This window comes from Runella sp. (genome assembly GCF_965279615.1).
GTDB lineage: Bacteria > Bacteroidota > Bacteroidia > Cytophagales > Spirosomataceae > Runella.
In genome coordinates this window covers 4,307,988-4,365,658 of the sequence record NZ_OZ257252.1, presented here as the reverse complement: position 1 = coordinate 4,365,658, position 57,671 = coordinate 4,307,988, and the positions used below count along the sequence as shown (strand labels likewise).

At 42.3% G+C, this 57,671-nt stretch carries 43 protein-coding genes (2 of these 43 cut by a window edge); 32 read left to right on the top strand and 11 right to left on the bottom strand.

What is annotated here, in order from left to right:
• From mtgA to ACQY73_RS18625, 3 genes are all read left to right on the top strand, one after another.
• A protein-coding gene (mtgA, locus tag ACQY73_RS18635) for a monofunctional biosynthetic peptidoglycan transglycosylase (RefSeq protein ID WP_428653634.1) crosses the window boundary here: on the top strand, nucleotides 1-289 show its final stretch. The gene continues 461 nt to the left of window position 1, outside the view; the window shows 289 of its 750 coding nt (coding positions 462-750); its start codon lies beyond the left edge, outside the window; it ends in the stop codon at nucleotides 287-289.
• Between the two features lie 244 nt (nucleotides 290-533).
• Nucleotides 534-3,956: a GEVED domain-containing protein gene (locus tag ACQY73_RS18630; RefSeq protein WP_428653632.1), complete on the top strand. Its 3,423-nt coding sequence runs from the start codon at nucleotides 534-536 to the stop codon at nucleotides 3,954-3,956.
• 234 nt (nucleotides 3,957-4,190) lie between these two features.
• Complete coding sequence (locus ACQY73_RS18625; protein WP_428653630.1) at nucleotides 4,191-5,114, top strand: hypothetical protein; 924 nt, start codon at nucleotides 4,191-4,193, stop codon at nucleotides 5,112-5,114.
• Between the two features lie 4 nt (nucleotides 5,115-5,118).
• Here the strand turns inward: ACQY73_RS18625 and meaB are convergent, their stop codons facing one another.
• The 8 genes from meaB to ACQY73_RS18585 all read right to left on the bottom strand — a co-directional run bounded on the left by meaB (nucleotide 5,119) and on the right by ACQY73_RS18585 (nucleotide 15,220).
• Entirely contained in the window at nucleotides 5,119-6,102 is a 984-nt protein-coding gene (gene meaB / locus ACQY73_RS18620) for a methylmalonyl Co-A mutase-associated GTPase MeaB (RefSeq protein ID WP_428653628.1), read from the bottom strand.
• A gap of 88 nt (nucleotides 6,103-6,190) precedes the next feature.
• Nucleotides 6,191-6,871, bottom strand: coding sequence for a 2-C-methyl-D-erythritol 4-phosphate cytidylyltransferase (locus ACQY73_RS18615; protein WP_428653627.1), 681 nt, complete (start codon nucleotides 6,869-6,871; stop codon nucleotides 6,191-6,193).
• 98 nt (nucleotides 6,872-6,969) lie between these two features.
• The gene (gene queA, locus ACQY73_RS18610; RefSeq protein ID WP_428653625.1) at nucleotides 6,970-8,013 is read right to left on the bottom strand and encodes a tRNA preQ1(34) S-adenosylmethionine ribosyltransferase-isomerase QueA; all 1,044 of its coding nucleotides are present in this window, start codon (nucleotides 8,011-8,013) and stop codon (nucleotides 6,970-6,972) included.
• Between the two features lie 146 nt (nucleotides 8,014-8,159).
• Nucleotides 8,160-8,729, bottom strand: a complete 570-nt coding sequence (locus ACQY73_RS18605) for a hypothetical protein (protein WP_428653623.1) — start codon at nucleotides 8,727-8,729, stop codon at nucleotides 8,160-8,162.
• Between the two features lie 12 nt (nucleotides 8,730-8,741).
• Entirely contained in the window at nucleotides 8,742-11,048 is a 2,307-nt protein-coding gene (locus ACQY73_RS18600; RefSeq protein WP_428653620.1) for a TonB-dependent receptor, read from the bottom strand.
• 53 nt (nucleotides 11,049-11,101) lie between these two features.
• Entirely contained in the window at nucleotides 11,102-12,085 is a 984-nt protein-coding gene (locus ACQY73_RS18595) for a toxin-antitoxin system YwqK family antitoxin (RefSeq protein ID WP_428653618.1), read from the bottom strand.
• A gap of 182 nt (nucleotides 12,086-12,267) precedes the next feature.
• Nucleotides 12,268-13,818 (bottom strand): DUF1501 domain-containing protein, encoded by a 1,551-nt coding sequence (locus ACQY73_RS18590; protein WP_428653616.1) that lies wholly within the window; start codon nucleotides 13,816-13,818, stop codon nucleotides 12,268-12,270.
• 25 nt (nucleotides 13,819-13,843) lie between these two features.
• Nucleotides 13,844-15,220 carry a DUF1800 domain-containing protein gene (locus ACQY73_RS18585; protein WP_428653614.1) on the bottom strand — a complete coding sequence of 459 codons (1,377 nt, stop codon included), beginning with the start codon at nucleotides 15,218-15,220 and terminating at the stop codon, nucleotides 13,844-13,846.
• A 223-nt stretch (nucleotides 15,221-15,443) separates the two neighbouring features.
• Here ACQY73_RS18585 and ACQY73_RS18580 point away from each other — a divergent pair, with 223 nt between their 5' ends.
• From ACQY73_RS18580 to gldG, 4 genes are all read left to right on the top strand, one after another.
• A complete protein-coding gene (locus ACQY73_RS18580) occupies nucleotides 15,444-16,193 on the top strand; it encodes a copper homeostasis protein CutC (RefSeq protein ID WP_428653612.1) in 750 nt (249 codons plus the stop codon).
• Nucleotides 16,194-16,272: 79 nt separating this feature from the next.
• Nucleotides 16,273-18,219: a glucosamine-6-phosphate deaminase gene (gene nagB / locus ACQY73_RS18575; RefSeq protein WP_428653610.1), complete on the top strand. Its 1,947-nt coding sequence runs from the start codon at nucleotides 16,273-16,275 to the stop codon at nucleotides 18,217-18,219.
• Nucleotides 18,220-18,330: 111 nt separating this feature from the next.
• The gene (locus ACQY73_RS18570; RefSeq protein ID WP_428653608.1) at nucleotides 18,331-18,660 is read left to right on the top strand and encodes a DMT family protein; all 330 of its coding nucleotides are present in this window, start codon (nucleotides 18,331-18,333) and stop codon (nucleotides 18,658-18,660) included.
• Nucleotides 18,661-18,714: 54 nt separating this feature from the next.
• The gene (gene gldG, locus ACQY73_RS18565) at nucleotides 18,715-20,349 is read left to right on the top strand and encodes a gliding motility-associated ABC transporter substrate-binding protein GldG (RefSeq protein WP_428653606.1); all 1,635 of its coding nucleotides are present in this window, start codon (nucleotides 18,715-18,717) and stop codon (nucleotides 20,347-20,349) included.
• A 56-nt stretch (nucleotides 20,350-20,405) separates the two neighbouring features.
• On the opposite strand, the gene ACQY73_RS18560 is transcribed toward gldG, so the two are convergent.
• Nucleotides 20,406-22,304 (bottom strand): DNA topoisomerase IV subunit B, encoded by a 1,899-nt coding sequence (locus ACQY73_RS18560; protein WP_428653604.1) that lies wholly within the window; start codon nucleotides 22,302-22,304, stop codon nucleotides 20,406-20,408.
• A gap of 433 nt (nucleotides 22,305-22,737) precedes the next feature.
• Here ACQY73_RS18560 and ACQY73_RS18555 point away from each other — a divergent pair, with 433 nt between their 5' ends.
• The 23 genes from ACQY73_RS18555 to ACQY73_RS18445 all read left to right on the top strand — a co-directional run bounded on the left by ACQY73_RS18555 (nucleotide 22,738) and on the right by ACQY73_RS18445 (nucleotide 52,288).
• Nucleotides 22,738-25,239, top strand: coding sequence for an SLBB domain-containing protein (locus tag ACQY73_RS18555; protein ID WP_428653602.1), 2,502 nt, complete (start codon nucleotides 22,738-22,740; stop codon nucleotides 25,237-25,239).
• A 42-nt stretch (nucleotides 25,240-25,281) separates the two neighbouring features.
• On the top strand, nucleotides 25,282-26,355 hold the full coding sequence (locus ACQY73_RS18550; RefSeq protein ID WP_428653600.1) for a hypothetical protein: 1,074 nt from the start codon (nucleotides 25,282-25,284) through the stop codon (nucleotides 26,353-26,355).
• Between the two features lie 51 nt (nucleotides 26,356-26,406).
• The gene (locus tag ACQY73_RS18545) at nucleotides 26,407-27,249 is read left to right on the top strand and encodes an ABC transporter permease (RefSeq protein WP_428653598.1); all 843 of its coding nucleotides are present in this window, start codon (nucleotides 26,407-26,409) and stop codon (nucleotides 27,247-27,249) included.
• A 35-nt stretch (nucleotides 27,250-27,284) separates the two neighbouring features.
• Nucleotides 27,285-28,535 (top strand): ABC transporter ATP-binding protein, encoded by a 1,251-nt coding sequence (locus tag ACQY73_RS18540; RefSeq protein ID WP_428653596.1) that lies wholly within the window; start codon nucleotides 27,285-27,287, stop codon nucleotides 28,533-28,535.
• 21 nt (nucleotides 28,536-28,556) lie between these two features.
• Nucleotides 28,557-29,630: a DegT/DnrJ/EryC1/StrS family aminotransferase gene (locus tag ACQY73_RS18535; RefSeq protein ID WP_428653594.1), complete on the top strand. Its 1,074-nt coding sequence runs from the start codon at nucleotides 28,557-28,559 to the stop codon at nucleotides 29,628-29,630.
• A gap of 2 nt (nucleotides 29,631-29,632) precedes the next feature.
• Nucleotides 29,633-31,720, top strand: a complete 2,088-nt coding sequence (locus tag ACQY73_RS18530; protein ID WP_428653592.1) for a glycosyltransferase family 39 protein — start codon at nucleotides 29,633-29,635, stop codon at nucleotides 31,718-31,720.
• A 78-nt stretch (nucleotides 31,721-31,798) separates the two neighbouring features.
• Entirely contained in the window at nucleotides 31,799-32,497 is a 699-nt protein-coding gene (locus ACQY73_RS18525; protein WP_428653590.1) for a WbqC family protein, read from the top strand.
• 60 nt (nucleotides 32,498-32,557) lie between these two features.
• Nucleotides 32,558-33,211, top strand: coding sequence for an acetyltransferase (locus ACQY73_RS18520; protein WP_428653588.1), 654 nt, complete (start codon nucleotides 32,558-32,560; stop codon nucleotides 33,209-33,211).
• Between the two features lie 89 nt (nucleotides 33,212-33,300).
• Complete coding sequence (locus ACQY73_RS18515; RefSeq protein ID WP_428653586.1) at nucleotides 33,301-34,293, top strand: glycosyltransferase family 2 protein; 993 nt, start codon at nucleotides 33,301-33,303, stop codon at nucleotides 34,291-34,293.
• Between the two features lie 3 nt (nucleotides 34,294-34,296).
• Entirely contained in the window at nucleotides 34,297-35,400 is a 1,104-nt protein-coding gene (locus ACQY73_RS18510) for a glycosyltransferase (RefSeq protein WP_428653584.1), read from the top strand.
• Entirely contained in the window at nucleotides 35,400-36,584 is a 1,185-nt protein-coding gene (locus ACQY73_RS18505) for a glycosyltransferase family 4 protein (RefSeq protein ID WP_428653581.1), read from the top strand. The genes ACQY73_RS18510 and ACQY73_RS18505 overlap by 1 nt, the downstream gene beginning before the upstream one ends.
• Nucleotides 36,575-38,635 carry a hypothetical protein gene (locus ACQY73_RS18500; RefSeq protein ID WP_428653579.1) on the top strand — a complete coding sequence of 687 codons (2,061 nt, stop codon included), beginning with the start codon at nucleotides 36,575-36,577 and terminating at the stop codon, nucleotides 38,633-38,635. The genes ACQY73_RS18505 and ACQY73_RS18500 overlap by 10 nt, the downstream gene beginning before the upstream one ends.
• Before the next feature lie 71 nt (nucleotides 38,636-38,706).
• Nucleotides 38,707-39,678, top strand: a complete 972-nt coding sequence (locus ACQY73_RS18495) for a glycosyl transferase (protein WP_428653576.1) — start codon at nucleotides 38,707-38,709, stop codon at nucleotides 39,676-39,678.
• Nucleotides 39,660-40,610, top strand: coding sequence for a hypothetical protein (locus ACQY73_RS18490; RefSeq protein ID WP_428653574.1), 951 nt, complete (start codon nucleotides 39,660-39,662; stop codon nucleotides 40,608-40,610). Before ACQY73_RS18495 ends, ACQY73_RS18490 begins: the two co-directional genes overlap by 19 nt.
• 81 nt (nucleotides 40,611-40,691) lie before the next feature.
• Nucleotides 40,692-41,807 (top strand): glycosyltransferase family 4 protein, encoded by a 1,116-nt coding sequence (locus tag ACQY73_RS18485; RefSeq protein WP_428653572.1) that lies wholly within the window; start codon nucleotides 40,692-40,694, stop codon nucleotides 41,805-41,807.
• Nucleotides 41,804-43,009 carry a glycosyltransferase gene (locus ACQY73_RS18480; RefSeq protein WP_428653570.1) on the top strand — a complete coding sequence of 402 codons (1,206 nt, stop codon included), beginning with the start codon at nucleotides 41,804-41,806 and terminating at the stop codon, nucleotides 43,007-43,009. Before ACQY73_RS18485 ends, ACQY73_RS18480 begins: the two co-directional genes overlap by 4 nt.
• 85 nt (nucleotides 43,010-43,094) lie before the next feature.
• A complete protein-coding gene (locus tag ACQY73_RS18475) occupies nucleotides 43,095-44,114 on the top strand; it encodes an acyltransferase family protein (RefSeq protein WP_428653568.1) in 1,020 nt (339 codons plus the stop codon).
• 75 nt (nucleotides 44,115-44,189) lie between these two features.
• Entirely contained in the window at nucleotides 44,190-44,906 is a 717-nt protein-coding gene (locus ACQY73_RS18470; protein WP_428653566.1) for a glycosyltransferase family 2 protein, read from the top strand.
• Between the two features lie 10 nt (nucleotides 44,907-44,916).
• The gene (locus ACQY73_RS18465; protein WP_428653564.1) at nucleotides 44,917-46,215 is read left to right on the top strand and encodes a hypothetical protein; all 1,299 of its coding nucleotides are present in this window, start codon (nucleotides 44,917-44,919) and stop codon (nucleotides 46,213-46,215) included.
• A gap of 15 nt (nucleotides 46,216-46,230) precedes the next feature.
• Nucleotides 46,231-47,793 carry a hypothetical protein gene (locus ACQY73_RS18460; protein WP_428653561.1) on the top strand — a complete coding sequence of 521 codons (1,563 nt, stop codon included), beginning with the start codon at nucleotides 46,231-46,233 and terminating at the stop codon, nucleotides 47,791-47,793.
• Between the two features lie 276 nt (nucleotides 47,794-48,069).
• On the top strand, nucleotides 48,070-50,007 hold the full coding sequence (locus ACQY73_RS18455; protein ID WP_428653559.1) for an immunoglobulin domain-containing protein: 1,938 nt from the start codon (nucleotides 48,070-48,072) through the stop codon (nucleotides 50,005-50,007).
• Between the two features lie 165 nt (nucleotides 50,008-50,172).
• Complete coding sequence (locus ACQY73_RS18450; protein ID WP_428653557.1) at nucleotides 50,173-51,177, top strand: hypothetical protein; 1,005 nt, start codon at nucleotides 50,173-50,175, stop codon at nucleotides 51,175-51,177.
• On the top strand, nucleotides 51,155-52,288 hold the full coding sequence (locus tag ACQY73_RS18445) for a glycosyltransferase family 4 protein (RefSeq protein ID WP_428653555.1): 1,134 nt from the start codon (nucleotides 51,155-51,157) through the stop codon (nucleotides 52,286-52,288). Before ACQY73_RS18450 ends, ACQY73_RS18445 begins: the two co-directional genes overlap by 23 nt.
• Before the next feature lie 60 nt (nucleotides 52,289-52,348).
• Here ACQY73_RS18445 and ACQY73_RS18440 read toward each other — a convergent pair whose 3' ends face one another.
• Complete coding sequence (locus tag ACQY73_RS18440; protein WP_428653552.1) at nucleotides 52,349-53,533, bottom strand: FG-GAP repeat domain-containing protein; 1,185 nt, start codon at nucleotides 53,531-53,533, stop codon at nucleotides 52,349-52,351.
• 148 nt (nucleotides 53,534-53,681) lie between these two features.
• On the opposite strand from ACQY73_RS18440, the gene ACQY73_RS18435 reads away from it, so the two are divergent.
• Nucleotides 53,682-54,248: a hypothetical protein gene (locus ACQY73_RS18435; RefSeq protein WP_428653550.1), complete on the top strand. Its 567-nt coding sequence runs from the start codon at nucleotides 53,682-53,684 to the stop codon at nucleotides 54,246-54,248.
• Nucleotides 54,249-54,350: 102 nt separating this feature from the next.
• Nucleotides 54,351-54,998 carry a Uma2 family endonuclease gene (locus tag ACQY73_RS18430; protein ID WP_428653548.1) on the top strand — a complete coding sequence of 216 codons (648 nt, stop codon included), beginning with the start codon at nucleotides 54,351-54,353 and terminating at the stop codon, nucleotides 54,996-54,998.
• Nucleotides 54,999-55,059: 61 nt separating this feature from the next.
• On the opposite strand, the gene clpB is transcribed toward ACQY73_RS18430, so the two are convergent.
• Nucleotides 55,060-57,671: the 3' portion of an ATP-dependent chaperone ClpB gene (gene clpB, locus ACQY73_RS18425; RefSeq protein WP_428653546.1), read on the bottom strand. Its footprint extends 22 nt past the window's final position; 2,612 of the gene's 2,634 nt are visible here — the last part of the coding sequence; the start codon falls outside the window, past its right edge — the gene reads right to left on this strand; the stop codon is at nucleotides 55,060-55,062.

Below are 57,671 nucleotides of genomic sequence, written 5' to 3'. Positions count from 1 at the left end.
TTTTACATTACTTATTGAACTGATTTGGGGAAAAGAACGAATACTGGAAGTTTATTTGAACATAGCTGAAACAGGGAGTATGACTTTTGGGTATAATGCGGCAGCACAACGTTTTTTTTACAAATCTGCGGCATCTCTTACCCGAAATGAAGCTGCAAGGATAGCGGCAGTATTGCCCAGTCCCATCCGTTTTTCGGCCAAGAACCCATCTGCGTATGTACAGCGACGAACAGCACAAATAGCGCGCCAAATGCGAATGTTAGGCCGTGATCATATTCTTAATTTGTAACTTTACTAAGTGTTTTTGCTTATTTTTCGAAGAATAAGTTAAAAATGAGCCTTATTGAATTTGTTGAGTTTACTAAGTCGGTTATTCTACAGAGAAGACCAAATTTGGCATATTAATTGCCTTATTATGGTTATTGCCCTACTGCTTTAAAGATAAATTGATTTACATTCCTGTAAGTCTAAAAATGTGATTTTTTTTATACCTAAAAGTTAACTGTTAGGTGTAATTTGAGAAAGAGTAGGGTATGAAATTAAACGATTTACGTTTTTTTATTTGTATAACCGCATTAGGTTGGTTGTTGCTTTTCAACAAAGCGACAGCACAACTTGTGCCATGTGCCAACCCTCATGAATCTCATGACAGCATCATGGCTCGTGAGAAAAGACTTCTGAAATTAAAGACTCAATTTGTTAAAAATGCCCGGACTTCAGCATTGCAGGCCGTTCAATACCTGCCTATAAAAGCGCATATTCTTCGTAAAACAGACGGGACAGGAGGCCTAAGTTTAGCAGATATAAATACCGCACTTGTTCAGATAAATCGTTATTATCAAAACGTTGGCTCAGGATTGCAGTTTTACTTTTGCGGCTCTCCTAACTTTATTAATAACACAACCTACTACGATTTCGATAATACAGAAGAAACGGCATTGTGCAATGGGAACGATGTGACGAATGCCATAAATATCTATTTCCCCAATACTATTCAATTCAGTTCACAGGCGGTTGCCGGATATGCGTATTTTCCAAGTACAGTAAGTAACTCGAATCGCATTTTTGTGCAAGCGCAATACGCTTCTGATAACCGTACATTGGCACACGAATTGGGGCATTATTTTAATTTGCTTCATACGTTTCAAAACAGCACTAACGCAAATAATACTGAAAGAGAATTCGTAACCCGTAGTGCAGGAGCCAACTGCACCACTAAAGGCGACTTGCTTTGCGATACTCCCGCCGATCCTTACGGGCGCGATTCGGTAAGTATTCAGGGATGTACCTATACAGGAACCGCACGTGATCCTAAAGGGAATTTATACACACCCTCTCTGTCAAATATAATGTCTTATTACTCGGTCAGTTGTGGCAGTGATTTTACAGCAGGCCAGTACGCAAGAATGACCGACGGACTTTTGTTGCGTACCGACCCTTCCAATCAATATACTTTTTCCTGCGGTCCAACCGTAACGGGAGGTGCGGTGCCTAACAACCTTGCCGGAACGGTTATTTCCACGGGCCTGTCACTGACATTTACCGATAACTCTTCCAATGAATCCGGGTTTATTATTGAGCGTTCCACTACTTCTGCAACCGAGGGTTTTGTCGCCATTGGAGGGTTGCCGCCCAATACAACGACCTATATCGACCAGTCAACTACGGCTTATACAACCTATTATTATCGGGTAAAAGCGTCTAACTCGTCTACGCAATATAGCCCCGTTTTCACCATTACTACAGCACTTAATTATTGTGTTCCTACGTATAGCAACTCTTGCAGCAGCGTGGCGGTAGTGATAGATGATTTTATTTTAAAGCAGGGCTCAACAACGATCATAAACAACATAAATTCAAATTGCTCACCAGGCAATTACGGAGATTTCACGGGAACAGTTTATAATGTAACAGCAGGAAGTACTTATGCCTTTACTGCAAGAGCTGTATCCGGAGGCTCAGGCAGTTATTATGATCAACACCTTTCGGTCTGGGCAGATTTTGATCAGGATGGCTTCTTTGAATTGGATGAAAGAGTCTATCGGAGTGACAGTCTGGGTTCGATGCCTCGCATGAATCCTACTGCATCAGGTACGTTTGTTATACCCAATACAGTAAGCGGCTTTGTACGAATCAGGGTTCGGTCCGGTTTTAATTTTGGCTCCGGAAGTGCGGTTGTTGATCCATGCGGACAACTTACATTTGGCGAAACGGAAGACTATCTGTTTCAGGTAACTTCTGCTTCACCACCAACGATCACAACGAATTCAGTAACGCCGAGTCCGGTATGTGCAGGCCAAACGATCAGCGTAAGTTTTACAGTCAGCAATTTTGCCTCTACTTCTTATGTTGTACAACTTTCGGATGCCGGCGGCGCTAATTTTGCCAATATTTCTACAACCGGTACAAGTAGCCCATTAATTGCTGTGATCCCGGGAAATACAGCGACAGGAGCAAATTATAAAGTGAGGGTTGTATCCACTTCTCCAAGTCTAACAGGTTCTGCAAGTAATGTTTTTACCATTAATGCTGTTCCTGCTGCGCCTACAGCTACGACACCGATCAATTACTGTCAAAACCAACCGGCGATAGCATTGGCAGCAGGTGGCAGTAATCTGAAATGGTATGATGCGGCCGTCGGTGGCACGGTTACAACAACTGCTCCCACACCTTCCACAAGCACTGCCGGCACGGTAAGTTACTGGGTTTCCCAAACAGTAAATAACTGCGAAAGCAGTCGCACAAAAATCGATGTAATCGTGACGGCAACACCTGCTGCTCCCACCGTTACAACACCAATTAATTACTGCCAAAATCAACCGGCGATAGCATTGGCTGCAGGTGGCAGCAATCTGAAATGGTATGATGCGGCCAGTGGTGGCACGATGGCAACAACTGCTCCCACACCTTCCACAAGCACTGCCGGCACGGTAAGTTACTGGGTTTCCCAAACGGTAAATAATTGTGAAAGCAGTCGATCAAAAATAGATATTGTTGTAACGGCGACGCCCGGCATACCTACTGTTACGACACCGATTAGCTATTCGCAAGGTCAAACGGCCGGGCCTTTAAGTGCAGGAGGTTCAAATTTGAAATGGTATATTTCTTCTTCGGGAGGTGGAGGAAATACGACTGCTCCGACGCCCTCTACTTCTGCGGTAGGCAGTACGAATTATTATGTTTCTCAAACGGTAAATGGTTGTGAAAGCAGTCGAGCGGTCATTCAGGTAAATGTTACATCGCCGGCAACGGCCGTCGTTTGCTTAAACGTGGCATTATTTTTGGAGGGGCCTTATACAGGCAGTCAGACCATGCTGACCAAGCTAAATCAGCAGGGTCTTTTGCCCGGACAAACACCTACCAGCTCGTTGGGTACACCAACTCCTGCGGGTCAACCGTATTCGGGAACACCTTGGAATTATAGTGGCTCCGAAACAGTAGCTTCCTATACATCCAATGTCGTTGATTGGGTTTTGGTCTCATTGCGTACCGGCCCGCAAAATCCTGCCACTACTGTTTTTCGTACAGCAGCATTGTTACTTTCCAATGGAAATGTCTCATTTATAAGCTCATGCCCTGTATTACAGGTTGATCAGTCGTATTATATTGCTGTTGAGCACCGTAATCATATTGGGGCCGTATCTCACCAAGCGATTGCCGTAAGTAATAATACCATCAATTATAATTTTTCTGCTCAACAATCATACATTCCCGTAGGCTCACCTGCCAATGGGCAAAAACAACTGGCTACAGGCGTGTTTGGACTTTATGCAGCAGACTGCACCAAGAATTCACTTTCGCAAATTGACGCAAATGATACAAGTAAGTGGCGTACTGACAATGGAAAAGTTGCACGCTACTTATCGACGGATTTTAATATGGACGGCGCTCCCGATGCCAATGACAATACCATGTGGCGTTTGAATAACGGTAAATTTTCCGGCGTGAATTTTTAAATATGGCACGTTTGTTGTGACTGATTATTAACCACATAAGCAGACCTTAAAAAAGGTATATAAAAAGAATATAATTCGGTATAGATTATATTTTTTTGGCAGCGCTTGGTTTTTTTGATTGCTCAAACAAATAAGAGATAACGCTTACATAAACCGTAAGGTTTATTGAAATGGGCTCAAAAAGTTTATTGCTATGACTATCTCATAAATTAGAAAATATAAACAGGTTCATGTATGAAAAGTGCAGTCATTGGTAGTTGGCTAATTTTTATTGGATTGCTGGCACTACATTCAAATACCGGCTTTGCGCAGGGTCGTTTTACATTGCGACTCGTTCCAAAAACGATTGATTGCGTTAATAATAAAGTAGAAGCTTGTGTTGAAATCAGGGCGGTTAGCAAAGACAGCGCTTTCGTAATGGGTAATGCTAACTTGAGGATTTTTTATAAAAGTGCTCAATTGACAAGCCCTACAATTAAAAGCCGTAATAATTTTACTTCGGCTACGTCAGGTGATTATTCAACAATGGGTTTTTTGCCAAATCCCGGACTTGATACTTCCATCGTTACTCTCAATATACTTTACAATGGGGAGAATGGACAAGGGACAACCGTGGATACTACTTGGCTGTCGGTTGCGTGTCTTGAGTTTTCGATAGCCGGCACAAATGCCACAAAATGCTATGATTTGTTCTCACTTCCTAAAGATTTTTCATTGGCATTACCTAATACGGTAGTAACTCGAGCCTATCATTCTCCAACAAACGATGATCCTACGCGTACATTGACCACAGAGGTAAACGGAACATTTATTAATATTGCCAATCAGTGCTCATTACCGATTGTTGCTATTGCGGGAGATACTACCATTAATAACGGTGGAACAGCAACGCTTACCCTTACATCACAAAACAATATATTCCCTGCCACTATCACCTTAACCGGTGGAGCATCTGTGCAACTAACACAGGCAACTCCCGTAAAGACAGTAACCGTATCGCCAACAACACAGACTACCTACCAAATTTTAACGGTAACAGGCGCCTGTGGTGCGGGATCAGCGGCTTCCGGAAAAAGCCAGGTTGTAGTTCAGGTAAATCAACCGCAAAATTGCCCGCCGGCCAAATGTATACCTTTGACATTCAGGATTGTAAAGTAAGAGATTACGAACGAAATAGATTCAGCAGAAAAGTGGCGGCTCTCATAGGCAGCCATTTTTCGTTTTGAACCAGCAGTTCTATTTTCTGTAATTGTTGGGAAACCTCTGTATTTTGATAGAAACGCTCTTCCAGCGTCTGGCGAATAAGGGAATGCATCCATTCCAAGTTTTGCTGTTGGCGATTTTTAAGGTGAAACCCATCGGCCTTTGTTTGTGAATCAAATTGCTGAATTCGACTCCATATTTCGCTTAAACCTTGTTTTTCCAATGCTGAGCACGTCAGCACGGGTGGGAACCAACCACTGACATTTGGTGGAAATAAATGAAGCGCATTTTGGTATTCCACTACAGCTCGGTGTGCCGCAGATGTGTTGGTGCCGTCGGCTTTGGTAATTACTACCGCATCGGCCATTTCCATGATGCCTTTTTTGATTCCCTGAAGTTCATCTCCTGCGCCGGCGAGCATCAACAACAGAAAGAAATCAACCATTCCTTTTACGACGGTTTCAGATTGACCTACGCCTACGGTTTCAACTACTATTATTTCAAAGCCTGCCGCTTCACAAAGCAGCATGGTCTCGCGGGTTTTGTTGGCTACACCACCCAATGAACCGCTTGACGGTGACGGGCGAATGTAGGCCAACGGATCATGGGAGAGTTCTTCCATCCGTGTCTTATCGCCCATGATGCTTCCTTTTGAGCGTTGACTGGTGGGGTCAATGGCTAACACCGCCAATTTTTTGCCGGCAGTAGTCAATTCTTTGCCAAAAGCTTCAATAAAAGTGCTTTTACCAACACCCGGCACTCCCGTAATTCCGATGCGAATAGCCGAGCCGGTATGAGGTAAAAGTTGTTCCAAAACCGCCTGAGCTAAAACCCTGTCGGATAAGAGTTGGCTTTCGATCAACGTAATGGCTCGGCTGAGTATCAGCCGATCTCCCGACAATACACCTTCAAGATACGCTTCGACAGAGAGACGATTTTGCAAAACAACGGATAATTATAGATAGTAAGCACTTCCTTGGAAATCTTGGTAAAAATAGAATTTTGAAAGATATTTTACCGATTTACGACCCTTATTTTGCTTGAGGACTCGCAAAGGCTTCGGCCCATAATAAATCTTCCGGAGTGGTTATTTTGATGTTTTCGTAGCCTCCTTCGATGAGTGTGATGGGATGGCCCGCGTACTCTAAAACACTGGCACAGTCGGTAAAGAATGGTTGCTCGGGAGTATCAAAGGCTGCCCGCATCCAATCCAAACGAAATGTTTGAGGAGTTTGTACCAAACGATAAGCCGCGCGGTCAACGGATTGATTTGTGCCGTCCGCATCTAAAAAACGGATAGAATCTTTAAGGGAAACAGCAGTGATTGCGGTGCCTTTCTGCGCGGCTACTTCAAAACTTTCGGCAATAATGCGAGGAGAAACAAAGGGGCGAACTCCGTCGTGAACAGCTACCAATCCTTCTTTGGCGCTGATTCGTTTCAGGCCATTTTTAACAGATTGAAAGCGGCTATTACCTCCTGAAACGGTGACAATAGCGGGATAAAACTGGTATTTGTCGCAGAGTGCATACCATGCTTTCATCTCATTGGCAGGGAGAACCAATAAAATTTGGAGCGAAAAATCATAAGCGATAAACTTTTCAATGGTTTGCATTAAAATAGGTTTACCTGCTACGGGTATAAATTGTTTGGGTGTTTTACTTCCCATTCGAGTGCCGTTTCCACCGGCGACGATGATGGCAAATTTGGTCATAAAAAAATCGTTAGTAAACAGTCGTTAGCCGTCAGCATCAATACAAAACGCCACGAGAGACTGTCTACTAACGACTGTATAAGTGTTTAGTAGCTTACTTAAATAATGAGCATGGCATCGCCATAGCTAAAGAACTTGTACTTTTCTTTGATCGCTTCTTCGTAAGCTTCCATCACAAGATCGTGGCCGCCAAAAGCGCAAGTCATCATCAACAGGATGGACTCCGGCAAGTGAAGGTTGGTGAGCAACGAATTGGAAATCTTAAAGTCGTAAGGAGGGAAAATGAATTTGTCAGTCCAGCCTTCAAAAGGTTTTACGCGGTTGTTGGCGGATACCGATGATTCAAGCGCTTTAAGGGAGGTTGTCCCGATGGCACATACACGCTTACCTTTATCCAATGCTTCGTTGATCACATTAGAGGAGGCTTCAGTAATAGCGAAGTTTTCTGAATCAGTTTTGTGTTTTGTCAAATCCTCAACATCAACCTGTCGGAAAGTACCTACACCTACGTGCAATGTGATAGGGGTAAAGTTAATGCCTTTGATTTCCATCCGGCGTTGAATCACTTTCGTAAAGTGCATTCCTGCGGTTGGCGCGGCTACGGCTCCAACGTGTTGAGCGAAGATGGTTTGATAACGTTCACGGTCGGCATCTTCCACTTTCCGCTTAATGTCGCGGGGAAGGGGAGTTTCGCCCAATTCGTCGATGGCACGCATCAATTCATCGTGATTGCCATCGTACAGGAATCGAATAGTCCGTCCGCGAGAGGTGGTATTGTCAATGACTTCAGCAACAAGATCACTATCACCAAAATACAATTTATTACCAACCCGAATTTTACGGGCAGGGTCTACCAATACGTCCCAAAGCCGCATTTCACGGTTGAGCTCACGAAGTAAAAAAACTTCAATTTTCGCACCTGTTTTTTCCTTTTGTCCATATAAACGTGCCGGAAAAACTTTGGTATCGTTGACGACCATTGTGTCGCCTTCTTCGAAGTATTCTATAATTTCGGAGAATTTTTTGTGTTCAATCTTTTTGGTTTGACGATTTACTACCATTAGACGGGACTCGCCGCGGTCTGCAGGATAGAGAGCGATCAAGCTCTGAGGAAGGTCAAACTTAAACTCGGAAAGTTTCATATATCTTTTAGCTCAAAGACACCTAAAAAAAAAATAAGACCGCAAAAGTAGCAATAAACCGGCTATTATCAGCTACTTTACTCTTTTTTTTTACTATACGGTCGCTATTCAACCACATTTGGTGTGCCTTGGATTGAAAGATATCTTTAGGGAGCGATTGAAACGTCAAAGGTTATATTTACATCATCGCTGCCGGGCGTCACGGTACCATTTTTTACAGGCTGGCCATTGACGGGCGGTTGGTGCCGCAACTGTACCCGAAGAGTGCCCTGATTGGCGTTGCCGGTCACGGTATTTCCGGTTAAACCGATTGGGAAATTACGGCTGTCTTTATCGCCGGCGGTATAGGTAAGCAGTGAAGAGGGAGTAGGAGAAAATACCACTAAATGCTCATCCTGTTTGGCTTTTACTTCAGCGGTTATGTTATCGGCGGGAGTTTTGCTTTCATCCAAAAATTCAATTTCCAATTTATACGTACGGTTCGCTTTTAACGTAACTTTTGAAATTGCGGGAGCATTGCCGCCGTCGCCGTCTATGTCTTTCCATTCAAACTTTTGGACAGTTGTGGTGCCGTTTTCTGTAAAATTCAATCGTACGGTTGTGATCAATTCATTTTCATCTTCGGGTGCGGGTTCTTCCTTTGTGCCGCAGCTCCAGAAAAAAACAGTGAGCATAAATACCAAAGAAACGGTTAATAATGAGTGTGTTGATTTCATAAGTATAAGTTGTTAAAAATTCCATTTTAAACGTAATGAGCTGTTACGACCCTGTTCCAATGAATAATATCGGAATCGGTTGAGGTAATCGCGATAGGCGACATCAAATAGATTTTGGACGGTGATTCCCCAGCTTATCTTTTGCTTCTCTGTTAGAGGGATCTCGCCTCCCAATTGAATTGACCACAAATGATAGGCGGCGGGCGGCGGTATAAAATCGCTGTTGGGCGGTACACATTTTTGACTGTCAACCCATAAATGCCCGACAGAAACGAAGGAATCGTGCGAAAGGCCGGCTTTTCCTATTTTGTAGCGTAACCCATTTTCAAGTCGATTGGCAGGAATACCAACCAAATAGTTGTTGGCTGCTTGGTCATAGGCCCTTAGATAAGATAATTTACCGGTATGTTCCCAACGAGGAGTAATGTCCCACGAGGTTGTAATGTCTGCTCCGGAGAAGGTGGCGTCTGTCTGAACATATTTAAAATAGGGGAAAGCTCCGCGAATGGTCAGAATTGGTTCAGCCTGTGGTTTTAGGTAAATAAAATTTTGAATGAAATTGTGATAAAGTCCTATTTCTGCCCTAAACCGCTCGGAAGAGTATTCTGCATTGCCCATCAAATTATAAGCAGTTTCGGGGCGCATGGTTTCATCACCTTCTTCATACGCTGCGGCACCGTGATGCACGCCTTTGCTGTACAATTCATTGACGCTTGGCGGACGCCAGCCTGTGCCGAAATTCGCTCTGAGAGAAAGGTGTGAACTGGCATTAAACACGCTGCCAATCGTACCTGACCAACTGTTAAATTGGTGATTACGCTGATCCAAAGTTTGTCCGATGAATCGATATACATGCAGCCAACGCATATCGTACCGAAGTCCGGCTTCCCACTCCCATTTTTGCCGAATCCAACGTTCAATAATAAATGCACCTGCGTTAGATTGTTCGAAATCAGGAATTAAAGGTCGTCCATCCGTAAAGTTGTATTGGTGCAGGCCGCTGAAACCGATTTGCCCCGTGATCTCTTTGGCAATGGGTTTGTGTTCCAGAATCAGGTCGCTCGTTAAGGTCGTAATTCGAAAAAGCAAAGCGGGTTTAACGGTTGCCTGTGGTCCGTGCAGATCATACTCAGCCCGTTGGTTATACTGTCTGCCGAAAGTAAGCGAAAGTCGATTTCCTGAATACTGATAATTTGTTTTTACTTTCAACAGATCGTGGTCTACAAGTTGATTTGGACGCTCTATGGTGCGATTAAAACCTGTTTTGATAAATGGCTCTCCGTTTTTGATAACGTTGAGTAAGTCGGAGGTGCTTCCGATGTGTGAACCGGAAAAGATGCCCAGATCCGTGTGAAATTGGCTATAGAAAACTTCTGCCCCGAATTTGACAGAGCGATAACCCGCCGATGCCGAAAAATTCTGCTCACGAACACCTGTATTGGCTAAAAAATAATCAGGTGTTCGAATATTGCCGCCGTTTTTTAGCGTGCCTTGTACGCGCCACCCGAATCCTTTCCGGTTGTTCAGACCGCCTTCCAATGTTCCTGATAAAACACCTGTGCGGCCGTTGGTAAAGCCAACCGTATTTATTTCTCCGCGAATGGATTTGAATGTATGAGGTAATTCTTCCGGTTCCACCAGAATGACACCCCCAATGGCGTCTGAGCCGTAGCGCACACCCGATGCGCCTTTGACCACGGTCAATCGTTTGGCAATGAAAGGGTCTATTTCGGGCGCATGTTCTGAGCCCCATTGTTGCCCTTCCTGCCGTATGCCGTTATTGATGATAAGAATTCGGTTGCTGTGCAATCCATGAATGACGGGTTTGGCAATGGATGCGCCCGTTTGGAGCATGGTTACACCCACAATTTTTTGAAGTGCTTCGGCCAGGGTTTGACCGCGCGTTTGTTCCAGCGACTGATTTTGTAAGGAGGTTGAAGATTGCGTCAGAGAATTTACGCGTTTGGCCACAATTTCCACATCCTGAAGGTGGACTTCTTCTTCGCTGAGGTTTAAGTTTTCTTCCGCGCTGTGTTGGAGAGAAATCGTGGTTTGTGTTGTTTTATACCCAATGATCTTACATTCCAAGACATAAGTACCTTGGCACAAATGATCTATTTTATATTGACCTTCAGCATCGGTAGTTGTTACTTTAGAAGTGTTTTTGATGCTTAGTAAGGCACCGACAATTGGGCTTCCTGTCTCACGATCTTTGACCACACCTTTTACGAAGCAATCGCAATCCGGTGCAACTTGAGCAGATAGGTTAGTAACGCCAAGTAATGCAAAAAAGAGTAATATACTAAACAGACGAAGCACCCTTTGTGAAGTTTTTTCACAAAAGTATATTAAATGCAACTATGTTGCAAATATTAATTTTCAGATTCTTCGGCGGGAGTTTGGTCTTTGGGACGTTCGTAGATAAGTTTTCCTTTATCGTCCCACTCACTTATCAACATTCCTTCGCCGTCTTCGTACCAATAACGTGGATAACGGGTAATTTTTTTACGCTGCCGGCGATATTGGTAGTATTCATTCCAAGTACCAATCGGCAGGTCATTGTCATATTGGCCTTTGACCATGAGTTGGCCGCCATCGTAATATTTGAGATAATCACCTTTCCGTTTGCCGTAATGCACCGGAATCACTTCCAATACTTTGGTGTGAGCGGAGTCATAATAACTGACAATGGCATCAGCAGGGAATCCGCGTGACCATTTTGTTTTGTCCAACAAACGATAGTTGGCATCATAACTTTCCCAGCGACCATCTTTGGTGCCTACGTAATAATTGCCTTCTTCCGTTAAATTACCCGACACGTAGCGTTTATAAGGGCCGTGAAGAATAAGCGCCGATTCTTTGTCTTTAATGGCAGCTTTTGAAATGATTCGATTGCGGGAGTCGTACCAAAATACATCCAAGCCGTCGTACATCCGTGGGGAACGAGAATCTTTCAATACGTGAAATTCTTCCTGTGTAATTCGATCACCACTGCCCCGACTTATCGTCATGCGCACAATGGACAAGCCTTCATAGTCAGTATGAAATTTCTTCTTTTTCTTACGTTTTGCTTTTTCTGCTTTGCGGTATTCTTTGATCTTGAGACCTAAATCAGGAAGAGTTTCGGTAAAGAAACCAACAGCATCAGCAGGCTTTACGGGCTTGCCTCCGATGGTTGCACTACCTACGTCGGGTGTTGAAAGCCCCGCTTTTTGAAGCAAACTGTCTGCCTTTGCTTTTCTTTCCTGTAGCTTTTTGGTCTTTTTGTCGATTTTTTCCGACGCAGTTTGACCATAAGAAAGCTGAAAAGAAAACAACAGGGCAGCGAGAGCTATTGCCGGGAAGTAATTTTTCATAGTATAAGCTAACTGCTACAATTTCTCTTTAAGAATGATGATTCAAAACCACCAAAACTGTACCAACTTTTAACGCTGAATTTTGTAATTTGTTATAAGTGGGATAAATGTAGTGAAATACAACGATTTGAAGCAAGTATTTTCAATGCAGAGTATGCATAAGCAAGGTGAATTTTACGCATTTACATTTTTACCAATCGAATCACTTTTTGCCCCGCGTCGCAGCGCAAAGAGCATAAATAATAACCCGGCGACCATTGGATTCCGTTGATGGGAAGGGTATAACTTCCGCTTTGTGTCGTTCCTTCGCGTAAAACTTCCAGTTCTTTGCCCATTAGATCGTACAAGGCTAATTTTACATACATTGGCTTATTGACGGTGTACGTAATGCGTGTAAGGTCTATGAAAGGATTGGGGTAGTTTTGTTCTAAATTGAAATCAGGATTGCCGGCTTGCGTTGTAATTGGCAGAGGTTTGAAAATAGGCACAGTAGAGAATTCCTTATTACCCATGACACTGCGCGTCATCTTATTATCCAGTCCAAGATAATCCTGCAATACACTTGTATATATTTGACGGAAATCAAATTCGTATTTGATATCACCGTTGCTGTCTACATCGCTTAAAACGGGATTTTTTCCAATTAACCCTCCTAATACTGAATTGCCGATAACAAATAAAGGTGCTGCTGAACCATGATCGGTTCCCATGGTTCCGTTTTGGGTTACTCTTCGACCAAATTCAGAAAAGGTCATAACGACGACTTTGTCGCCTAAACCCCGTTTTTCCATGTCTTTTTGAAAAGCGGCCACTGCGTCAGAAACCGTTTTGAGCAAATTGGCGTGGGTTCCGGTAGTGGTGGCATTAGCCACTACTTGATTGGCATGAGTGTCAAAACCACCGATATTGGCCAAATAAAAAGGTGTTTGAAGCCCGCCGGCGATGAGTTCTCCGACAATTTTTAACTGAGTTCCAAGATTAGTTGTCGGGAAACCGGTTACGTTTTTGGCTGCACTGTCCCATTTTCTCTTTATAATATCAGAGTACGCAATGGATTGAGTGGCAATCTGCCGCATAAATTTTAATTCTTCTCCTGCAAGTGTATTGGGAATGGGGTCATTGTCGGCTGTAGAACCTTTGACCAAATTATAAAAATTATTGGGATCATTGAATACGACACCCGTTGAGCCCAAATCCGATTGAATCAAAAGCGATTCCACCGCGCCTAACTGAATAGCCATAGGTTGCTCAGGCATTTGGAGTGGAAACCCCGGATAAAGCTGTGTCAGATACCGACCGACCCAGCCTTCATCCAACACTTCATTGGCATCGGAAGCTGTTAGCCATATATCAGTAGAACGAAAATGCGAGCGACTGGGACTTGGGTATCCTACATTTTGGACAATGCTCATTTTGCCGTTGTCGTACAGTTCTTTGAAAGCCGTCATTGCCGGGTTTAAACCCATTTGACTTGTAAGCGGCAATACATTTTCTTTTTTTATGGCAATGTTTGCGCGTTTGCTGTAATAAAGCGGATTTTCGTAGGGAACCACGGTATTGAGGCCATCATTGCCTCCTGACAATTGGACCAAAACAAAGATTTTGCCATTGGTAGATTCTAAATTAATGGCAAACGGATTGTGCGAAAATGCCTTTACCGGAATGCCATTCATACCAAACGCAACTCCCCCCGAAATAAGGCTCAGTTGTTGTAGAAACTCCTTGCGGTTCATAGATTTTTACGTTTTGGATGAAGAACTAAGTAAGCTGGAATTCAGGTAACCGCATGATCGCCTTGAAAAAACCTTTAAGCTGCAAATCGGCGCCGGGCGTTCCGGTTGTCCAGTTGGCCAAAATAGTGCCTCCCAGCAACGTTTTCAGGAGTGAATCTCTTTTTTGAGTACTTATCGGGAATTGTAAAAAAAGAGTTATAATATCATCCACAAACCTGTCGGCCTGTTCAGACGTTTTGTACGTACGGGCATAATCTACGGGCGCGCTTATATTTTTGAATTGAACCGCTCTTGTATTGCCCATCATATTGGTAATGTTGTCAGAAAAGCTTCCTCGTGTTACAAAAGTGGTTGAATTGATCCATTCGCGTTGCCCAACCCAACCTTGGACATTTGGTGGAAAAAACAGCAATTGTTGCAGCGCCTGCGATTGCGAATATACATACGCCCAATCAGCAGTAGGATTGATTTGGGTAGTGGTCATATCAAAGGCCTTCAAAATTCCAATAGTTGTTTCCATTGGGCTTTTGATTTTTGCGCCTTTGTATTCGGTGTTATAAAATTCATTGGAGGTAAGCATAAAAGACAGGACAGGGCGAATTTCGTAGCTGTTTTTACGAAAAACGTCGGCCATTTGCTTTACGAATGTTTCGTTTGGCTTATAAAAAATGAATTCTTTGTAGAGCTTACGGCAGATGAATTCAGCAGCTTGCGGCTTTTCCAGAATAATATCGACAATATCGTTATACTTGAAATTGCCGGTTTTTCCAAAAAATGTTTTTGTTGTATTGGCAAAGCGATTTTGATTGAATACAGCAGTTAGGCCACTTACCTGCCAACCTGTAAAAGCCAAAGCGGCTTGTTTGATGTCAGTTTCGGTATAATTGCCGATTCCCAATGTAAACAATTCCATCAATTCACGCGCGTAGTTTTCATTAGGAGTTGTTCCGTTGCTTGATCGCCCGTCTAAATAATAAAGCATTGCGGGATCAATCGTAACATCTTTGGTAAGTTGTCGAAAATTTCCCCAGGCATTCTGCCTGAAAAGTGTATTTTGTATGTACATGTGCTGGGGATACGTGACCTTATCGCGGGCGGATACAAAATGGTTATGCCAGAACAACACCATTTTTTCCCGCATACTTACACCTTGTCCCAACAGTTGATTGTACCACCAATAAGTCATGCTGCGATAGCGGTCGCCGTTGGCAGCGGCAGTATTAGGAGCTTCAGTGATCCAGTCGCCCGGAGGAGCAGGGAGCGGGAAAGAAGCAAGAAGTTCTTTTTCAACAAAATCCTCTACTGTTGAGTAAGAAAGGGCTTTTTCTAAATCTTTGCGCGAATATCCAAACAAACACCGCGAAAGTAAATGCTTCGCGTTAGATAAATCCCAGGTTGGCATAGTGATAGATGTTGACGATTTGACTTAGGGAACACTATTCCCATTGACAAATTTGGATAAAAAAGGTTTAATATGCTAACCTATTAAATTGTTGATTATCAGACACTCAATTCCGGCCAAAGAAATAATTTTCTTGGGTATGTCTATTCAGTATCTTTGTTTTGAAGTTAAAACCGTATAGTTTTCTTTTTTGTGTTCCCTTTTTTACTTTAAAAAGTTAATCATGCAAATTGAAGTTTGTGCTTTTTCCATTGAATCCTGTTTAAATGCCCAGCGAGCGGGGGCCTATCGTATAGAGTTGTGTGGAGGTGTATATGAAGGTGGTACTACGCCAAGCTATGGCTTGATCCAACGCGCCCGATCTGTACTTTCCATTCAATTGTACGTTATGATTCGGCCACGGGGAGGAGATTTTTGTTATGATGATGAAGAATTGAATGTAATGCGTTTAGACATTCAGGCAGCCAAAAAAAGCGGAGCGGATGGCGTTGTATTGGGATTATTAAAACCCGACGGTAAAGTAGATATCGAACGTACCAAGGAGTTGGTTGATCTGGCAAAACCGATGGGTGTTACCTTCCACCGTGCTATTGATGTAGCCTCTGATCCTTTCGAAGCATTGGAAGCAATCATTCAAACCGGTGCCGAACGGATACTGACCTCCGGACAGCAAAATACGGCGGTTGAAGGAAAAGAATTACTACAGCAACTCGTGGAAAAGTCAGGGGGAAGAATAGAAATAATGGCAGGAAGTGGCGTAAATGCCGACAATGCATTGCTTTTAGCTGAAACAGGGGTGAATGCATTGCATTTAACCGGCAAATCAGTCAGGAGAGGAGCGATGATTTACCGGAAAGAAGACGTAAGCATGGCGTCTGTTTTACCGGCTGACGAATACGAAATTATCTATACTAATGAAGCGAATATTAAGAGATTAATAAAAAAGCTGGAAGGCGAAGCGATGAATTTTTAAATTTTTTTATTAATTTAACTCGCTAATTATCTTACAAGTAGCTACCTTTGAGCGCAAAAATTCACATTTTTTCTTGATCATGATTACTGAACCTTTAATGATTCAAGCCCAAACTGCACACAGCGGTATTGTAGGACAGGCCATTACCTACGAAAAGATTCCGACTCAGATTTATGCCGATGCCAAAGATGCATCAAGAGGCGTAGCGCAAGAGATTGCTGATTTGATTCGCAGCAAACAAAAAGAGGGAAAACCCTGCGTTTTGGGATTGGCAACCGGCTCTTCACCCAAAACGGTTTATGCCCAACTCATCAAAATGCACCGCGAAGAAGGCCTAAGTTTTAAGAACGTAATTTCGTTCAACTTAGACGAATATTATCCCATGCAACCGGATTCTATTCATAGTTATGTTCGCTTCATGCGTGAGCAACTTTTTGACCACGTTGATATTCCTCAGGAAAATTATTTTATTCCCGACGGTACCATTCCGCCGGCAATGATTACTGATTTTGCGCAACGTTATGATAATAAAATTAACGCAATGGGAGGCATTGACTTCCAATTGCTCGGGATCGGGGGAAATGGTCACATCGGTTTCAACGAACCGGGTTCATTGATCAATTCGCGCACTCGCCTGATGACGCTTGACCATTCTACGCGTGCGGCGGCGGCCATGGAATTTGGAGGTTTACATCAAGTTCCGAAAAAAGCCATCACCATGGGAGTAGCTTCTATCATCAATGCCAAACGAGTGGTGTTGTTGGCTTGGGGTGAGCGCAAAGCACCTATGATCAAGGCAGCAGTTGAAGGTCCGGTAACGGAATTGGTGCCGGCATCTTATTTACAGGCCCACCCCAATGTGGCTTTCTTTGTTGATGAACGTGCCGCGAATGATTTGACCCGCGTAAAAACTCCGTGGTTGGTTGATACCGTAGAGTGGGATAATTCGATGATCAAGAAAGCCGTAACGCATTTGTCGTTTACTCTTCAAAAGCCTATTCTGAAACTTACCACTAAAGATTATAACGATAATGGAATGAGCGATATGTTGGCCGCACATGGCTCAGCATACGATATTAATATTAACGTTTTCAACCAATTACAACATACCATTACCGGGTGGCCGGGCGGTAAACCCAATGCCGACGATACTCACCGCCCTGAACGGGCACTTCCTGCCAAAAAACGGGTGATCATTTTCAGCCCGCATCCGGACGATGATATCATTTCAATGGGTGGAACGTTCCAACGGTTGGTAGATCAGGGGCATGAAGTGCATGTAGCTTACCAAACGTCGGGCAATATTGCCGTAGCCGATGATGAAGCATTCCGTTTTATTGATTTTGTAGTAGACTATAACCACAAGTTTGGCATTGAAAGCCAAGCTGCGATGCAGATATTCAACGATGCGAAGGCATTTTTGAAACAGAAAAAAGACAGCGAAATAGATACGTCGGAAGTACGCTATGTAAAAGGATTGATTCGCAGAGGAGAAGCAAAAGCAACGTGTCGGTTTGTTGGAACAGATCATTTTCACTTTCTGGATATGCCTTTCTACGAAACCGGCACCATTCAGAAAAAAGGCATCAGCGATGCCGACATTAAAATTATTGCCAATTTGATCGAAGAAGTAAAACCGCATCAAATCTACGCAGCAGGTGATTTTGCCGACCCACATGGTACGCACAAAGTTTGTTGGGATGCCATTGAAGCGGCGCTCAAACAACTCAAACACAAAAACTTCATGAAGGATTGTTGGGTGTGGTTGTATCGCGGTGCCTGGGCAGAGTGGGATATTCACGAGATCGAAATGGCCGTTCCGATGAGCCCCGATCAGGTTGTCAAAAAACGCTACGGCATCTTCAAACACCAGTCACAAAAAGATGGTGTCGTGTTTCAGGGCGAAGACTCGCGTGAGTTTTGGCAACGTGCCGAAGAACGCAACAGCGGAACTGCGCTGCTTTATGACCAACTGGGCTTAGCGGAGTACGAAGCAATGGAAGCGTTTGTACGTTGGCATTTTTAGAGAGTAACTTCATAAAATTTTACACAGCGAAAAGCGTTAGTTGGTCAGAAAATCAGCTAACGCTTTTTCTTTAACTGTATCTTTGCCCTAACATCTCTTTTATTGTTTAGTATGCGCACCACATTATTACTGTTATTATCAAACCTGTTTATGACCACGGCTTGGTATTGGCATTTGAAATACAAAGAAACGTCTCTTTGGCAAGTAATTTTGATCAGTTGGCTCATTGCTTTTTTTGAATACTGTATCGCCGTTCCCGCCAACCGAATCGGCTCCTATGAATTCAATGCATTTGAACTTAAAACCATTCAGGAGGTTGTCAGTTTAGCAGTTTTTGTAGCTTTTGCCGTTATTTACCTCAAAGAAGAAGTTAAATGGAATTACCTGGTAGGTTTTGCCTTCATTATTTTGGCCGTCTTTTTTATTTTTAAAAAATGGTAAAACCGCCTTTAGGTTTTATAACTAATTAATCATCAATTGTTTATTCGCTTCTGAATGAAACAACGAATCATCAAAGTCGCTATTTTTCTGATGGCTGTTATTGGGCTGAATGTGTTAGCCTCTTTTGTCTTTTTTCGATGGGATCTAACGCAGGAAAAACGGTATTCAATTTCCGATGCCACCAAACGTTTACTCAAAAACCTGGACGGCCAGGTAGTAGTAAAGGTGTATCTAACGGGCGATTTTCCCGCCGGATTTGAGCGACTTGAACGAGCCGTTCAGGAGACATTGGAGTCATTTTCTGATTATGCCGGTGGCAACATTGCCTATCGTTTTATAGAGCCTAATGATCCAAAATTACAGGAAGAACTAACGCAAAAAGGGCTTATTCCAACCAATTTGTTTGCCAATGAAGACGGTAAACGTACTGAGCGATTGGTATTTCCCGGAGTAATGTTGGTATATGAAGGAAAAGAATATCCTGTACAATTGTTGAAAGGTAATAAGGCTGCTTCCCCCGAAGAGCAATTAAATCAATCGTATGAGGGTGTAGAGTTTGAACTTGCTTCTGCCATACGCCGGATAACGCTTAAAGAACACAAACGTATCGGTATTTTGGTTGGACATACCAAAGTGCCGCCGCCACGTTTTTCGGATCTGTTGGCCTCTCTTCAGCAGAACTACGATTTATATTTTGATATTCAGAATCCTGATTCGTGGGAAAAAGGTGATTTGCTCATCATTCCCAAACCGGACTTGCCTTTTACGGAAGATGAGAAATACAGACTGGACCAATTTGTAATGCGTGGCGGAAAATTACTCGTTTTTGCCGACGGGGCGCGGGTTGACAGTGTCAGTTTGCAAGGAACATTTGCACAACCTTCGGCGCTGAATTTAGATGATCTGTTTTTTAAGTATGGATGCCGCATCAATCAAAACCTGGTAAAAGACCTCAGTTGTGCGATGCTTCCGCTCAATGTGGGCAACATGGGAGATAAGCCACAGATAAAGCCCATGCCGTGGCGATTTTTTCCATTGATCAACAACTTTGGCAAACACCCCATTGTCAGAAATTTGGATGCAGTTTATACACGTTTTCCGAGTACCATTGATACCGTAGAAGCGCCGGGTATTACAAAAACGCCGCTCTTGCTTACCTCGCAATATACCAAACTCCTCAAAGCGCCGGTTTTGGTGGCTTACAATGAAGCACGACAACAACCCGATCCAAGAGAGTACAATGCAGGAGTAAAAAGTGTAGCTACCTTGTTGGAAGGTTCGTTTTCTTCCCTCTACAATAATCGTTTATTGCCAAACGACCCACGAATGAGTTCGTTTGTGGGTCAGGGAAAACCTGCAAAAGTGTTGGTCGTTTCGGACGGCGACTTGTTGGTCAATGACATTGATTATTCGCGAGATGCCCCTTTCCCTTTAGGATACGATCGTTTATCGGGCAGAACTTTTGCTAACAAAGACTTTGTACTATATGCCATTGATTACCTGATAGATTCAGAAGGATTGATCACGGCGCGTAATAAACAGGTAACATTGCGACCGCTTGACAAGATCAGGTTGAAAGAAGAACGTACCCAATGGCAGTTAATTAATCTGCTGCTGCCGCTGGTTTTAATAGGTCTTTTAGGAGGGGTATGGCAGTGGATACGGCAACGTAAATATGCCACAGGATAAGAAAGATACAGGAAAGGCGAGGCAATCCTCGCCTTTCCTGTGAATAACTAAGGTAGTCAGGCCGCAGCTATTACCGCTGCCGGTGCTTCTTCCACGATGTCTTTTTCTACGCGCAAATTATCAATGATAAAGCGTTGACGGTCGGGCGTATTTTTACCCATGTAATAGCTCAGCAATTTGGGAATTGTTGCCTCTTTGTCCAAAATGACGGGTTCAATACGCATATTTTCCCCAATAAATCTTCCAAATTCATCAGGAGAAATCTCGCCTAAACCTTTGAAACGTGTAATTTCCACCTTTTTGCCGCCGCCGAGTTTTTTGATGGCTTTCAAACGCTCTTCATCGCTGTAGCAATAAATGGTTTCTTTGTGGTTTCTTGGGTTGCGTACCCGAAACAATGGCGTTTGCAAAATGTATACATGTCCATTACGCACCAGATCCGGGAAAAATTGCAGAAAGAACGTCAACATCAACAAGCGAATGTGCATTCCGTCTACGTCGGCATCGGTCGCGATCACAATACGATTATAACGTAAATTATCAAGGCCTTCTTCAATGTCAAGTGCGTGTTGCAGAAGATTGAATTCTTCATTTTCATACACCACTTTCTTGGTCATACCGAAGCAATTGAGTGGTTTCCCGCGCAAGCTGAACACGGCCTGTGTTTGTACATTTCGAGATTTGGTGATTGAGCCGCTTGCCGAGTCTCCTTCTGTAATAAAGAGAGTGGTTTCGTAGCGGTCTTCCGATTTTGCATCCGGAAGGTGATTGCGACAATCGCGAAGTTTTTTGTTGTGTAAATTGGCTTTTTTGGCGCGCTCATTGGCCAACTTCTTAATGCCTGCCAATTCTTTACGTTCCCGTTCCGATTGCTCGATCCGCTTCTTCAACGCTTCTCTCACCGATGGGTTCATGTGAAGAAAATTATCCAACTTCGCTTTCAAAAAGTCGTTGACAAACGTACGAATGGTCGTACTGTTTGTATCGGGCGAAATGTTGTTTGAACCCAGTTTGGTCTTGGTTTGGGATTCAAATACCGGTTCCTGCACTCTTACGCTGACGGCCGCAATAATGGAGGCACGGACATCTTCAACCGCATAATCTTTGTTAAAGTGTTCACGAACGGTATCGACCAACGACTGCCTGAAAGCGGCCAAATGCGTTCCTCCCTGAGTTGTATACTGACCGTTCACAAACGAATAATATTCTTCTCCGTATTGATTACCATGCGTAAGTGCGATCTCAATGTCATTGCCTTTCAGATGAATAATGGGATAGCGAATAGCGTCTTCGTCGGTTTTGTTTCGTAATAGGTCTAATAACCCATTTTGGGAAACAAATTTTTGACCGTTAAAATTGATGGTTAATCCCGCATTCAAATAGCAATAATTCCAGATCAGGTTATCAAGAAATTGGGGTATGTAGTGATAATGTTTAAAAATGGAATTGTCCGGCTCAAAAATCATGAATGTACCATTGCGTTGATTTGTGGTTTCCTCCTCTGATTCGGTCGTAATTTCGCCTTTGCGGAATTCCACCCACCGGGTTTTGCCATCTCGAAACGATTGTACTTTAAAATAAGTGGAAAGAGCATTTACGGCTTTGGTACCAACCCCATTAAGTCCGACTGATTTTTGAAAAGCGCCCGAGTCGTATTTTCCACCCGTATTGATCTTGGAAACGCAATCCACTAATTTTCCCAAAGGAATACCCCGGCCGTAGTCGCGGACTTCGACGCGATGCTCCATGATTTTTATTTCTATTGCCTTTCCATAGCCCATGGTATGTTCGTCAATAGAGTTATCAATGATTTCTTTAACCAATACATATATTCCGTCATCTGCGGCGGAACCATCCCCAAGTTTACCAATATACATTCCCGGACGGAGTCGAATGTGCTCTTTCCAGTCAAGCGACCGGATACTGCTTTCGTCGTATTTTACTTCTTCTGCCATTAGTTTAGTTATGAATTATAAAACGCTTGTATCATGCACTGCGGTTACAAATTACGATTTTTAATGCAGCAAATACAACGTTTGAAAAGTGAAAAAGAGTGTTTGCAAAATATTTATGTCCAAAAATTTGCAAGGTTTAGGAAAATCTGACTTACTTTGTAAGACAAAGTTCTTTTTGATCTGTATTTCTTCTTCCTAATATACTGAGTATTAAGAATCTAAAAAAGGAAAAATCATCTGTTTACAAACATGAAAATATCGGAAAAATTATACATTAAGCCGCGAAAATGGCCGTAAAAAAGAAAAAAGTTTAAAAAACACAAAAAGTTGCGTTACTTTGTCGGCCGATTTCGTTCTTAAATACGAATGGCCTAATGAAAACGTTAAGATATTGTTAATCAGAATCTAAGAATTTTGTTTTGAACATAATTTCATGAAGAAGTTTTTTGGAAGTTTCTCTGTTTCAAGCGCCCAACGCGCCATTTTCCACGTTTGCCTAATAAGTTTTGTTACCATTATTATTGCAAAAGCTCAAACCCCTACGGGTACAGGCACGGGATCAACAAGCTCAGGCTCAACGAGTGCTCCTGCTCAAGGGCAACCTACCGCACCTTCTACAACGGCGCAACCTGCAAAAACGGGAGCTCCGACTACGACAACTGCTACTCAGCAAGGTACTGATAAAGGAACCGATGTAAAAAAATCTGCCGACCCTAAAGCGGTATTAACTCAGGAAGAAAAAGCGAAGGAAATAAAGGATGAAAAGGCCGGTACAGAAGATGCCGAAGAGGCGTATCGTCAGGCAGAACTAACAAAAATGCGTCGTAAAATCTTTGGGAATCAGCTTTTTAATAACCCAAAAGTAGATTTTACCCCTTCTGAAAATATCGCAACGCCCCGTGACTATACCATCGGGCCGGGCGATGAGCTGACTGCTTATATCTATGGGTATTCTCAATCACAAATTGAGATGGTCGTTAATTCGGACGGGTTTGCTTTCATAAAACCTGTCGGAACGGTACAATTGAGTGGCCGTACTATAGAGCAGGCTCAAAAAGAGTTAATTACGCGGTTGTCACCGTATTATAATAATTTGGGCGCACCGGGAAGTAGCGCAAGCACCTATCTTCAAATTCGCTTGAGTCGTATTCGTACCATCCGTGTCACAGTACTTGGAGAGGTAGTTACGCCGGGCACATACAATGTATCTTCGTTGTCTTCAGCGCTTAATGCACTTTATCTGACGGGCGGCCCTAATGAACTCGGTTCTTTCCGCCAAATTCAGGTGATTCGCAGAAACAAAGTTGCAGCTACGCTTGACTTGTACGAACTGTTAATGAACGGCACACTGAACAGCGATATTCGCCTTCAGGATAACGACGTAATTCAAGTGGGCGTTTATGCTAAACGTGTTGAGATCAAAGGGAATGTAAAACGTCCCGGTCTTTATGAATTATTGCCGACAGAGACCATGGATAAAGTGTTGACGTATGCCGGCGGTTTTACGGATAATGCTTATACAGAACGTATGAAAGTGCTTGGCCTCACCACAAAAGAGCGCCGAATCATTGATGTAAGAACGGGCGATTATGCTAAATATGTACCAAACAACGGAGATGAAATTACGGCCGAAATGTTGCTCCCCCGTTTTGAGAACATGGTTACCATTACCGGTCCCGTGTTTCGTCCGGGCCAATATTCGTTAGATCAAAATAAAACATTGCTTCAACTTTTAAAAAGTGCGGAAGGCATAACCGGTGAGGCTTTTACGGGTCGTATCAATGTGATTCGAACACGAGAAGATTTATCGGTAGAGAATATTTCGATCAATTTAGCAGATATGATGGCCGGTAAAACCGATGATCTGATATTACAGAGAGAAGATCAGATCATTATTCCGTCAAAATTTGAGTTGCGGGAGGCCGCATTTATCAAAGTTATTGGAGAAGTAAATAACGGGCCTGAGGTAAACTTGGACTATACTTCGAACTTAACAATAGAAGATGCCATCATCAGAGCCGGAGGGTTTAAAGAATCAGCCGCTAATTCACAGGTTGAGATCGTCCGTCGTAAGCGGGATGTCAATGTAAAATCTGCTTCTGCACAAGTTGCTGATATATTTAACTTCGACGTCAATCGTGATCTGACAATTGATGGAAACGATACCCGTTTTGTATTGGAGCCTTACGATGAAATATTGGTGAGAGCAGCCTCTAATTACCAACCCCAAACCTTTGTTACTTTTCAGGGTGAAGTGGTAAATCCGGGTATTCACGGAATCAAGAGCAAAGACGAAAAACTGTCTGATCTGTTGGTACGTGCCGGTGGTTTAACGGCACAGGCGTATGTAAACGGAGCTACCTTGTTGCGGAAAGTAACACTTTCAGATGAAGAGATTCAACAACGTAATAAAGCGGTTGCTGAAATTTCTGATGATGCCAAGAAAGGGCAATTTGTAGGTACGGAAATTGATAAAAATAAGCAGGAAGCAATTGGAATCGACTTGGGTCGTATCTTGAAAAACCCGGGTGGACGCGAAGATATTATTTTGCAGGACGGTGATATTATTGATATTCCCAAACGATTGGAAACGGTTCGTTTGCAGGGAGAATTATTGTTCCCTACTACCGTCAAATTTAGGACCGGAAATTCTTTCATGGATTATGTATCGCAAGGAGGTGGATTTACACGGATGTCTTTAAAAAGAAAATCCTATGTGATCTATCCGAATGGCTCTGTAGATAGAACTCGCAAATTCTTATTCTTCAATATTTATCCTAAAGTAGAACCCGGTTCGGAGATACACGTCCCACAACGTACGCAATCTGATTTGGTCGAAGCACAACGCGCGTTACAATCGGTTATTGGTATATCTTCAACTGTAATGACTTTGATTACGACGGTAATAGCTTTTAAATTTTTGGGCAATCAATAATAGGATGTAAAAAAGTAGAAGCTATTAAGGTTTAAACGCATCATGGAACAACAAGAACAAGTAACACTTTCTCCCAAGCTTATATTTCAAAAATTGATTCAGACCAAAGATTTGGTGCTGAAAAACTGGTGGCTTATTTTAATTTTGATCGGAATTGGTACGGCAATAGGTTATTACGTTGATTCTGAAAAAAATAAGCGTGTTCAGTATGTCTCTAAAATAACGTTTAACGTCACCGGTTCCAATGCAACTCAAAACTTAGGAGGCTTTGGAAACCTGCTTGGAATGAGCGGTGGTAGTGGAGACGCGGGTCTATTTACGGGCGAAAATCTCTTTTATGTTATCAAAACGCGCCCGGTATTAGAGAGAGCTTTGCTGACAACGGTGACGTTGGCAAATGGGAAGAAAGATTTTTTTATCAACTATTATCTTGATTCTACTTTTATCCGTCAGGATGATTGGGGTGATTTTTTGAAAGAATGGTTACCTGTTCGTATTCAACACAGTAAGCGGGATTCTATGTCGACGTTGGAAAGACAGGTATTTGATGGCGTATTGACGAAAGTTCGCGATCGTGAAATTACCATCGGGCAACCCAATCTAAAAACGGCGTTTTACGATCTGACCATTTCAATGGAAAATGAAATGGTGTCTAAAACATTTTCGGATCTGTTGCTTACAACCGTGGAACGCGTCTATCAGGAAACCCAAACCCGGAAGTCTCGTGAAATGCTGAAAATAATGAAGAATCGAGTGGATTCTTTGGGCAGAGTACTCAACCGGACAGAAAGCAGACTTGCGCAAACGACCGTCATTAATACGGAAGCGGTGGCTCCTACGGCAAAAGTGGAAGAGGGAAGATTGACCCGAAATACTACTTTTGTCACGTCACTCTATTTAGAAGCTTCAAGAAGCCTTGAAAGCCTTCAAATGTCGATTGTTAAAGAGTCACCTCTATTTACGATCATTGAACCGGCTACTTTGCCATTAGAGACAAAACTTTTTACTCGTGAGAATACAAAGTTCGGCGCAATTATTGGCTTTATTCTTGCTATAATTTTTGTGTTAGCCAAACAAACCTACTCGGAAGCATTGAAGGATATGAAGAAAAAATGAGTTAGTGCTGCTTAATTTTATTTAGCTTTTAACTCTTAATTCGTACTATAAATGGCATTTATGAATGAAATAGTCATTGAGGCCGGTCACGGTGCCAAAAACTATTGGAAAGATTTATGGAAGAACCGGGAGTTGCTGTGGATTCTGGCACGGCGCGATTTATCGGTTCGGTACAAACAAACAGCTATCGGAGCAGCATGGGCCGTGGTACGGCCTTTGGCTACGATGGCTGTTATGGTTTTTGTGTTTGAGATGGTTGGTAAATTTGAAGGGGATGCAGGTGTACCTTATCCCTTGATGGTATTGGCCGGTATTACGATTTGGACGTTTTTTGCCAATACCTTTACGCAGATCAGCCACAGTATTCTGTTGAATTCCAATTTAGTGACCAAAACGTATTTCCCTCGGTTGATCATGCCGTTGAGTTCAGTTTTGGTCGGATTTATTGATTTTGCTATTTCACTTGCGTTGTATTTACTGATTGCACTTTATAAGCAGCATTTGCCGGGGTTTGAGATCATTTTCCTGCCGCTGTTTGTACTGCTGATGTTATTTGCCTCATTGGCATTTGGATTGTTCTTTTCAGTTCTGAACGTCCGTTTTCGCGATATAGCTCAGTTGATTCCTTTCATGGTTCAGATCGGGTTTTATGTTTGCCCTATTGCCTATAGCAGTTCAATGGTCGAGAAAAGTCAGGGATCATGGTGGTATGATCTGTATTATCTCAATCCCATGGTCAGTATCATTGACGGTTTTAAGTGGTGCTTATTGGGCAATAATGCGTTCTTTAAAGTGAGTAGTTTATACAGTACAGTGGGCCTGATAGGAGTAATGATGCTGATTTCCGTTTACTATTTTCGTAAGGAAGAAAATTCATTTGTTGACTACATTTGATTACTTTTGAACCTATATAAACTTTGGGGCGCTCAATGCAGGTAATTGTAGCAGAAGATATAAGCAAAAAATACATCATCGATCACCAAAAGGCGATGCGTAAAAGTTCTACTTTACGCGATACGTTTTCGGAGAAATTTAAACACTTTTTTGGAAAAGGTGAGCAGGATGAGGTGGAGAAAGAAGAGTTTTGGGCCCTTCGTGATGTAAATTTTTCCGTTGAACAAGGCGATAGAGTAGGAATAATAGGCCATAACGGTGCCGGCAAATCTACTTTATTGAAAATTCTCAGTAAGATCACAGAACCCAGCAGTGGAAGAGTTACCATTAAAGGGCGTGTAGCCAGTTTACTGGAAGTGGGAACCGGTTTTCACCCGGAATTGACAGGGCGCGAGAATATTTTCTTAAACGGTGCGATTCTGGGGATGAAACGCCAGGAAATCAAAGAGGCTTTTGAAAGTATTGTCGATTTTGCAGGAGTTGAAAAATTTCTGGATACTCCCGTAAAGCGTTATTCGTCAGGAATGTATGTGCGACTTGGTTTTGCCATTTCTGCCCATTTAAGCCCCGAAATTCTTATTATTGACGAAGTGCTCGCCGTAGGAGATGCTGATTTTCAGAAAAAATGCCTCGGCAAAATGCGCGACGTGTCTGAAAGCGGTCGTACTATTTTATTCGTAAGTCATAATTTAGCGGCTGTGCAGTCGCTGTGCAATCGCGCCTTCTACTTCGAGCATGGTCGCCTGAAAATGCAGGGAGATACCACGCACGTAGTAAACAATTACCTCAGCCATGTTGCCAAAACCAATCTGGAACACTTTTGGGAAACCCCTGAAGAGGCTCCCGGGAGCGATGAGGTACGTTTTCGTATTGTACGTATAGACCCTGAGTATCAGGATGGAAAACTTTACATAGATGTAACGACGCCGGTCCGTGTTCACATTGAATTTTGGAACATGGCCGATCGTGCTGATCTGAATTTAAGCCTGCATTTATACGCCTTTACCGGTGAATGTATTTTTAATGTGGGAACTACTTCTCAATCCTTTGAGAAAGGATTGGTGGCGGCCACGTTGGAAATTCCCGGCAATTTCCTGAATGATGGCTCCTATGTAATATCAATTATGGTGGTAAAAGATACTTCAACGGTATTATTTCAACTGCCTGATGCACTCTCCTTTGAAGTGGAAGACCACCGTGAAGGGGTAACATGGTATGGTAAGTGGCCCGGATATGTGCGTCCTCAATTAAATTTTCAAATCAGCCAATCAGAAGTGCTGGTCTAAACGGTTGGAGCGCCGAAGCGAATGATTAACGTTACTAAAACATACCTTCCCGATTTTGACCAATATGTTTCTTATTTAAGAAAAATCTGGGACAAAGCCATACTTACCAATAATGGGCCGCTGGCGCAGGAATTGGAACAGGGTCTTAAAGAATATTTGGGTGTAGACCATCTCTACTTTTGCGGTAATGGGACAATTGTACTTCAAATGGCGCTCAAGCTTCTTGACGAGCCGGGAGAAATTATCACAACGCCTTTTTCGTACGTGGCTACGACCAATGTTATCTTATGGGAGAACAGTACTCCTGTGTTTGTTGACATTGACCCCAAAACATATTGCATCAATCCTGAACTTATTGAGGCTGCTGTTACCGAACGCACGCGGGCAATTCTGGCCACGCACGTTTATGGTAATGCCTGTGATGTAGAAGCAATTGAGAAAATCGCGAAGAAGCACAACCTCATTGTCATTTATGACGGTGCTCATGCCTTTGGGGCTACTTTTAATGGGCGTTCGCTCCTTGCTTACGGCGATTTTTCTACGTGCAGTTTTCACGCTACCAAACTGTTTCATACGGTAGAGGGAGGTGCTATTATAGCTAATGATGCTAAATGGCACGAAAAATTACACCTGTTACGTGCATTTGGGCATCGCGGGGATGATTATTATTTTGTTGGGATCAACGGTAAAAACTCTGAAGTGCATGCAGCAATGGGACTTTGTAACCTTCCGCTTGTTCCTGATCTGATTCAAGCCCGTAAAGCCGTTTGTGACTTATATACTGAACTTTTGGATTGGAATCATCTTGAAGCTCCGCACTGGGTAGAGGGCTTGGTGCGTAACTATGCTTATTATCCGGTTGTTTTTGAATCTGAAAGCAAAATGTTAGACATACGCGATGAACTTGTCAAAAACGACATTATTCCGCGACGTTATTTTTATCCTTCACTCAACAAACTTCCTTTTTTAAAGGATGCCGAGTCCTGCCCCGTTTCCGAAGATATTTCATTACGGGTGCTTTGTTTGCCTTTGCATGCCGAATTGCCTCACGAAGATGTAAGGCGAATTGTAGAGTTGATCAACCAAAATTTGTAAGTATGGCGCTGATTAGCTTACTAAGTTTTGGTGCTTTTGTATGGTACATCGGACGGACAGCGGCCCGTATTTGTCGTCCTTCCCTGATAGAGTGGCTGATTACCTCTTTTATCCTGTTTGCGGGCAGCATTATTATCACAGGATTCTGCCTGTCAGCTCTGAACCTCACAGGAACTGCATGGGCCTGGGCGATTGCCGTTTTTATCCCTCCTACGCTATTTGCCGTTGTCTTTAGCAAACTGGCTCCTCAAGCAACGAATTTTTCCCCGCTCAAAATGGCAATAAGTCGTTGGCATGCTGCCCAACGATGGTACGTCAGCGGAAGCGTTTATTTGCGATTTTTGTTTGGAATAATGATTATTACTCTCGCAATTATCGGCATAACAAATCTGCTTTTAGTATTCTTCACTGTGCCCAATGAATGGGACAGTATGACCGGGCACCTGAATCGCGTGATACAATACATTCAACGCGGTACAATGGCGCATTTTGGCGGAACAAACTGGAACATTGATACCTATCCCAAAAGTGTCTGTACCATTCAGATCTATTCGTATTTAATGACGGGAAGGTTTGAAAATGCATTCAAACTGATTCACCATCTTTCCTATTGGATCACGCTTGTATCTGTCTTTGGAATAGCGCAGCGAATCACCAAAAACCTTCTTAATGCAAGTTTCTTCTGCGCGTTGGCCTTTGCTTTTTTTCTGGATTTTTTGATGCAGGCCGTTACGACCGAAACAGACATCGTATTAGCAGCGTATTTAAGTTGTTTGCTTTACTTCCTGTTTACTTACCGAGTTACGGGCGAAAACCGCTATTTGTATTTAGCGGCACTGAGTTTCGGCATTGTTTATGGGCATAAGGTTACATTTACACTGCTGTTGCCATCGGTTTTTGTGGTGATGATTTATACCGTGTTTTTACAGGGAGCAAAAGGTAAAGGGCAAAAGAAAGAGAATGTAACATTACGTATCAATTGGCCGGCTATTTTCAGATTAAGTATCGCCATCGTGATTTGCTTCTGTTTATGGACATTGCCAACGGGCTACGTCAAAAATATACAACAGTTCGGTCATCCGATTGGGCCGCCTACTTCCCTTAAACATCAATCCATTGAACGTGCTACCTCAAACGGAGGGTATCGTAATCTGTTTGAGCAAGGCTCCCGGAATGTGGTAAGGTATGCGTATGATTTTGTTAATTTGGACGGATTGCGTAATGTAGAGATAGGGCAGGATATCAATCGGAGAATGCGTTTACCGCTGGTTTGGTTGGAAGATAAACTTCGAATGCGTTTGGACGAAGAAACAGAATTTTCCATCATTCCTTTTACGTTTGAACGTCGATTTGAATTTTTCAATGGAAACCCTTATTGGGGTATATTTGGTTTTGCACTGGTATTTCCGCTGCTGTTTTTAGTGTTTTTCGGAGTTGTCCGCTCACCGGCGCATTGGTTTTTGGCGGTTGCAGTATTGCTGCATTTTGCAGCGCTCTCTTATTCAGCCCCTTATGATCCTTGGAAAGGGCGCTATTTTCAGGAAACGGGAGTTTTTGGGGTACTTTTTCTGACGTTACTGTTTACCCATAAATACAGCCTTGAAAAATCAGGCTATTCCGGTGCTTTAAAAACATACGTTGGCGTTGTAACCGTAACAGCCTGCGTGTCTGCGTTGCTGGCGGTATTCCTTAACGTACGTTGTTTACCTGTTTCGGTTTTAGGGAAGCCATCGGCCTTCAATATAGAACGCATTGCCATGATGACCTTTGCTCGTCCTGATATTACAAAGGCTTATCAAACCTTTGACCGACTGGTGCCGGATTCTGTCACGGTAGCATTAGGAACCATCAATGATGATTTTGAGTACCCGCTTTACGGCAAACACCTTACCAGAAGATTGATTCCCATTCGACCTTTTGAGCAACCTTTGCGCCCGATTCCTGCGGGGACTGACTATTTGATGTATGCTAAGAGTGATACCATTGCCCTCTTCAGGCCTCTTCCAACGGATATCCGATTAGGAACGGATACAACGATGAAGGGGGTGATTGTGAAGGGCGAAGATTATTATTTAAGAAAACTGAAATAACTTTGCCCTTTACCCTTATAACGTTCGTATAACTTATACGGACGATTTTTTGTAAAATACACTAACATCTTCCGTTTTATGCGCCTTGCTATCATGCAACCCTATTTTTTGCCTTACATTGGGTATTTGCAACTGTTGAACGGGGTAGATAAGTTTGTGCTGTACGATGATGTTAATTACATCAATAAAGGCTGGATCAATCGTAATCGAGTGCTTGTGAATGGACAGGAATACCTGTTTACGATTCCTCTCAAAGATGCCAGTCAAAATAAGCTCATCAACGAAATTTATCTCAGTAACGACCCTAAATGGCGTGGGAAATTGCTGAAAACCCTTGAACAAGCCTATAAAAAAGCCCCCTTTTATTTTACGGCGTTTGCAGTAACCGAAAAAATTATCAACTTAGATGCCGAAAAACTGAGCGATTGGATCGCCGCAGGTTTTAGCATTTTGAACGATTATTTGGGGATTGAAACTGAAATTGTAGCAAGTTCAAGTATTTATCAAAATACCCATCTAAAGGCGCAGGAACGAATTTTGGATATTTGCCGGCAGGAAAAAGCTGACCATTATATCAATCCGATCGGTGGCGTTGAATTGTATGATAAAACGGCCTTTGAGCAAAACGACATCCGTTTAAATTTCATTAAATCAAAGCCTGTTGTATACCCTCAATTCAAGAATGAATTTGTGCCTTGGCTGTCGATTGTGGATGGTATGATGTTTAATGATGTGCCCAAGATCAAGGAGTTTTTGAATGAATATGAATTAGTTTAATATGTAATGAGCAGTTGATAAGATGTTTTTACTGCTCATTACCGATACCACTACTAAGAAATGGCTAAAGTTGTAATTTTTGGAGTGCTTGACACGGCGGAGCTGGCGCACTTTTATTTAACCCATGACTCCGACCATGAAGTAGTTGCTTTTACGGTCAACCGGGAATATTTAAAAGAAACCACTTTTTGGGGATTACCTGTTGTGGCTTTTGAAGATGTAGAAACCCTTTTTCCGCCCTCAGAATACAAATTCTTTGCTCCCATGACGGGGCGGAAAATGAATAAAAACCGCGAGAAAGTATATCTCGAAGCCAAAGCCAAAGGCTACGAATTTATCAGCTATATCAGCTCAAAAGCTACTTGGTTTGGCAATGAAATCGGAGAGAACTGCTTTATCTTAGAAGATAATACCATTCAGCCTTTCACCAAAATAGGGAATAACTGTGTATTGTGGAGCGGCAACCATATCGGTCATCACGGCGTGATTAAAGATCACGTTTTTTTTACTTCCCAAGTGGTCTTGTCGGGGCATTGTGTGGTGGAATCTTATTGTTTTTTCGGAGTCAATGCCACCATCCGGGATTATACAACGATTGCCGAAGGAACACTTGTCGCTATGGCGGCATCGATCACTAAAAATACCGAAGCTTGGGGAGTATACATGGGCAGCCCGGCCGAAAAAAGGCCAACTCCAAGTTATAAAGTTTACTAATTCATTTACCGTTAAACATTTATCATTTACCAATAATGACTTTGGTATGGCTGGTAAATGTTAATTGATAAATGATAACTATTTTTTGAATGGACGTTTCGATTATCATCATTCATTATAAAACCCTCAAATTAACGACTGATTGTATCCGCTCGATTTATGCGTATACAAAAGGAGTTAGTTTTGAAATTATTGTTGTCGATAATGATTCACAAGATGGTGCCGGAGAGATCATAACGAAAGAATTCAGCGAAGTGCAATGGCTCAACATGGGTTATAATGCCGGATTTTCAAGAGCTAATAACACAGGAATCCGGGCAGCGAAAGGAAGGTATTATTTGTTGCTTAACTCTGATACTGAGCTTATTGATGATATTATTACACGTTGTGTTCAGCGCCTGGATGCGCAGCCTGAAACAGCCGCTGCAGGCGGCATTCAGCTTTTTTCGGACAGGACTCCCCGTCCTTTTTACCGCAGTTTAGCCATTTTCAAGCGTACATTGTATGTTTTACCTCCGGGACAAATTTTTAAAACAGTGCTCGAAAAATTAATTCCCGAAACGCATTACGACGATCCGGATCAAGTGGATTGGATTCCGGCGGCATTTTTATTGGCCAAACGGGAAGCTGTAGCAAAAGCAGGGCTATTGGACGAAGATTTCTTTTTATACGGCGAAGATGTGGAGTGGAACTGTCGGTTAGGTCGTGTGGGTAAATTGAAGGTATTTGAAGACTGTGGATATATACATCATGAATGGGGCAGTAATCCGAAACGAAAAGACGTACTGATTACAATAATAAATCGTTTTTACCCTCAAATTCAACTGTCAAATTTGGTTTGGGTCAGAAAAGAATTTGGTATCGGGCGTTATTTGGGCCTGATGCTGAATTACTATTTAATGATTCCCATTTATTTTGGTTGGAAAATTGTGCTCAATGCGACCAAATTTCGTAATCCATTTGGTGAATTGGAGCAACAAAAAGACTTCGCCCGCAAAGTTTGGTTGTTTTCTACCTATTTTTGGAAAATCATTCGTAACAAGCCATATTTTTATAAGCTCGATCCAAAGAGCCATGTCTAACGCATGAAGATTTTATTTTTTACCCCTACCGGCGCGCGGACAGGTTCAGAAATGGTACTTTGGTATCTCATAAAGCATCTGGCAGGAAGCGATATAAAAACAGCCGTTTATTCGCGTCAGGCAGGAGAACTGTTTGCCAAGAATTCGCCCGCCGATGCTACCTATATTCATAAATTTCACCGCGGTCTACCGTATTATTCCGTAGAAGCTGTTTACCATCGTGTGTTTGGACTGACGCCTGAAGAGAGTTATATCAAACGCATTCATCAGGAATTTAAACCTGATATTTGGTACTTCAATACGATCACGATGCCGCAATTTGCCCGATTGGCACGCAAACTCAATGTTCCCTACGTAGTGCATGTCCATGAATTGTTGGAAACCTTTGATACGCTACGGGCCGATTCTTTTTCGGAGATGCTCACTTATGCCAAGACGACGCTGGGTTGCTCGCAAATTGTGGTAGACCAACTTCAAAAAATGGGTGTGCCCAATCTTCATCTTTTGCACTCGTTTATTGATACCCAAAAAATCAATTTACAGAAAGACAGAGCCGCTTTACGGCAAACCTTGGGGTTGCCGGCTGATGCTTTTGTGTGGTTGATGTCCGGGACAATGTGCATGCGCAAAGGATATGACATGGTTCCTGATTTGCTGCAACACCTTCCCAAAAATGCCTATTTGGTGTGGTTGGGAAGCGGAAGCGAATACGGTGTTTCGTATTATTTGGAAGAAAGAGTAAAAAGAGAAGGGTTAAATTTCATTGCTTTGGGTGCCAAAGGTGGGCAGGATTATTATGATTACCTCAACATTTGCGATGGCTTTGTGCTCACTTCTCGCGAAGATCCCTTTCCATTGGTGATGATTGAGTCGGCTTATTTACAAAAACCGGTGGTAGGATTTAACTCAGGAGGAATCAGTGAGTTTGTACAATCCGGCATGGGTGAAGTAGCGCCTGCGTTTGATATTCCAAAATTGGCCGAGATTATGCAAAAGGTCATGAATGGAACCATTGCTATTGATAAAAATGTGCTGCGTGAACGAGCGTTAACGTTTGATGTGAATCGTCAATTGGATAATTGGCAAAAACTATTGGCGAAATTTTAATGAAAAAAATCCTCTTCATAAGCCACGATGCCAATCGTGCCGGCGGACAGATCGTATTGTTGCAATTGCTTCGACAACTCAAACAACATAATCTACCGATGCACCTGCTTCTTTGCAGCGATGGGCCATTGGAAGAGGAATTCAAAGCGTTGGTTCCCACTACTCGTCTGCCTCGATTGGGCGATGTACGTTTTAAGCCATTTACTGAAAAGCTTCTGTCTTTCTTTTCCTTAACTAAATGGGCAAAAAGAAAGGTATTGGATAGGCGTTGGAAGCGTTTTACTGCCTTATTTACAGCCCAGGACTTCGGACTTATTTTTGCCAATACGATCGGAGCCGCCGCCGCTTATCGGCAATTGGATTTTATACCGGCACCAACGGTGCTTTTTGCGCACGAATTGGAAATGTCGATCAGAAAATACAGTGATCCCGCCGACATGGAGTATTTAATGAGCCGTACTAATCACCTGATCGTTGTTTCCAAAGCGGTGGCTTCTTATTTTCAGAAAACGTATCATTATCCTGAAAGCCAAATAAGTACTTTTCAAATCATAGACACGCCGCTGATTCTCAAAAAGATAGCAGAAGGAAAAAAGGTAAATATTCGTCAAAAGATGGGATTGCCGGCCGATGCTGTTTTGATCGGCGGTTGTGGGCATGCCGAATGGCGCAAGGGCAATGATATTTTTATGATGGTGGCTCAACAGGTGATAGCGCATTTTGATGCTAAACCTGTTTACTTTGTATGGGTAGGGATGCGTGATGATTCTGAACTATACGAAGTACAACGCTTTGATGCAGAGAGAATGGGTCTTTCAGAGCGTATTATCCATGTGGGACTTACGTCGGAGGTATTTGATTATTTGAGTCAATTTGACGTTTTTGCGCTTACTTCACGCGAAGATCCTTACCCATTGGTGGTGTTGGAGGCTGCATTGGCCGAAAAACCGATCGTGTGTTTTGAAAAATCGGGCGGTGCCCCTGAGCTTGTAGAAGAAGATGCCGGGTTTGTTGTTCCATACCTTGATAGCGTTGAAATGAGTAAACGCATCATTGAACTGATCGAAAGTGATACGGTACGATCAACAATGGGACAAAATGCGAAGCGCAAAGTTTTGGAACGGCATCCTACCGCTGAAAGTGTGGAAAAAGTAGTGCATATCATAAAAACTCTATGCGAGTAACATTATTGAAAACGCTGGTTACTCTGGCAGTATTGGTCTGTATCTCAACGGAATTACTTTCAATTTTCAATGCGATTACTCCATTATTTCTAGGGTTATTTTGGCTCTTGGTTGCAGGGGTCAGCTCCTATTTGCTATGGATTAAGAGGCCATACAAAATTTTATGGGGCAATGAGTCGCAGCACCTTTCGGGCGGTTACCTGATTTTGCTCTTGGTATCCTTGGCTATGATCGTTTTGCCCCTGTTGTTCTTAGCCATTTATGTTTCTCCCAATAATGTTGATTCTAATAATTACCATCTCACGCGAGTTGTATATTGGTTACAAAATCATAACATAAATCATTATCCTACCATTCATGTTCAGCAACTGTATCACAATGTGATGTCGGAGTACATGCTGCTTCATGTATTGGCATTGAGTGGTCATGATTATTTTGTGAATGTCGTTCAGTGGGGGGCTATGTTGGGGACGGTGGCTGGCGTTGGAGCAATTGCTAAACAATTGGGATTAGCTCCGGGTGTACAGATAATGGTGAGCATTTTGCAACTGACACTTCCCATTGGAATTTTAGAAGCTACTACGACCCAAAATGACTATGTGGCAGATTTCTTTTTTACCTGCTTCCTGTATTTTGGGTTAAAACTGCTGAAAGAATTCAAATGGGAAAATGTTTGGTGGACGAGCATCAGTTTGGCGCTGGGCGGTTTTACAAAATATCCTGTTTTCTTTTATGCTTTTCCGTATTGTATTTGGATAGGAGTGCAAGTGCTCCGGAAACAGGGCTTTAAGACCGCTATCTCTACCTTTGGAGTTACTTTAGGTACTTTGTTGCTCGTTTTCGGACCTTTTTTCAGTCGTAATTATGCATTGTTCGGGTCGATATTAAGCCCTCAAAAAGGCAGTGCATTATTTGTTGAAAATATCGCCACTGAAAAATATTGTTTAACCTGCACAATGAGCAATGTTGCCAAAAACGTTGGACTGCATCTTGGACTTCCCAGCGCGGGGTATAATGCAAAAGTGGACGCAGTAATTACGAAATTTCATACGTTTATCGGGCAAGACATTTTCGACCCAAAGTTGTCGCTTGACAATTACCGTACCCAATTTGTAATTCAGGAAGATATGGCCGGCAATTTATTGCTGTTTTCGGCGATTTTATTGGCCTCCATTTGGCTGCTTTTTCAGAAAAAAAAGTATGTATTTAAAGGAATATTAGTCTGCGCGTTGGTCGGTTTTGTGATTTTTTGCAGTGCCGCTAAATTTCAGTTTTGGAGTTCAAGAACACACATGCCTTTCTTTGCGCAGGGAATTGTTCTGGTTGGGCTTTTTATCTCAGGTTGGCCGGATAAATGGAAAATTGCTTTTGGCTATTTCTTTCTTTTGACCGCGATTCCTTACGTTGTAGATAATTTTAACAAACCACTTTTTCCGATTCGGTACGCATCAAAATACTGGTTGGGGTATATTCCCCGTCACCTTTGTGTACCCGTGGGAGCAAATGAAAGTCGATACCAACAAGTGTTGGGAAGTTATTATAATTTTTCAAAGCCTGAGCCCTGTTATCCGTTAAAACAAGACCTTCCTTTTATAAAAAGACAGGAAATAGTAACGACCTTGAATGGGTTGGGTTATTACGAACAGGAAAGTGAACATATATTTAAGTACGAAAGAGATCACTACTTTTTTATAACGGATAATGAGTACCCGGCAACGTATTACGAGTTCAAAGCGCTGACTAAGCACATTGATAAAAATTCAAAAGGAGCAGGGATACTTTTTGAAAAAAGTATGGGTTTTTATCGCTATTGGAGCATCTTACGGCCCCAAATGCCCAACGATTGGCAGATGCGATATGTCATTTATGGGAACGAATATTTGGTATTACCCAATGCCCGTTACATATTTGCATACGATTATGTGTTTTGCGACAATGAAAAATACGTTGAAAAATACCTGCCCAAAGCCCAAATCGACAAAATTTATCGGACTCACTCGCTCATATTAGTAAAATTGAAGAAACCATCGGTTGAGATATATCATTACTGAATTCATCTCTTCTGTATCTAAGATTGATTAAGCAGCAGAGTGAGCTCCGAACCGTAACGTATACCAAACGAATGACTTTAGCCTTTACGCTTTGCTCTATCAATTATCTTGCTCAGGCCCGTACACTCGGGGATTCGCTAAAGCGTACCAATCCGCATATCCGATTTGTCATTGGTCTGGTAGACCGATTGGATACCGCTCATGTTCCGGCCAACAAACTCCCTGAATTTGAATTGTTGGAATTACACCGTATCGGTATCGACGGACTGGATGAGATGTGTGAGCATTATAACATCACTGAACTCAATACGGCCGTTAAACCCTATTTTTTCAGGTATTTTTTTGATAAAATCCCTCAAATCAAAAATGTTATTTATTTCGACCCTGATATTATTGTTTACCAACCTCTTACAGCATTAGAAGCGTTGCTCGAAAAAAATGACTTTGTATTAACCCCGCATTTAACGACGCCGATTGATGATCAATTGACACCCAATGAATTACACCATCTCAACACAGGCGTTTATAATCTTGGCTTTATTGCCTTAAATAAAAGCCCTGAAGCGTTGGATTTTGTGAAGTGGTGGGAAGAGAAGCTGTTTGACGAATGTAAAATAGACCTTTGCAACGGTCTTTTTGTAGATCAACATTGGGTGAATTTTGCGCCTGTTTTTTGGAACAATGTTCATGTAGAAAAACATCCGGGCTGGAATGCTGCTTACTGGAACCTGCACGAGCGGGCATTTACAAACAATGCAAATACGCATCTGGTCAATGGCCTTCCGGTAGTTTTTTTTCATTACAGCGGCTATGATCCGGCCAAGCCCTCTATTATCTCTAAATATCAAAATCGCTTTACATTTGAACAACGTCCGGATCTGAATCCGCTGTTTGATTATTATCGGGACGAATTATTACGTAATCATAATGCTTATTATCGGCAGTTTCCGTGCTATTATATCAAGTCAGAGCCACTTTATAAGTACCAACGGATAAGAACTCTTTTGAAAAAACCGTTTGAAAAATGGCTGGAAAGACTTTAGTATTTACCATTTGCACGGCTGAGCAATATCCATTTGCGCAAGTATTGGCCGATAGCCTTCCCAAAACAATACCTTTTAAAATAGGCATCGTTGGACGATCTGAAATAAAGGACTCGCGTGTCGTTAACTTTGAGCAATTGCCTTTTGCGGAAATTGCTCAAATGCAGCAACATTATGACCTGAATACCCTCGTTGCAGCTTCAAAACCCTTTTTTGCAGATTATTTCCTAAAGCAGGAAGACATTAACTATGTCATTTATTTTGACCCGACAGTACTGCTATTCAGCGATTTTGAGGCTATTGAGCAAAAAGTCGCAATCCATGATATTACTCTGACGCCTCGACTGACACGAAAATTTGGAAAATCGCTGTACGGAGATGAAAAAATGTTTCTCAATACCGGAATGTACGACAATGGCTTTTTTGCCGTCAACAAAAGCCAAAATACATCACGCTTTTTAACATGGTGGCAACAACGGCTGACTGATAGAGCTTACTTTGATGTGTGTAATGGAATGAACCACGATCAACTTTGGCTTAACTACGTTCCCATTTTATTTGAAAATATTTGTATTAATAAAAATATCGGTTGGAATGTAGGTTTACAAAATCTTCATGAGCGTGTACTTACTTATAAAAATAAGCAATGGCTTGTAAATCAAGGTGCAGCCTTGGCTTTTTTTAATTTTAAAGAGGTATTAGGAGATAGTCCGGAAGTAAAAAAAATGATAAAAGAGGCAGGAGCTGAGGTATTGGTGAATGATTATAAAGCAAGAATAAAACAATATACTTCCGTTGTACCAACCGTTTTTTCGCTTCGCGAAGCCCTCAATCCTTATAGTTCTGCATTGAAACAAGGCCTAAAAAAGAACCTAAAGTCTATTGTTGATACCATCACTTACTTTCCTATTTACCATAAAATAACTAAATAGCTCATTCAAATACAGTTTTTTTGTACTTTTACGGGAAATAACCGCAAATAGCGGCAGATTTGTTATCTTTAATAAGGCTGCATGAAAGTTCTTTATGACCACCAGACCTTTACCGGTACACAGTATGGCGGTATTTCCCGGTATTTCTATGAGTTAATGAATGCGTTTGCGGGACGTCGGGATATCGAATTTGAATTGGCGCTGAAATTCTCTAACAGTGAATACCTACGGGATGTAAACTATTCTCATCCCGTTCGTTATCAACAGTTTGCCAACAATCCTCGCGCAAATCAAGTGTTTTCGCGACTAAATCGCCTCTATAGTTCTACAAAATTAGGCAAAGGGAATTTCGATATTTTTCATCCTACCTATTATCATTCCTATTTCTTGGATAAAGTGGGAAAGAAGCCAATGGTGCTGACATTTCATGATGTGCTGAGTGAAAAATACGGTAAAATGTTTCCGGTGTTGGGAGAAGGACTTTCTGAATTAAAGCAAAAATTACTCAAACGAGCCGATATCGTCATTTCAGTTTCGGAAGCAACAAAGCGAGGTATTTTGGAATATTTTGATATTGATGAAGCCAAAATAAAAGTAATTCCCCTCGGAAATTATCTTGATAAACCTACGCTTATCGGACAAACGACGTTAAACCTTCCTGAACGCTACGTGTTGTTTGTCGGGAAACGGGATTATTACAAAAACTTCGTTACTTTTTTGGAAGCAATGACGGCTATTCTTCTCAAGGATAGCGATTTGAGGCTTGTGTGTGGAGGAGGAGGAACATTTTCGAATGAAGAAAAGCGCTTAATAAGTGAAGCCGGTATCCAAGATCAAGTGCTTTATCACCCGATTTTTGACGATACTACACTTGTTGAGCTTTATGAACGAGCACAGGTATTTGTATTTCCATCCTTAATGGAAGGATTTGGGTTGCCCGTATTGGAAGCCATGAGTTGCGGCTGCCCGGTGGCTGTGACAACCGGCACTTCTTTTGATGAAATTGCAGATGAGGCCGGGGTTTATTTTGAAGCCGAGAGCAAAGATTCCATCAAAGATGCTGTCGAAAAAGTCATTTATAATCAAACACTTCAAGACCAAATGCGTCGACTTGGTTATGAACGGGTTCCACTCTTTAAAGCGGAAACCACGGCCCAAAAAACGCTGGAAGTATACAAAGAATTGGCAAATGCATGATGCAAATCCCTGAACGCACCCTTATATATGATCGCGATATCAGCGGGCATCATTTAGATTACCTGCAGTTTTTGGTGGAGTATTTAAAAAAGATGCCTGATGAGATTCGAAGCCGATTTGTGTTTGTGCTGCACGAAGGCGCTCGCGCCCGGTTTCAAGCCGATGAATCGTTGGTTCAATTTCATTACATTGACTCCAGGCAATTAGCGTCGTTTTTGGAGCTTACGAGTGTATTGCGGCGGGCAGCGGCAGAAATGCGCTATTTAATCGCTTTAATTCAAAAGTATGAGGTCGAACGTTTGATCTTTATGCACATTGATGCATTTCAATATGAATTAGGCAGGTCTTCTATAAGTCGGCTGGGCGTGAAATTCTCAGGGCTTCTATTCTTGCCTTTCCGTAAATATTATGAAGATGATACCACGCTTACAGACAAAATTCGACGTGAATGGCGTGGGTGGCGGAAAGGATGGCAAATGCGATGGATGCTTCGTAATCCAAGATTGGAACGTATCTATTTTCTGAACGATAAACAGGGTGTAGAAGATTACAATGTTCGTTTTGGCCCCAGATTTGAACATTTACCCGATCCCATTGACGTTTCTGAAGTGCCTACACTGCCTATTGAAGATTTAAAGAAAATCTATGGAGTAGCGTCGGGACGCAGGGTGTTTTTGGTATATGGCCATCTTTCTTCCCGTAAAAATGTCCCAACCATCTTGGCAGCTTTGCAGCGATTGACCACTAAACAGCGTAGTGGGTTATGTATATTGATCTGTGGCGAGCCTGAAAAAGGATTTGATACAACGCTTTTTGCCGCTATCAATGAAGCTGAAAAGAACTATCCCGAAGTTTCATTTGTCAAACATTTCCGTTTTTTCGACCCTAAAGCGACCAATGAAGTATTTAAAATAGCTGATATAGTGTTGGTTCCTTATATTAATTTTTTCAGTTCCAGCAATATTCTCGGCTTGGCAGCTAAGTATAATAAGCCGCTTATTGCGTCTAAATTGGGCGTAATGGGCGTATTAGTAAATCAATACCACTTGGGAATGCCCGTTGCGCCGCATCGGGCTGAAGCAATCGCAGAAGCTATGAATTATTATTTATCACAAAAAGAACCCAAGATCGATGGCAGTCAATACCTTCAGGATTATCGTTCAGAGGTATTTTGTCAAAAATTATTGTTTTCAAAAGATTAGTTTTCAGAAAATTAAATTTCACTTTGAAATACAAAGTAAAAAAATCAACTTTGTAACACAAAGTGAATTGTACCGTTGATCAATTATGTCTGATAAGAAACAGCGCTTAGCTACATTAGATACATTTAGGGGCATTGCAGCGTTGGCGGTAGTACTTTTCCACTTAACATTACACCGGGCAGAAGCGCCGGTTCATTTTTCTTGGGGAGTTACCGGAGTTGATCTGTTTTTTATTATCAGTGGGTTTGTTATTTATATGACACTCAATAAAACAACCAAGGCCATTGATTTTGTAGTGGCTCGTTTTTCAAGGTTATATCCTGTGTATTGGACGGCAGTGACGTTGACCGCGATCTGGATGTTTATTGGCAAACAATTAGGTTACAGTGACATCTCTTGGGCAGAATACTTGGCAAATATGACCATGTTTCAGCATTATTTTGGTGTGAGAGATTTGGATGAATCTTACTGGACGTTGATCGTTGAAATGCTTTTTTATGGGTTAATGCTGTTGGCTTTTCTTTTTAAGAAAATCAAAAACCTTGAATGGTACGGATTTGCGTTGGTCATCCTGCAAGCGTTGGTTCATACATGGCTGAGTGTTTCGTCTCCCGGATTATATGATTCTATTCGCGACGGATTTCCGCTGATAAATCATTTTCAACTTTTTTGGGCGGGCATTCTTTACTACAAAATTTATACAGAAGGCTATAAGCCGTTGCGTGTTTTAGGAATCATAGTTGCTTATTTCCTTACATTGTTATTGTTTGAAAAAACCGGACGAAGCAATCTATTTTTAAGTCAGGCCGAATACATTACTGTCAACACTCTTTATTTCGGTGTGTTTTTTTTGTTCGTGAGTCGACGTTTGGAGTGGATAAATAACCGTGTAACGTTGTTTTTAGGAACAATTTCATACAGCCTTTATGTGATTCATCATTATTTTATGAATGGAGTTGTAACTTTACTGCGCGACAAACTGGGCTGGCAATTTATGCCGGCAGCTTTAGTAGCCTTAACAGGAGCTTTATTGTTAGCGGTAGGTATTACGTATCTGGTTGAGAAACCGGCCTTAAAATATTTACGCGTATGGTATCGCTCTTAAAATTTGAGCGATTATATTGTTTAGAATGTGACGACACCATTTAAACCGGTACAGCAATACTTAAAATAATTTATCGTGAGTTTAAAACTTAGCATAGTAATTCCGGCTTATAACGAAGGGAAAACGATCCAGACTGTTTTGAAAGCAGTAGCCGATGTGGAGTTGATCGGCGGTTTTGAGAAAGAGATCATCGTTGTCAATGACTGTTCGAAAGATGAGACGGAAGCTCAGATCTTTGCTTTTAAAGCAATGAATCCCGGCACCGAAATCGCTTATTTCAAACATGAAGTCAATCAGGGAAAAGGAGCGGCGTTGCATACCGGGATTCGTCAGGCAAAAGGTAATTATGTTGTCATTCAGGATGCAGACTTGGAATACGACCCCAAAGAATTCAATATTTTATTGCAGCCTGTGGTAGACGGCCATGCTGATGTAGTATACGGCTCGCGTTTTATGGGTGGCAAAGCCCACCGTATTTTGTTTTTCTGGCATTCAATAGGAAACAAAATTCTAACGTTTTTAAGCAACATGTTCAGCAACCTTAATTTGACGGACATGGAAACCTGTTATAAACTTTTTAGGGTTGACCTGATTCAGGGGCTTGAATTAAAAGAAAATCGCTTTGGGTTTGAGCCGGAAGTAACCGCTAAAATTTCGAAAATACCTAATATACGGATTTACGAAGTGGGTGTTTCGTATTATGGCCGAACTTATGCGGAAGGAAAAAAAATCAACTGGAAAGATGGCTTTCGGGCTGTTTATTGCATTTTTAGATACGGATTATTCAAATAGTTGACGGAACATGTGGGAGGACTTAAAATACTATCGTCAGGCACTTGGGATTAACATGCTTTGGAATGCTTATCCGATTGTTTTTATCGTTCGGGATGGCTTCGGCGTTGGGCCTCAGGGAAGTACATTTACTATATTGTATTGGGCAGTAGGACTGCTGTTGCTGATTCCTATAAACGTTTTTCGAAATATTTATATACCGAATCAAACGCTTTTTGCCTGCTGGTTTAGTTTTTTAGTGTTGGGATGGGTGTATTGGAAATATTATCCAAGTCCAAGCAGCTTTCCGGACCCTCTTCGTGAAACGCTCACCTATATTATTCCGATTGTATTTCTTTTTGGTACTATGTATTATCCAAATGATAAAACAAACATTATCCTGAAGGTAATGGTGTTTTATTCGTTAATCGCCAGTATCGGTCTTTTATACAGTTTGACCAAAGACCCTCACTGGACATTTGGAGAGCGTGCGGCCATTAAATTTGCGGCCAATACCCAAAACAGTAACCCGCACGCCTACGCCAACAATGCCTTGTGTACTGTTCTGTCAGCTTTACTCACGGCGGGGCGCACTAAGAATTTGCTTTTCAAAATCGGTTATTATCTTATTACGATTTTCTCGCTGGGTGTATTGATCTTAGCGCGTACCAACATGAGTCTGATTGGTTTAGGATTAATGACTGTTATCTATCTTACGTTGCATGGCCGCAGTGTGATATCATCCATATTCAGTCCTCGTGTTTTGGCGATTGTAGCGGTGGTTTATGGTATTGTGGCATTTTTGCTTTCTCAGTTTCAGTTTGCGTCTTATGCGCTTGGCGTGTATTTAAATACATTTATATCGCGCTTTGGCAAGGTTATTTATACGGTTACGGGCGTTGAAGTAGATCAAAAATCGGCCGAGATCGATTATTCTTCCGTCAACCGTGTGTTCAGTTTTAAATATGTTTTTGAGGTGTTTTTGGGTGAAGGGTCACTCGGAACCATTTTGTTTGGGGAAGGCTATAAAGCACAGTTTTTTGATGTACCGGCATTGGAAGCTCTTGTAAATCAAGGTATAATAGGTTTTGTGCTGTTTAATAGCTTCTTTGTGGTCATGGGATTTACGGCTTTGCAACAGTTTTTTAAACCGGCCAATGATCTATCTATATTTCTGGCCTATTTTTCGCTCATTGTACTGATTGCGTTGTTTTCAGGAGCTCGCCCTCAAGACCTCAGTATGTGGTTGGTGTATGTATTGTTTATCCGTTTCTTTGGCGTTTATTCAACCCAAAAATCCAAAAGTAATTTACAGCCGCAACTGGCATAAGCAGAAGATTATTGCATGGATTTAACGGAGAAAATACTTACTCGTCGTTCTTTAGTAATCGGGATTTTATTTTTACTGACGGCTGCCGGGTATTGGGTGCCGTTGGTGTTGGGTGAAGATCCCGGCTTTGGCTTATCCGTTTGGATTGATATGTTGAAGACCGGCTCATTCAACACACTTTTTATTCCGGCTTCTACAAATATTGCGGAAAATCACGCCTTATTTTTGACTTGGTGGAGTCCCGGCCAATACATGGTTCCCGGGGTAATAAGCCAAGTGCTGAACATGTCGCTCGGAATGGCCGGATTGTGGGCAACGCTTCTTTTTTCAATCGCAGGGTTGCTGGGTTGGTACTATGTTTACCGGCAATTTGAATTTGATAAAACTACAATTGCTCTTTGTATTTTCTTTATTGCTACTTCCAGATTATTTACCATCAATTTCCTTAATTATACCGGTGGAGAATTACTCCTGTTTGGAAGTCAACCCTGGACCATTTGGTATTTCCTGAAATATCGCCACCGCCCATTGAGCCTTTTTGCGGGGCTGTTGTTGCTTTCTTTATTCTCTTTTCTGTTAAAAAGTGCTTATACGATCGGTTTTGCGGCCCTGTGTGGCTGTGCAGGAATTGCCTTTTTGAGAGATTTTTCTAAAAAAAGGAAACTCATTATTCCGTCCTTTGGGACTGCTTTGGCCGTTGGAATGTGCATGGTATGTTATTTGGGAATTACCCAATTAGGGTTTATTAATCTGGGTACCAGTCCTATTACGAGTACGAGTCAGCCTTTTAAACTATCTTGGTCGTCATTTGAAACACTTACCTATCCGCTTACGCATTGGTTCAGCATTGCTGAAATATATCCACAATTGTTGCTTCGGATGGATTTTCCCGGATGGGGCCACGTCATTTATTATGTGTTGATGGCAATAGGCCTGCTTGGCCTGATCCGGGTTATGATGAAGACAGGATATGAAGAAGCACGTTGGATTTTCATGGGCTTTTACTTGGTTTATTGTGGGATATTTTTGTTGCTTTATAACAAAGGAGCCGAAATTTCGGTGGAGTACCGCCATACCAAAGTCGTCGCTTATTTGTTTTTGCCCTTGTTACTGGTCACCCTTCGTAAGTGGCAGCCGACCGGCAAGTGGGTGTTTTTTCTGCTGATCATTTTAAATACTGGCTATGGCTTAGCCACGTTTGTGATCAAGAAATTTGAAATTAAAAATGAATCTGCTGCGGGTATTTCAGGCTTTTCCCTAAGGCACGCAAGCGTTGAAGATCTGACGTTTATCCATGCCGTAGACCAACCCGAAAATATACTTTACTTCACTTCCGGCTCCCTTAATGTAGATGCAACCAAGGCGCGTAAGTTGGTGGGAAGCATTGACTTCAAATTTGCCAAAGGGTGTGGGTTTTTGGATGATAAATATGATGGCAAAGCAGGTAAGATCTATGCCTTTGTTCATGAAGCCTATGAACAACTTCCCGGCAATCCTTCTTTAGAAGCTCAGTTTCCTGATTATCGCTTTCGGCTTGTAAAGCAGACTGAAAAATTTAAAATTTACGAAGGAAGATAATCTGTTATTGGAAAGACTGCTGATCTCGACAAGATCGACGGCATTGTCTTAGAAATAATAACACTTCATGGAATTAATGGCTGAAATGGCTATTTTTTGCTGCGTTACTATATGTCTTATAGGGTTTTAAAAGGAAAAACAGTATAACATAGTTTAACGATTTCCGTTTACTATATAGAGTTCGTATTCAATTTGTAGTTTGAACTCTTCCTACATACTTACCCTCTTTGGTCTTTTTTAAAAATTGTTTTACACTTTTAAAAAGAACCGAAAGACATGAAAAAAGCACTTTCAGCCCTTCACATCTTCCTTCTCTTCTTAAGTTATTCAGGATATGGGCAAGATAACAATCGTTATTTGGCGATGCTGGTTCTTAATATTCAGGAAGATAATTTGTATGAGTCGTATGCAAATATGGTTCCTGCGGCTAAGGCAATGGGATGCAATTCAGTGTATATAGCCGTGCGATGGGATATTACCAAATGTCCGTCGTTTCAGTGTATATCCGATCCAAATGTTGCTTCAGAGTGGCGTCCGGTAGACAATGTTATTAATAAAGCACTCCAATCAGGCATTCAGAAAATTGCTTTAAGGATTCATTTGGGAGCTAACAATGCCTATGGAATCAACCGCTCCGGTTTTATTTGGGGAGGGGAAGCCAATGAAGCAAGAGATATGGCGGGCAATGTATATACCGATGGCTACAATGACAAAATGTTTAGTCTTGCGCATCAACCCTCCGTTGAAAAGGCTAAGAACTTTGTGACTGAAGTAACGCAGCGTTATAAATACCTTCAAGATCAGGGAAAGTTATTATTTATCAGCGTTTCCATTACTTCAAATCAGGAAGGCGAATACCCACATTGGGGTATTTTTGACTATTCTTCTTACATGAAAGAGAGCTATAGTAACTGGCATTTGGCACAGTATGGCTCTACTGCTCTACCGCCAAGTAACCTTAATAATGAGGCAGGAAAACGTTGGTATACGTTCAGGCATTTAAAATTGAAAGAATTTCTTGACCAAATGGGCAGCGCGGTTAAAGCGGTTGATTCCAATATAAAATTTGTGTTGGATATGGGTTCTGTGTATGACGGCGCTTCCAAAAACCGGGGAACATTAGGGTTTGAAAAATTGAGTTGTCGAGCGGATGGCGTAAAGATCAATGATGATATATCGTATAACCATCGTTTTTCGATGGATTTATTGAGAACCAATGCCCCTAATAAATGGATCATGAATGAGTTGTTCCCTCAGGGAAGTACTTCGGAGAAAGTTAATTTTTTAAAAGAATCCTATCAGCACGGAGCTAAATTAGTGTCATTAGTGATAGGTTCGCAAGGTTCGATTGATGAATTTGCGCCGGCTGTCCAAAGTCCGGAGGTACAGCAATACTTAACTACTCCTATGTCTCCGATCACAACGACAACGACAACCACGTATTTGTTGTCTAATATTCTCAATAATTCCGGCTTTAATTTATCCGGCTACTCGCAACCGCAAAAAATCATCTTAAACGACGATGTGCTTCCACAATGCTCTCCCAATACCTGCAATTTCAATTTGGGAATAATGAACAGCAACCCTAATCCTTCCTGCGGCGATGCTATTACCCTTACGGCAAACTGCACGGGAGGCAATTGCGACGGAGTATCTTATACTTGGACAGGGAAGGGAATCAGCAGCAGTGGAAATTTTCTGAACATTAGCGTTCCCAAAGCCAAAGGTAACTATATGTATACACTAAGTGCTTCTAAGTCAGGATGCGATAGTAAAGTCAGTACCGGTATAATCGTTAAGGAATGTGAAGGAAATGAATTGTGTGCGGTTAATAGAGTACGTCTTAAATTTCGAAAAGATTGCTGCCTGAACCATTTGGCAGGAGCTCAGATTCAGGGTTCGACCAACGGTGTTACGTGGGATAGTTTATATACTGTTTCTCAAAATGCGACCGGTACCTGGCAGGAATTTAATTTCAATAATCTTGCGCTTTATCCTCAAATACGGTTTGTTTCCGGCTCAACTGCGAACGGCGAACTGCTGGAAATAGAATTTTATCAGGGAGCCAAAAAGCTGTACGGTACATTATTTGGGACAGGCGGAAATTATGCAAATGCAATGGACGGAGATGAAACCACCCTTTGGACCGGACAGACAGCCGGAAAAACGAACTTTATTGGCTTGGTGTTAAAAGGGTGCGGAGACGGTAGTTAAGAGAGGTACGTTCGTAAGCCTTGGGTTGTTGCTTCGCAAAAGATAATTACGAAAATAAAGGTATCGGCAATTTTTGTCGCACTCTTATTTTTTGGGCTGCTAATAGATTTGTAGGTTTGTAAATTGTTTACCCTGCCAAAAGACGGAACAGTAGTGAAAATAAGAATGAAAAAATGGCGTAAAATACTCATTGTCATAGTTGTATTACTTTCAACAACTGAGTTACTGTTGCGCTTCGTGTTTGGATTTTGTAATGCACCGCTTTATATAGAAGATCCTGATTTTGAATATGTCTTTGCTCCTGATCAGTATCGGATTCGGTTTAGGAATGTAGTGCGCACCAATGCGTTTTCGATGCGCAGTGATCCCATTAATCCTACCGATACTACGGTTGTTTTATTGGTGGGCGATTCAGTCATTAATGGAGGAAACCCAACAGACCACGACGATCTGGCTTCTACGATCCTCGAAAAGCAATTTACGGAACATTATCGTCAACCTGTGCGGGTACTCAATGTGTCGGCGGGTTCGTGGGGCCCTGATAATGTATTTGCATTTTTGAAAAAGAAAGGCTTCTTCGGCGCCGATGTCATGTGTTTGGTGACCAGTAGCCACGACGCTTACGACAACATGAGTCATCATAAACTCGTAGGCATCAATCCCAACTATCCCGACAAACAATATCAGGTGGCATTGTATGAGTTTTGGCACCGTTATATTTATACATTATTTGTGTATCACTATGTAGAAGTGCCTTTAAAAGAGTTCTTTGCACCTGCCGCCCAACACGCTCCCAATGACGTTATTCATAAATTCGGAACGGTTTTCAACCCCGGCTTTCAACATTTGGCCGATACTGCAAAGGCGATGCATATTCCTTTCTTCATGTATTTACACCCTGAACTGCCGGAGATCGCTCAAAATCGTTACGATAGTCAGGGAGAAGAAATATTGGCATTTGCCCGTAAAAACAGAATCCCGGTCATTGATGAATTGAAATTGCATCGAAGCGGATTTCCGTTGACCAATGATCTCTTTCGCAATCCTGATTTTGACAGTATTCATTACAATGCCAAAGGTCAGGCCTACATGGCGAAACATTTATACCCTATATTGAAACAATACCTTGACGCTTATTTTGCCCGCCATGCGCGTACTCATCGTCCATAATCAGCTTTGGGCGCATTATAAGTCCAAATTATTCAGCGAATTGCATCGACTGGCTCCACAATACGGCGTCGAAATTCACGTAGCACAAATTGCCCTTTCCGAAAAAAGTCGCGACAACATGGGTACCGCCGAAGCTTTTCGGTACGACTACGACTACGAAGTTCTTTTTAATACCTCGCTGGATCAGATAAAACTGTGGCCACGCACCAAAGCGTTGCTGAAAAAGATACGTACTTATCGCCCCGACGTGCTGAATCTAACAGGTTGGTACGACCCTGCCCAATGGGTTTTATTGTTTTATGCCAAGCTGGTGGGTATTAAGGTCGTAATATCCAATGAATCCAATGTGCGTGACCACGTGCGCATGGGAGCGAAGGAACGTTTCAAGCAGTTTTTGTTAAAGCAGGCAAATGGCTTTTTTTGCTTCGGCCAATCATCAGCAGCGTATTTGGAAAAACTCGGTGTTAATCCTTCTCAAATTCTTACCCGTAAAGCAGCAGTCGTAGATAATGATGTGATTTTGGAGCATTATCAAAAAGCAATTCCGGAACGTGAAAAACGCAAGCAACAAAAAGGGTGGGTTACCTATAATTTCATTTTTGTAGGACGGCTGATTCCACCCAAAAATTTAGTCATGCTCTTGGAAGCGTTCGCCGAGATCAGTAAGGAAAATGAAGATTGGGGATTGGTATTATTGGGAGAAGGAGAACAAAAATCGAAGTTGCAACAACTGGCCCAAAACATAAAAAATGTCCGCTTCGAAGCAGGTGTTCCGTGGTACGAGGTGGCCGAATATTTGGCCTTGGCCAATGTGTTGGTCTTGCCCAGCGAATCAGAGCCTTGGGGCTTGGTGGTCAATGAGGCTATGATCTGTGGCTTACCGGTATTGGTCTCGGAGCCTTCGGGCTGTGTGGAAGATCTGGTTCGTGTCGGACAAAATGGCTTTACGTTTGACCCGCGTCAAAAACAGGATTTGGTGGCTAAAATGCACTATTTTGTTGAAAATGCCGCATCATTATCACGCATGGGCGAAGCATCAAGGCAAATAGTTGCGTCTTTTGCGCCCGAAAAAGTAGCCCATGAAATGCTGCGCGGTATGGTAAATCTATAAACCTATAAGGTCTGTTTTCTTTGTCAATCAGACCTTATAGGTTTGGTTTAGTAATAGTGATCAGCGGCTAATGCGTTGATTCCAATAGATCAACACGTTGAGGGTAGCGCGGCCTGCGGCAATAATGTCTAAATCGCCATCACCATCCAAATCAGCAGCCTGAAGGTCCTCGCAAGCCATCATAACGCTTTCATCCAACACGAATTCTTCCCAATTCTCACCCGTAGCGTCTTTTGGAACAAAAAGTCGTACGCCCACTTTTTTGTCCGGATTGGGATTACGCCATCCCACGGCTATTTGTGAATAGCCCAAACCAAGAAAATCTCCACACGCCAGCGCATGGCCTTGACTGAGGCGGTCGGTCAGGATTTTCTTGGTGTTGGTTTTTGGATTTAAAACAACCAATTGATTGCCATGCCAAGGAGCCACCGCTGCTACAAATTCCTCTTTATTAGGCAAGTTGCCACGTCGAACTTCGCCAACGCCCAACCCTTCACCGATCCATTGTCCCGTTGGTTGCCATTGATTTTTTTGATAAGCGACAACTTTACCGCCTTCTTTGCTGCCGATCAGCACTTTGGTAGCGTTGGTATCTTCCCAAATCTCGAAGTTATGCGTGATGTGTAACGTCGAATCTATGAGTTGGTAAGGCCACGGTTGTTTTGGATTTTTCGGAACATCATACGCGAGTATCTTAACGCCCGTTCCTGCTCCGTTGGTGTTTCCCAAACCGTGCAGCGGCACTACGATCAATTGATATTTATTCTTGCTCACCTGCGCCCAACGCATCCGGTGCGTCGTGATCTCGTGGTGAAGTTGTACAGCTTCCCAGCGTTGGGTTGGATCTTGTGGCCGGATCAAATAAAAAACGGCTCCCGATTGGGTTATATCTTTTGTTTCGGCAGGGTTCCACATGGCCCCGATAGCTACTTCCACCTTGCCATCGCCGTCAATGTCGCGGGCGGCGATACAGACGTTGTCTTTGGAGGTTATGTTCGAAACCATCACATATCTTTTCCATGATTCACCGCTTTTGGTGCCTTCATTTTTATACCAAACAATGTCTTTTTGGTCGGCCAATAAAATATCCAATCGCTTATCGCCATCTACATCGCCAATAGCAAGTCCGTAACCAATACTGATTTGGTTATCAACTACTTGTATTTTGAAATTGGGGGTAGGTGTTTGAGCAAAGATCGGATAAGAAACCAATGAAAGAAGGGATAAAAACAGCTTTTTCATCATTATTAGATTTAGATGATGTGACGCCCGTAATTAGGTCAGCGTCTAATGGTTTAAAAAGCAATTAAAAAGCACAATCTTTTCCTTAATTCTGAAAATTTACAATACTTTTGAAACAAACCATCAATAATTAACTTAATCCTTTACCAAAATGAAAAACCTGTTTGTTTTATTGATCACATTAATTTGCATGGGCGTTGTTGTTGATACGTTAGCCCAAGACGATGCCAAAGCTAAAAAAGAGAAGAAAGAAGCTAAAGCGAAAGACAAAAAAGAGGATAAAAAGGACGACAAGAAAGAGAAAAAAGATAAAGCTGATAAGAAAGAGGACAAGGCTGACAAAGAAGACGGTAAGAAAAGCAAAGGCAGCAAAGGCAAAAAGCCTGAGGTAGAAGATAAAGCTGACAAAAAAGAAGAAAAGGCGGATAAGAAAGCTGATAAAAAAGAGAAAAAAGAAACCGCAACAACAGACACTAAGGCTGATAAAAAAGAGGACAAAGCCGCCACAAAAACAACTGCGACCAAAACCAAAGTAACTCCAAAGAACGACGACGGAAAAGAAGCAGATACCGGAACGCGTAAGAAAGTAGCCGGTGCGGATAAAACAATCGGTAAAGACGATAAAGGTCGCACGATCTACCAAGGACCCAAAGGCGGACAATATTACATCAACTCAAACGGCAATAAAACGTATTTGAAAGCCGACGATAAGCTGTAATTCTCGGTGATTTATTGCTCTTTTAAGAATCTTGCGGAACTTCCGCAAGATTTTTTTTGCCAATGAAAATTCGGTATCTTTAACAAACAATACTAATGGATAATGGTAGAATCCCTGAAAATACCGACAACACTCGCCGAATTGGAAGCGCTTGGAGAAGACATACAACTACGCCTTCCTGCCTCATTTGAGGAGTATTTGGAATGGGTCGAAAAATGTCAGTTTACGATAGAGTATTTCAACAATGAGATTGTTATTATGGGGAATGCGAGTTTTTATCATGAGAAATTAGTAGCTGAGATTATTTTCTGCCTGAAAACGATTTTCAATAAAATTGCAGGGTTTTCAGTATTAGGCAGTAATATCAAGATTCATATAGCTGACTTGCTTTCCCCAACGGATTTTAATGCCGATGTATCTGTAGTACAGGGTAACCCTGAATTTTTGACATTGCCTTCCGGTAAAAAATCCACCGGTACAATCAGCAATCCGGTTTTGGTGGTAGAAGTAACTTCTAAAAGCACCATCGCCCACGATTTCGGCGATAAACTGCTGGCTTACAAAAAAATAGAATCACTACAGTACGCCATTTTTGTGAGCCAATACCAACCGTTTGTGACAGTCTATGAGCGCAAAGGTGTCAATCACTGGGAGTTGCATGATTATACCCAACTGGAAGATTCATTCTTTATCATGGGGCAACAGCTCACATTGGCTGAGATTTATAAGGAAATTCAATTTGAAAAATAGCCTAAACAAAAATCCCCGTTGAAACTTCAGCGGGGATTTTTGTTTAGGCTATTTACTTATCTTACAACTCTACTTTCGCTTCGGTCATATTCTCAAAAACGACTTCGCCTTTTTCATCAAGCTCCATCATAATGATGGAATCTTTAGTGATCTTGCCGCTCAAAATTTGTTTTGACAGCTCGTTCAGAATACGGCGTTGCAATACACGTTTCAGCGGTCGGGCACCAAAGGCCGGTTCGTAGCCTTCTTCTGAAAGTTTCAGTAAAGCCTCATCGGTAGCATCTATGGTTACGCCCTGCTCGGCCAATAAGCCTTTGATATGATTGAATTGAATCCGTACAATTTGTTTAAGATTATCCTGACTAAGCGGATCAAAAAGCACGATTTCGTCAATACGGTTCAAAAATTCAGGTCGAACGGTTTGTTTCAGCAGACTCAATACATCGTTTTTGGCTTCTTCTTTGAAGTAAAGCTTCCAACCTTTTTCAAGTTTATTGCCGGCTTCTTTGAATTTCTCCATGATGATGTCGCTGCCAATATTGGACGTCATGATAATGATGGTATTCTTGAAATTAGCCATCCGCCCTTTGTTGTCGGTCAGGCGGCCATCGTCCAAGACCTGCAACATGATGTTCCAAACATCAGGGTGCGCTTTTTCAATTTCGTCCAACAAGATCACGCTGTACGGTTTACGTCTGACGGCTTCGGTCAATTGACCGCCTTCATCATAACCAACATAGCCGGGAGGCGCTCCCACTAAGCGACTGACAGCGTGACGCTCCTGGTACTCACTCATATCGATACGCACCATGGCGTTTTCGTCATTAAAGAGGTAATTGGCTAAAGTTTTGGCCAATTCAGTTTTCCCTACCCCCGTAGGCCCCAAAAAGAGGAAGCTGCCAATAGGGCGTTTGGGGTCTTGCAATCCTGCCCGCGAACGACGTACAGCATCGGCCACCGCCTCAATCGCTTCTTCCTGCCCGGCTACTCGTTTTTGAAGTTCAGACTCCAAACTGAGCAATTTCTCGCGCTCACTTTGCAGCATTTTGCTGACCGGGATACCCGTCCATTTGGCTACAACTTCAGCAATGTGTTCGGGCGTAACCTCTTCGTTAAGCAGTGAATGGGCCTGACCTTGTGGATTGGCCGTATCGCTTTTTAATTTTTGCTCAATTTCCGGTATTTTGCCGTAACGAAGCTCGGCCACTTTTCCATAATCGCCGGCACGCTCGGCTTGTTCTGCTTCTAAGCGAACTTGCTCCAATTGCTCTTTCAGAGCGCGTATCTCGGTGATCTTCCCTTTTTCCAACTCCCATTGAGCTTTAAGAGCATTGCGATCTTCGCTCAGATCGGCAATCTCTTTGTTCAAGCGGGTTTCTTTTTCTTTGTCATTTTCGCGACGAATGGCTTCCCGCTCAATTTCCAGTTGCATGATACGACGGTTGAGGTCGTCCAATTCTTCGGGAACAGAATCCATTTCCAAGCGCAACTTAGCCGCAGCTTCATCCATTAAGTCAATGGCTTTATCGGGCAAAAAACGATCTGAAATATAGCGACTTGATAGCTCTACGGCAGCAATGACGGAGTCATCTTGGATACGCACCCCATGGTGAAGTTCGTATTTGTCTTTGATCCCGCGCAAAATACTGATGGCATCGGCTTCGTCCGGTTCATCGACCACTACTACCTGAAAGCGGCGTTCGAGCGCTTTATCTTTCTCAATGTATTTTTGATACTCTTTGGTGGTGGTGGCCCCAATGGTATGGAGTTCGCCCCGCGCGAGGGCCGGTTTGAGTAAGTTGGCGGCATCCATGGCGCCCTCACCTCCGGCCCCCGCCCCGATGAGCGTGTGGATTTCATCAATGAACAAAATTACTTCGCCTTCAGAATCGGTTACTTCTTTGATAACCGCCTTGAGGCGTTCTTCAAACTCTCCTTTGTACTTGGCACCTGCAATGAGCAGACCCATATCCAATGACACTATTTCTTTGGTTTTCAACTGTTCAGGTACGTCTCCCTGTACAATACGTTGGGCGAGTCCTTCTACAATGGCGGTTTTTCCTACCCCCGGCTCACCGAGCAACATGGGGTTGTTTTTGGTACGGCGCGCCAAAATCTGCAATACCCGACGAATTTCATCGTCGCGCCCGATCACAGGGTCAATTTTCCCCGCACGGGCTAATTCATTTAAATTTTTGCTGTAACGTTCCAGCGAACGGTATTTCGCTTCGGCATTTTGGTCTTTCACGGGATTATTTTTTCCTCTTAATTCTTTGATAGCAGCTAATAATTCTTTTTCCTTAAAACCTACTTCCCGCATGAGTTGGGCAGTGGAATCTTTGCCCGTTGCCAATCCGAGGAAGAGCATTTCGACACTTACAAATTCGTCCTGAAATTCTTTCAAATAGCTTTGGGCTTTTTGAAAGGCCGTATTTAAGTCATTACTTATGTATTCGGTGGCAGCCGTGCCGGCAATTTTAGGATACTTGCTAACAGCTGCCTGAATTTTTGTTTGGAGCAGTTGTGGCTGTACATTCAGTTTTTTCATCAAAAACTGCGATGTGTTAGGGTCGTCTTCCAAAATAGCCTGTAAAACGTGTCCTGTCTCAACCGCTTGCTGTTGGTTTCCCTGCGCAATTTGTACCGCACGCTGGATGATCTCCTGCGCTTTGA

What these genes read in the sequence shown, in the direction of transcription:
- ACQY73_RS18585 (WP_428653614.1), bottom strand. Translation starts at nt 15,220, where the DNA reads ATGCCAACCTGGGATTTATCTAACGCGAAGCATTTACTTTCGCGGTGT.
- ACQY73_RS18465 (WP_428653564.1), top strand. Translation starts at nt 44,917, where the DNA reads ATGTGGGAGGACTTAAAATACTATCGTCAGGCACTTGGGATTAACATG.
- ACQY73_RS18625 (WP_428653630.1), top strand. Translation starts at nt 4,191, where the DNA reads ATGAAAAGTGCAGTCATTGGTAGTTGGCTAATTTTTATTGGATTGCTG.
- ACQY73_RS18435 (WP_428653550.1), top strand. Translation starts at nt 53,682, where the DNA reads ATGAAAAACCTGTTTGTTTTATTGATCACATTAATTTGCATGGGCGTT.
- ACQY73_RS18570 (WP_428653608.1), top strand. Translation starts at nt 18,331, where the DNA reads ATGCGCACCACATTATTACTGTTATTATCAAACCTGTTTATGACCACG.
- ACQY73_RS18580 (WP_428653612.1), top strand. Translation starts at nt 15,444, where the DNA reads ATGCAAATTGAAGTTTGTGCTTTTTCCATTGAATCCTGTTTAAATGCC.
- ACQY73_RS18515 (WP_428653586.1), top strand. Translation starts at nt 33,301, where the DNA reads ATGGACGTTTCGATTATCATCATTCATTATAAAACCCTCAAATTAACG.
- ACQY73_RS18530 (WP_428653592.1), top strand. Translation starts at nt 29,633, where the DNA reads ATGGCGCTGATTAGCTTACTAAGTTTTGGTGCTTTTGTATGGTACATC.
- ACQY73_RS18450 (WP_428653557.1), top strand. Translation starts at nt 50,173, where the DNA reads ATGAAAAAATGGCGTAAAATACTCATTGTCATAGTTGTATTACTTTCA.
- ACQY73_RS18555 (WP_428653602.1), top strand. Translation starts at nt 22,738, where the DNA reads ATGAAGAAGTTTTTTGGAAGTTTCTCTGTTTCAAGCGCCCAACGCGCC.
- ACQY73_RS18535 (WP_428653594.1), top strand. Translation starts at nt 28,557, where the DNA reads ATGATTAACGTTACTAAAACATACCTTCCCGATTTTGACCAATATGTT.
- gldG (WP_428653606.1), top strand. Translation starts at nt 18,715, where the DNA reads ATGAAACAACGAATCATCAAAGTCGCTATTTTTCTGATGGCTGTTATT.
- ACQY73_RS18445 (WP_428653555.1), top strand. Translation starts at nt 51,155, where the DNA reads ATGCGCGTACTCATCGTCCATAATCAGCTTTGGGCGCATTATAAGTCC.
- ACQY73_RS18510 (WP_428653584.1), top strand. Translation starts at nt 34,297, where the DNA reads ATGAAGATTTTATTTTTTACCCCTACCGGCGCGCGGACAGGTTCAGAA.
- ACQY73_RS18520 (WP_428653588.1), top strand. Translation starts at nt 32,558, where the DNA reads ATGGCTAAAGTTGTAATTTTTGGAGTGCTTGACACGGCGGAGCTGGCG.
- ACQY73_RS18505 (WP_428653581.1), top strand. Translation starts at nt 35,400, where the DNA reads ATGAAAAAAATCCTCTTCATAAGCCACGATGCCAATCGTGCCGGCGGA.
- ACQY73_RS18490 (WP_428653574.1), top strand. Translation starts at nt 39,660, where the DNA reads ATGGCTGGAAAGACTTTAGTATTTACCATTTGCACGGCTGAGCAATAT.
- ACQY73_RS18495 (WP_428653576.1), top strand. Translation starts at nt 38,707, where the DNA reads ATGACTTTAGCCTTTACGCTTTGCTCTATCAATTATCTTGCTCAGGCC.
- ACQY73_RS18595 (WP_428653618.1), bottom strand. Translation starts at nt 12,085, where the DNA reads ATGAAAAATTACTTCCCGGCAATAGCTCTCGCTGCCCTGTTGTTTTCT.
- ACQY73_RS18615 (WP_428653627.1), bottom strand. Translation starts at nt 6,871, where the DNA reads ATGACCAAATTTGCCATCATCGTCGCCGGTGGAAACGGCACTCGAATG.
- ACQY73_RS18430 (WP_428653548.1), top strand. Translation starts at nt 54,351, where the DNA reads ATGGTAGAATCCCTGAAAATACCGACAACACTCGCCGAATTGGAAGCG.
- ACQY73_RS18590 (WP_428653616.1), bottom strand. Translation starts at nt 13,818, where the DNA reads ATGAACCGCAAGGAGTTTCTACAACAACTGAGCCTTATTTCGGGGGGA.
- ACQY73_RS18440 (WP_428653552.1), bottom strand. Translation starts at nt 53,533, where the DNA reads ATGATGAAAAAGCTGTTTTTATCCCTTCTTTCATTGGTTTCTTATCCG.
- ACQY73_RS18525 (WP_428653590.1), top strand. Translation starts at nt 31,799, where the DNA reads ATGCGCCTTGCTATCATGCAACCCTATTTTTTGCCTTACATTGGGTAT.
- ACQY73_RS18480 (WP_428653570.1), top strand. Translation starts at nt 41,804, where the DNA reads ATGATGCAAATCCCTGAACGCACCCTTATATATGATCGCGATATCAGC.
- nagB (WP_428653610.1), top strand. Translation starts at nt 16,273, where the DNA reads ATGATTACTGAACCTTTAATGATTCAAGCCCAAACTGCACACAGCGGT.
- ACQY73_RS18455 (WP_428653559.1), top strand. Translation starts at nt 48,070, where the DNA reads ATGAAAAAAGCACTTTCAGCCCTTCACATCTTCCTTCTCTTCTTAAGT.
- ACQY73_RS18485 (WP_428653572.1), top strand. Translation starts at nt 40,692, where the DNA reads ATGAAAGTTCTTTATGACCACCAGACCTTTACCGGTACACAGTATGGC.
- ACQY73_RS18460 (WP_428653561.1), top strand. Translation starts at nt 46,231, where the DNA reads ATGGATTTAACGGAGAAAATACTTACTCGTCGTTCTTTAGTAATCGGG.
- ACQY73_RS18550 (WP_428653600.1), top strand. Translation starts at nt 25,282, where the DNA reads ATGGAACAACAAGAACAAGTAACACTTTCTCCCAAGCTTATATTTCAA.
- ACQY73_RS18630 (WP_428653632.1), top strand. Translation starts at nt 534, where the DNA reads ATGAAATTAAACGATTTACGTTTTTTTATTTGTATAACCGCATTAGGT.
- queA (WP_428653625.1), bottom strand. Translation starts at nt 8,013, where the DNA reads ATGAAACTTTCCGAGTTTAAGTTTGACCTTCCTCAGAGCTTGATCGCT.
- ACQY73_RS18545 (WP_428653598.1), top strand. Translation starts at nt 26,407, where the DNA reads ATGGCATTTATGAATGAAATAGTCATTGAGGCCGGTCACGGTGCCAAA.
- ACQY73_RS18540 (WP_428653596.1), top strand. Translation starts at nt 27,285, where the DNA reads ATGCAGGTAATTGTAGCAGAAGATATAAGCAAAAAATACATCATCGAT.
- ACQY73_RS18500 (WP_428653579.1), top strand. Translation starts at nt 36,575, where the DNA reads ATGCGAGTAACATTATTGAAAACGCTGGTTACTCTGGCAGTATTGGTC.
- ACQY73_RS18560 (WP_428653604.1), bottom strand. Translation starts at nt 22,304, where the DNA reads ATGGCAGAAGAAGTAAAATACGACGAAAGCAGTATCCGGTCGCTTGAC.
- ACQY73_RS18605 (WP_428653623.1), bottom strand. Translation starts at nt 8,729, where the DNA reads ATGAAATCAACACACTCATTATTAACCGTTTCTTTGGTATTTATGCTC.
- ACQY73_RS18475 (WP_428653568.1), top strand. Translation starts at nt 43,095, where the DNA reads ATGTCTGATAAGAAACAGCGCTTAGCTACATTAGATACATTTAGGGGC.